Raw genomic sequence first — 56,865 nt, forward strand, 5'->3', positions numbered from 1 at the left:
AAAATTTAACAAGTCTGACCACATAAAGAGAACACATTATGTCTTATGCCCAAATTACTGGCTGGGGTAAATGTATACCACCAGCAAGCATCAGCAATGATGAAATTAGCAATATTGTTGATACCAACGATGAATGGATCACAACACGTACAGGCATCAAATCTCGCCGTGTCAGCCATGTTTCTACTGCTGATTTAGCTACTGTTGCCGCAAAGCAAGCCCTTGCTTGTGCTGGGGTTGATGGTAAAGACATTGATCTTGTACTTCTTGCGACTTGTACACCATCAACTATGGTGGCAAATACAGCCTCTTTAGTGCAAAAAAATATTGGTGCAGTTGGCGCAGCAGCAATGGATACTAACGCTGCATGTTCAGGCTTTTTATATGCATTACAAGCAGCAACGGCACAAATTCGTGCGGGCATGATCAAAAAAGCGGTCGTTATTGCTGCTGAGCGCATGACTTGGTACATCAACTGGGCGCGCCGCGACAGTGCTGTATTATTCGGTGATGGTGCGGGTGCCGTTGTATTAGAAGCTTCAGATACACCATCAGGTTTACTTGCGACTAAAACCGGGTGTGACAGTGAAGATCGCGATATCTTGCACATCGAAAACTTTGGTAGCGATTTAAATAAGTACGAGCCAATTGGCCCGTCTAACTTATTATTCGAAGGTCGCGAGATCTTCAAGCGTGCTGTTAAAGGTATGAGTGAAGCTTGTGACGACGTGCTAAACCAAGCACAGTTAGAGCTTGATGACATTGACGTATTAGTTCCTCACCAAGCCAATTTACGTATTATCCAAGCTATTCAACAACGTTTGAAAGTAGCTGATGAAAAAGTAATGGTGAACATTGCCGACTACGGTAATACGTCTGCTGCAACAATTGCGATTGCAATTTGTGAAGCTGTTGAGCAAGGCCTTATCAAACCAAACTCAAACATTATGTCAGCGGCCTTTGGCGCTGGTTTAACGTGGGCGGCAAGCTACATTAAATGGGGCGAACGCGTGACACCAATTGCGGTATCTGATGCAGCCTTACCTAAGTGTGATAAAACAGGCCTTGAACTTGTTGCACCGGCTGTTGCAGCATGTAAAGCGGCAGAGTAATCCTCGACACTCTTTAATAGAAAAGCGCGGCTTAGTCCGCGTTTTTTTATGAGCAAAAAATGGACTATATAATGGAATTATTAGGCATACATCACGCTGCAATCATTTGTAGCAACTATGAAAAATCAAAGCATTTTTATAATAAAATTTTAAAACTGCCGATTATTCACGAGCTATACCGTGCTGAACGTGACTCGTATAAGTTAGATTTAGCACTTCCTGATGGTAGCCAATTAGAATTGTTTTCGTTTCCTGGAGCGCCACAAAGACCCAGCTATCCAGAGGCACAAGGGCTACGCCATTTGGCGTTTAAAGTTGCTGATATTGCAAAATCTAAACAGTATTTAGAACAACAAGGCATTTCGGTTGAAGAAATAAGAGTGGATGAAATCACCGGGAAGCAATTTACGTTTTTTGCCGATCCCGATGATTTACCGTTAGAGCTTTACCAACTCTAGATTATTGGAAGCGATCTTGTAGGTAATTAAACACAGCGCGAATACCCAATGCCTCACCACCTGTAGGGCGACCCGGTAATGCACGTAGGTTCCAAGCCATAACATCAAAGTGAACCCAAGGAGTGCTTGGCTCAATAAACTCTTTTAAATAAAGAGCAGCAGTGATCGCACCACCAAAAGGAGTGGAAGCACAGTTAGCAATATCAGCTACGTCACTTTTTAATAATGGCTTGTATTGATCAAATAACGGCAGTTGCCATACAGGATCATGGCAGCTTTCGCCTGCATCCATCAATTTGTTAGCCACTTCACGGTTATTTGCGAAAAAGCCCGGTAATTCAGTGCCGAGGGCTACCCGACAAGCACCAGTGAGGGTTGCAAAATCAACGATAAGATCGGGGTTATCATTTTGTGCTTCAGCAAGTGCATCACACAGCACTAAACGACCTTCTGCGTCCGTGTTATCAATTTCTACTGTGATCCCTTTGCGAGTTTTGATCACATCACCCGGTCTAAATGCATTACGAGAAACCGCATTTTCAACTGCAGGTACCAGTACTCGTAAGCGAATTGGTAAGTTGGCAGCCATAATTAACTGGGCAAGACCAATAACATGCGCGGCACCGCCCATGTCTTTTTTCATATTACGCATGCCTGAGCTTGGTTTTAAATCTAAACCACCTGAATCAAAACACACGCCTTTACCGACTAAGGTAATCTGTGGAGCATCTTTTGCGCCCCAGCGTAAATCAAGTAAGCGAGGTTTATTCTCAGACGCACGACCAACCATATGGATCGTTGGGTAGTTTTGTTCTAATAATTCATCACCAACCCACTCGCTAAACTCACCATCAAAGGTGTCGGCTAAATCTGCCATCACTTGTGATAGGTGTTGCGGCATCATATCTGCAGCAGGCGTATTAACCAGATCACGCACTAAATTAATAGCACTTGCATGCTGCGATAAACGCTTAACTAAGCTTTCATCTTTAATAGCTAGTGTGGCACGTGGCGATGGTTTTTCTTTATATTCACTAAACTCGTAACCACCTAACACAAAACCCAGCGCTACTTGTTCTACAAATTTGTCATCACCTTGAATTTGATAACAACCTGCTGGCAGTTTTGTCGATAAGTCACCCGCTAACCAAAAGTCTTGTAAATCATTAACTAAACAATACACATGCTCAAGTGAACCGGTTTCACTATCAGCAATTAAGGCCATGCCTTTGTTTTTTAAATCACAATTTGTTAGCCAATTTTGTAAGGCTTGCGGCTGCTCGGTTAACCACGTTGATAGGTCAGCTTTAGCAATAAATGACAGGGGAATTCCCGTAGAAGAATGGCGAATTAATGAACTCATTAAACGACTCGATATAAAGAAAAGGTATTTAAGCATACCAATATCTTGATACAAAAGGTATAGGCAAAATCAGATAAGCAAAACCTAATCAGTCTTTGTTTTGCTTCTCTTTTTCTTCTTTTTCTACTTGTTGATCAATCTCTTTAATCGACTTATTGATATTAAATGAACTAGGTAGTACATCAACACCAACCCATTGACCCAGTTTTACAACCAAAGGAATTGTCACGGGTGCAAAGGGTAATACAGCAAATACGCCCAAACCGAGTCCTTTTAATATATCTAAAAATTGCTCATTGGCAGTATGCAATTCTTCTTTAGTAGCTTGGCCTTGGGTGTATCGCCTATAGATATGAAGCATCTCTTTTGTTTCTTGCTTTTCTTGGGCAAGTGCGATTTTAAGTGCTACCATAGCGCGCTTGAAGCGTAGAGTCTGACGCTTTTTGGTAATTTTGGCCACTCTGAATGGGGCTCGATGAATAACTTTGTATAATCGCATTTGGCTATTTTCACACAGCATGTTAAGTTCACAAAGCATAATTTACTTATATTAGTTTTTGTTTTATTCTTAATACTCTATTCGTAATTATTTTTCAGTATTAAACATGAACACACCTTTACAACAGGCTGAGCCAAAACCCCAAAAGCCAGCCCCAGATGAATGTTGTGGTGGTGGTAGCTGTTGCCCTTGCGTGTGGGATGAATACCGAGAAAAATTAAAGCAATGGCAATTAAACAACATTCCGCAACAAGCCTAATAGACCGTTCCAAATCCAATTTCGCTTAAAAACCAATCAAAAAATTCCTTTTTTAAAATATTTTTAGATATTTTATATACTTTCTTACACATAAAAGAAAAAATAAGAATAAATTATCCCCTTTTATTTCATGCACATAATTAAAAAAACAATAATAACGTGCAAATAAAAACGCCAAAAACAACATCACATTAACAATTTGCAAAATAAATTTACAGGCTGTATAAGAGATTTACACCAAGTTTATTATTTAACTTCGGTGACATAATCATAAATATTCTAACTGGGGAAGTCAGAATGAAATTCAAAAATAATGCGCTACAACAAGCAATTAAATTTGCTTTAGCGACAACAACAGCTGGCCTGTTTGTGTCGGGTTCAGTTGTTGCTGCAGAGCAAGCAGCAGAAGAAACGAAAGTTAATAAAAATGTAGAAAAAATTGCCGTGGTTGGTACTCGTTCTGCGCCACGTTCAATCGGCGATTCACCAGTACCGATTGATATCATCGGTGGTGAAGAGCTAGATAAAGGCGGCAACACCGATATGCTAGAGCTTTTAAAAGGCTCAGTTCCTTCTTTTAACGTACACCAAAACCCAATTAGTGATGCAGCATCACTTGTACGCCCTGCTAACTTACGTGGTCTTCCTTCTGACAGTACATTAGTACTTGTTAATGGTAAACGTCGTCACCGCGCATCAGTTATCGCCTTCTTAGGGGGTGGTATCAATGATGGTGCTCAAGGTGCTGATATCTCCGTTATTCCAAGTATTGCCCTAAAGCAAGTAGAAGTACTTCGTGACGGTGCTGCGGCACAATACGGTTCTGATGCAATCGCTGGTGTAATGAACTTTGTATTAAAAGATGCCTCTGAAGGTGGTTCATTCGAAATACGTCAAGGCGAATACTACGAAGGTGATGGCGATACAACACAAATTTCAGGTAACGTGGGTCTACCATTTACCGATAGCGGTTTTGCTAACTTAAGCTTCCAGTATAAAACAGCTGATGCAACTAGCCGCTCAGTACAACGTCCTGATGCAGCAGCACTTAACGCTGCAGGTGTACCTGAAGTATCTTCTTTAGCACAAATTTGGGGGGCACCTGAAGTTGATGACGATATTTCAATCTTTGGTAACATTGGTCTTGAGCTAAGCAACTCATCTGAATTCTACATGTTTGGTAACTACTCTGAGCGTGACGTACGTGGTGGTTTCTACTATCGTAACCCACACACTCGCCCAGGTGTTTACTCAAATGACGGCGGGGAAACACTGCTTGTTGGTGATTTAACTGGCGATATGAGCGGTAATTGTCCTACCGATATCATGATTGATGATAACGTTTTAGATAACCAAAGATACATCGATCTAGTGGCTAACAACCCAGACTGTTTTGCATTTAACGAAATGCTTCCAGGCGGTTTTACACCTAACTTCGGTGGTAACATCACAGATACTGCATTAACAATTGGTACTAAAGGTGAAATCACTTCTGGTTTCCTTGAGGGTGCATACTATGACTTAAGCGGTACAGTTGGTTACAACGAATCTCGTTACTTCATCTACGACACAATCAATGCATCATTAGGCCCAGAAAGCCCGCGCGATTTCAGCCCAGGTAAATACTCACAGTTAGAGAAAAACTTTAACGCAGATTTATCAAAAGGTTTTGACTTTGGCTTAGCTTACGATGTAAACGTTGCCGGTGGTCTAGAGTGGCACGAAGAAACATTCACAGTTGTATCTGGTGATGTAGCCTCTTTCACAGCTGGCCCACTAACAGAACAAGGTTTTGGTATCGGTTCAAATGGTTTCCCTGGTTTCAAACCATCTGATGCTGGCGAATACACACGCCGTAACTATGCTGCATACGTTGATGTTGAAGCACCATTCACAGAAGACTTCCTAATGGGCTTAGCACTACGTTATGAAGATTATGATTCATTTGGTTCAACAACTAACTACAAGTTAACTGGTCAATACCACTTAACTGAAGACTTAAACATTCGTGGTTCAATCAGTACAGGTTTCCGTGCACCAACTGTTGGTCAAGCAAATGTAAGTAACGTTCAAACAAACCTAAGCAGCGGTGTTCTTGTTGACTCAGCACTTTTACCACCAACAAACCCAATTGCCGTGCAATTAGGTGGTACAGAGCTTGAACCTGAAGAATCACAAAGCTATACATTTGGTGCAGTTTGGACAATTGGTGACTTATTCTTCACAGTTGACTACTACAACATCCAAGTTGATGACCGTATCAGTCAATCAGATAAAATTGAGTTAAGCCAAGCTGATAAAGACACACTTGAAGCAGCAGGCGTACCAAACGTACAAAACTTAGCGCAAGTAAGCTTCTTCACTAATGACTTTGATACAACAACGCAAGGTGTTGATGCTGTAGCTAACTACTCAACTGATTTGTTAGGCGGTAGCTCAACATTCAGCTTAGCGTATAACTGGAACGACACTGAAGTAACTAAGTCAACAGACATTACTGGTGAGTTTAAAGTAAGCCGTTTAGAAAATGACTTACCAAATCACCGTGCAACGCTTAGCTGGGCACAACAGTGGGAGAATTTCTCTGCATTTACACGTGTTAACTACTATGGCGAATACCAAGGCGTACACGTAGATTACGATGCAACAGCGAAAACAGCTGATGCTGCAGTAACGATTGATGCAGAAGTAACTTACTTCCTAACTGAAGAGCTTAGCTTCTCTGTAGGTGCTACAAACTTATTCGACCAAGAAGCAGAGAAACTTGATTTCTATGACAGTACTGGCATCCCTAACAACAACTGGGGTGGTAAATACTACGAAACGTCGCCGTACGGTATCAACGGTGGCTTCTATTACGTGAAAGCTACGTATACTTTCTAAATAGAACAGCTTTCTAGGTTGAGCAATCAACCTAGAAAGTCGATACCCCGGATTTATTCTGGATATTTATAGTTAACCAAGGCGAAAGACATTTCGCCTTTTTCGTTTTATAGTAAATAAAAATAACAAATAACCCGCCATTCCTATGCTGTTACAAAAAGCGAATCAACTACTGAATGAAAACAAGCTTAAAGAGGCCGAGTTTCATTTTAAAACCATTCTCGATTCAGATCCTGAAAACGGCGAAGCGTTATTTGGATTGGGCCGCATTGCACTGCGTTTAGAGCGTTATGATGCTGCGGTTTACCTTCTACAAAGAGCCTGTGAGCGACTACCTCATATGCTTGAACCGCTCCATGCCCTTGCCGATGCTTTTAATGGCGTGCATTCACCGCAAGATGCCTTAACCGTACTCGAATATGCTAAATCAATTGCCAGCCATAACCCTGAGCCACATTACTATCTTGCCCAACATTATTTAACTTATGGTGAATTAGACAAAGCGTACAGTATATTAAAGCACGCACTCGGTATGGGAAATTACCCAGTGACGGCGTACATATTATTTGAGCTAGTGCAGTTTGGGCGTTTTAACAACGAACAAAATTACATAAATGAGCTACACCAGTTTTTAACTTTAACCAATAATCTGCGCTTAAAAATGGTGTGTTATTATGCCCTTGGTAAAAGCTATGATCAGTTAAATGATACAGAACAAGCTTTTAACTACTTCAGCCTTGCTAATAAGCTACAAACAAAACTCACTCAGTTTAAAACCCGTGACTTAGTTCCTTTTTATCAGCGCATCATAGAGCAAAATACCGCTGAGCTAATTGATGCCAGAGACAAAACATTCACAGGCACAATTACCCCCATTTTTATAATTGGCATGCCAAGAAGTGGCTCAACGCTGGTAGAGCAAATGCTGGCAAGCCATGATGATTTTGCCAGCCTTGGTGAAGATGCCAGTATCAGTAACCATGTTGTTGCATACCTTGAACAACAAACACAACTCCCCTACCCAGATTGCTTAGCAGAGCTAAATCAAGGGCTAATTAACAATGCTCGCAATATTTATATTAAAATAATAAAACAAGCGCCAGTTGTACGCCCCTTTATGATCAATAAGCTGCCTGCTAACTATCAGTCACTCGGATTAATTTACTTACTCTTTCCTAACGCCAAGTTTATTAATATGCAGCGCGAGTATGATGCAATTGCTTGGTCGGTGTTTAGCAACTATTTTGCTGAAAACGAACCTTATTTTTGTTCACTCCCAGAGTTTAAACAGTACTTTGATTTGTATCAGCAGTTAATGGAACATTGGCAAAGCGTGATGCCAGAGGCGGTTTTTGATTTAAGCTATGAAGCACTTATCAGTGACAGCGAACAAACACTAACAGCCCTGTGTAAGTTCTTAAACATTGAGTACAGCACACAATTTTTAGATTTTTATAAGTCAAAAAAACCGGTGGCAACGCTCAGCAAAACGGCTGTGAGACAGCCGTTAAGTGATAGAGCATTAGAGAAATACAAACGCTACGAGAGCGCAATGCACATGCTTATGCGTGAGTCTCAAACCAGTTCAACAAGTCAACAAACTGATCAAAACGCGCCTGTGGGTGAGTAAGCATATTAATGTGATCATAATCGACCTTATGGCCAAACTTACGGCCATAAATGGTCATCGTTTGCTTACCGATGCCCGACTCTTCCATAAATTTTTCAATATCAATCGGCTGGCATAGCGCTTTATCTTTAACACCTGCAACATGCATAATGGGCGGCAGCGCCTTATCAGCTAATGCGTTGGCGTAATCAAAGCCATCGTCAGTATCGACCCAAGGTTTGCGCTTAGCCCATTGCATGCTTTGATAATGTGACTTACGGGTTTCATCATCACTGCCCCATTTCAGTTTTTTAGCAGGCACAAAACCATGCTTACGAGCAACTAATGGCGCCAAGCCATACCAGATCAAATTACCTTGAATATACTTGCTTGGATGATGGTTATACAAGGACCGTTTAGAACCAAAATAGCCGCAGGCTTTCACATCATCAATCAACTCAGGAAAACGGGCAAACACACTGTTCATTAACACCCCACCCCATGAGTGCGCCACCCAATAACGCGCAGGCTCGCCTTCAAGCTGCTTAATTTTATCTAAAAATGCGGGGATATCTTCTAAAATGGCCTCGGTTTGACCATACTTTGCATGCTTTGAAATCGCAGGTTTACTTTCACCACGACCGCGTAAATCAGCCACATAGCAAACATAGCCATGCTCAGCTAAAAATGGTGCTAAACCTTTATTGCTGTGGGTGTAAAAGATTTTGCCATTTTCAACGGCACCATGCATAAAAAACACCGCAGGGCCTTTCGCATCAGTCTTACTGATACGGCGTAAATGTAAGGTTTGGCTTTCGGCGAGTTTAATAAACACCGATTCTTGTTTAATCGTCACGTTTGACCTTTTTATTCTTATAGACTCATCGTACCAGTGTTAAATTACGCCAGTCTCTTCAGCAAAGCAAGTTTTGGCTTGGCGATTGCCATTCAAAATGAGAATCTCAGGCACGATGAGATTTTGATAAAATAGTAACACCAATGCAGAGCCATTATTCATTGAAGTTAGAAGTTCGACTTGCAGGAGCCTCTGTCTAAATGAGCGCTAATAAAAAGGCTATGAAATGGTGCTGAAAAAGTTTGTTTGATGATTTTAATGCTACGTAATTAACATATTCTGGAGAGACGGCCTTTTGCCATTTGCGGTCATTAGGCCATCATTGAGTGCGAGCAGACGTTGAGTATGACTTTGACTTTATCTGGACAAAAATGTTTAGAGTATTTAATCTGTAACTTTAAGCTAAGGGGCAATTACGCAATGCGATAATCGCGAAGCGGCATTGTGTAATTGTCCCTTTTAAGCGTTTTGTTATGCGGCTGCCGAAACAACCGCTTGTGTTTTTCTGAATATAATTAACGCAAAGATTAATTCCAAAGCCCCACCAATAAAAGCGCCTGATATAAAAGGCAAACTTAGTACGGTGCATGAGATGCCAGCAAATATCAATGCAGCACCCAATATCCAGTATTCTTTAAGGCCATACAATGTTTGGAAGGAAAAATAGCGAGCGCCAATTGCTAACAACATGATTGGGAAAAATAATTCCAGTTTGAATTGAGCCACATAAAAGGCCACTAGCAGCCCACCAAAAAGGGTTGGAAGAGTTTCTAAGGCTAGAGGTCCTAGTTTGTTTTTAGAGTCGTGTTTTCCTGACGCAGAAAGCAGTTTTGAAAAAAGTATAGAAAGAGGAAATATAAACATACCACCGAAGAACAGAGCGAGCATAGCTGTTAAAGAAGAAGAGTAAGTTCCAATTGCTCCAGCTAAGATCCAAACAATGCCCGATGCTAAAACACCAGTTGCACCTCCCACGTAAGCCCCTCGCATATTTTTTTGAAACTCAACAAAATTCATCAAATTATCCTACTTAGATTGCCGCATAACGCCGCCATATGGGGCGAAAAATGCTTGGCTATAATTAACGACGAAGGAGCGCAAGCCAAGCGTTTTGCGTCCCTTCCATAATGGCTTTGTTAGGCTTCGATATTATGAGCACATTTAGCTTCTTCGAATTCCCATAAATCGGCTTCTTCACCTGCCTCAAGTAATTTATAAGCATGGAAAATATCTGTATTGGCAGGAACATCAATAGCCAACAACTTTGATTCTGACCCCTCATAGGTACAACCAATACTTTCTAATTTTTTCCAAGCTTGGGCAAACTCATCTGTGTCTAGAACCCCGTCCTTTAACAATATGCGGTAAGTAGAACGCCCCGAGTTTTCATGCACACCTAACACATTAGGTATTTCATTATCATCGGCTAATACAACATCTTCAAAGCTATAGCCATATGCACCAAATGGTGAATTTTGGAGTTTAAACAATCCCTTCTCAAGTGGCTCAGCCCAAAGTGTTTCGGCAGATGCATTGAGAACATTTTCAGGTGGTAACTCAATTCTAACTTTTACTAATTTGCTCACAGTTAACACCTAGAAGCCTAGACATAATGACTCCCACACGGTGCTAGCCTCCGCTTTTCGTGGGTTAGCTTAATACAAAGCCAGAGCCATAATTAGTTTGTCAAATAACTAAACAGCAGAGGCTAGCATGAACAAACATAGCATACTTTTTATCGGACTTGATACACATAAAGAATTCAATGAAGTCGCCTATATTGAAGACCATCGAGGCGCACAACCTGTGCACTTTGGTAGAGCGCCATCATCTAAAATAGCCGTTAAAAAACTAGTTCGTCACTTTGAATCTAATACCCTGATGCAACGCTTCACTTTGTCTATGAGGCTGGCCCCTGCGGTTACTGGATTTATCGGTTAATCACTAGCCTTGGTCATTGCTGCTATGTGGTTGCCCCTTCTCTCACTCCTAAAAAACCAGGTGAACGTGTTAAAACCGATAAACGTGATGCCATTAAGTTGGTCAAACTACTGAAATCGGAAGATCTCACTCCCATTTATGTTCCCGAGCCTGAAGATGAAGCCGTTCGAGATTTATCCCGCGCCCGTGAAGTTGCCATGAAAGATTTAAAAGACGCCAAATATCAACTTAAAGCGCTATTACTGCGTAATAATATAAATTATGCTGGCACTGCTAACTGGTCGCTCAAACACCTTCGTTGGCTTACAGAGCTTGTATTATCTCACCCAGCACAGCAACTTGTTTTACAAGAATTTATACAAACAATATCTGAAAGAATGGCACGTTTAGAGCGTCTTGATAATGAATTAACACACCATGTTCATCAATGGCGTTATTACCCTGTCGTAAAAGCAATACAAGCGATGCGCGGCGTTCGTCTATTAGTTGCAGCAGGTGTTATTGCTGAGCTAGGCGATTTATCGCGCTTCGACCACCCTCGTAAACTAATGAGTTACCTTGGTCTTGTACCTAGTGAACACTCAAGCGGCGGAAAACGTCATATCGGTGCGATAACAAAATGTGGCAATGGTAGGGCTAGACGCCTCCTTATTGAAGGTGCGCACACATACAGGTATGCCGCTAATATCTCCACAGATATGCAAAAACGACAAGAAGGGTTGCCAAAGCAGATTATTGATATCGCATGGAAAGCACAACTTAGGCTCTGCAAGCGCTACAAAAAGTTAATCAGTAAGGGAAAGCATTATAACCTTGTAGTCACAGCAATTGCGCGAGAAATGATCGCGTATATCTGGGCTATAGCAAAAGAAGTGGTACTGACACCTGTTGATCCAAAACTAAGATTAGCAAGAGTACCTGCATGATGAACGAATTAGAGTTAATGCATTGGGTCAAGCATCGGGTGTGGCACAACCACCGAGGGCGTTAGGATGGCAATGCAGCTAACGCAGCATTGAACCACGAACATAGACTGAAGACAGGTGCCACGACGAACTAAGTAAGGTCTGCTCTGTTACTAGAAATAGTAATAACCAACGAATATCAGCATGAAAACCGACGACATTACTTGCTTCATCCTATGTATTAACTCGCTCTAATTCGAGCTGAAGAAATTATGGCTTAAAAAGTTAGGCAAGGATCAGTGCGTTTAACTTGACTGTGGGAGTCATACCAACGCCGTAATAAACGGCACAAAATAGCAGGCTAAAATTGGCGACGAAGGAGCACAAGCCTGCTGTTTTGCGTCCTTTTTTATGGCTTTATTAGGTAGCGAAAACCTCTGCTTTACCAATCACTTTTACAATAGGGTTTTCCCGACAAACAACCTCTAAACATTCGTCAGAAGTAACTATTAAGTGAGACCATTCACCATCATTTCCCATAAAAAAAGTGAGTGGACTTTCTTTGTGCCAGCCGTGACCTCTTATTTTAAAAGTATTGAACTTTGGTCGTTGTTCGCTCCAAACTTCAGTCAACCCATGCTCATCAAGACAACGAAAGCCATTTACAGATTCAAATAATAGCTCGTATATAGTTTGTGATTCTTCGTGAAATACACGAGCAACAAGTTCATGGTTTTCGTGTTTTGCGTCGCCTTTAATCAGGTACTTTACACCATTCGATTTCTCTAAAGTCCACTCTTTGGTACCCCATGACAAATCGACTAACCACAAACTGCCATTTTCAAAAGGTGTTGGCCAACTCTGAAATTCCATCTAGCTACCTAACAATTTTATCGTGCGCGACACGCATCTTTCTACCGATGTCACGCTCATGTGTTAATAATTCTATTATTAACAAATAACGTAAGGCATCGGCAACTCGTATTTTTAATTAGTCCTAAAGGTATTCAGAAAAAGAAAATGTGCTCGTCGCTCATTTTCTTGAATATGGGAGCGAAATAACTACGCTTTATATTTATACAGCAATCTAAATTAGTACCACACAAAACGTCTCATCTGCATTTTAATTCATCTAGTCATGTGGTGACTTACACAGTTCATGATGCCTGAGGCGGTTACCAAACAACGAAGTGAGTCTATCTGTACCACCTGTTTTTTCATAAAACTCTTGTACTGTTATTTCTTTTTGTTCGTAGCTCATTAGCTGCCAAAAACCGTAAAAGCCTCTAAACCAAAAATAATAGAACACAGCTCCTACGCCTAATAAAAGATATACCGCTTTACCTGCTTTTTGTTTGTATTTTATGGCGCAATAAAAAAACCAGATACAACTTAATACAGCGACAATAGAAAACCCTAAAAAAGGTGTCACTACAGAGTTGGCATTATCCCAAAGCGAGCTTAGACAGGTTGAATGCCAATTTAACTGCATAGAAAAAATTAACGTAATTTTAAAAAGGAAGTACAATAAAACAGTTGTAAATACAGCATATAAGATACAACTTTCCTTGCTTTGTTCTTTATTCAAACCTTTCACTTTCGAGTTATAAAAACCTTTTGAAACCATCATGAATTCAGCTAACAAAGGTGAATGAACCTACCTCGCTCAAATGTTAACTAAACGACCTTTTAAAAATTACCACGCACTCTTTGTTGCTAGGCAAGGCTGAAGTGTTAAAAAGCTCTGGTTTGCAGCAGCATCCCAAGGCCAAATACCACTAGTAGTAGGGTACACCAACTGTAATGCTTCAAATTTGTCATTATTATACCAACAAGCTGAGAGCATAAACTCTTGTTTATTTTCTTGTGATACCTCACAGAAAGTAACATCAAAACCTTCTAAAAAATCCTCATAGAATTCACCAATTGAGAATTTCTCACCATTTTTTAAACGTCCTGCATAATTATTTACTATTGAGTGAGCTAGTTTGCTGTTTAAACCGATTATAATAAGTTCGGGTGCATCATATGTTTTACTAATACCTGTTGAATATGTAAAGCTGGGGCTCTCACCTTCAGGATCAAAAACTGATGTTACATAACACCCATATTGCTCAATGACTTGTAGGATTTTTTTCTCTGCTTCATTCATAGTTTAAACTAACTCCTTATTCATAAAGCATTATTTAACGTAACGGCTGCTTCGTATTTATAACATCAATCAACTGTCGCTATTCTCTATTAGTCTGTACACTCAAAACCTTTAGAGTCGACTTTGGCGACGTTGTCTTTATTGCCACACTCTTTAATTGCCATCTCTGTGTGATTGTGCTCATTGTATTGTTTAGCAATTGCGCCAAGGCTTAGCACAACTACTACAGCTATCACTATTTTTTTAATTTTAGACATAAACATTCCTTTGAAAATAAACTATTTAAATACAATCAGTTGCTCTTGCTATTTTTGATAAAACTTAATCTATCAGTGCCATCGAATTTAAATTGAAGTTATAAATAGAAAATGACTCACCTTCTTCTTTTAACGTGACGGTTATTTTTGCGTCTCCATTAGTGTATGAAGCTGGAATTAAATAAGTAACATAAGTACCAGAACCACCTCCAGTGACAGCTTTAGAGCTAACATTTATAAATTCAAATTCACCTAGTTCTTTTAATTCGCCCAACTTTGAGAATGCACGCATGATTTTAGAAATATCTTCATCTGTGGCATTTTCAATTGATGATGGGGTCATATAGTTTTTGAGAGTCTGAGGGTCCCATAGAGAGATATCTGTAATTGCTGAATTTAGGTAAGGAATAGCAGTTTCTTTGTAAGCAGAGGATTTATTCGCAGTCCAAATTGCTAAAAGTACAAATAAGCTAATTAACACTAAAAATGTTATACCAATTCCTTTAAGTATCTTTTTAACCATGATTTTTATTATTTTTCCTTGATTGAATCACTTACGAATTTATCAGCTTTAAATGTCTTATGGTAGTACCCAATGTGACCCAATTTGAGTAGAAATTTTTAAACACTAATTTTAGTTGCTTGTATCATGGCCAATATGCCCGTTCTTTCGCTCTTAACCTCAACTAGCCCATACTTTAAGCAAATCCACTCAATCAGTTCTCAACTTATTTTTGCTCTCCATGTATTAATGCTACTAAGCAAAAATATCCACCGCAAACTAAGTCAGAGAAAAGATTTATTTGGTACAATCAGCCTTTGATATGGCTAACAGATAGGTTTTCCTTAATGCATCCGCGAAATCGCCACTTAAATGGCTACGACTTTACTTTGCTATGCAAAGTAACTCCTGCCCTAACACCTTATATAACGCAAACGCCAGCGGGCACTGATACTATTGATTTCACCAATGCATTAGCGGTTAAAACCCTCAACCAAGCGTTATTAAAAAGCCATTATAAAATCGATTTTTGGGATTTACCCGACAACTACCTTTGCCCACCGGTTCCTGGCAGAGTGGATTACATTCATCACTTGGCCGATTTATTAGCAAACGATAACCAAGGTCATATTCCGACGGGTAAGCAAGTAAAAGTGCTTGATGTAGGTACGGGTGCAAATGTGATTTACCCGCTTACTGGTAATCACGAATATGGCTGGCACTTCACAGGCTCCGATATTGATGCCTTGTCTGTTAAAATTGCTAAACAAATTGTGCAATTTAACCGCCTGAAAATTAATGTTAAGCAGCAAAACAACGCCGATAAAATGTTTACGGGCGTGATATCGAATAAAGATGTTTTTCACCTAACTTTATGCAATCCACCATTTCATGCCAGTGAGCAACAGGCCAAAGCAGGTACTGAGCGTAAATGGAAAAACCTTAACAAAGCGCCACAAAAAGCGCTTAATTTTGGTGGCCGCCAAAACGAGCTTTGGTGTGAAGGCGGTGAGCGCGAATTTATCAGTAAAATGTGTATTGAGAGCCAAGAGTTTGCAGAGCAATGTATTTGGTTTACATCGCTTGTTTCAAAGTCTGACACTTTGCCGCATATAAAAAAGTTGCTTAGCACACTTGATGTGAAAGAAGTAAGAGTTATAAAAATGGCACAAGGCCAAAAAATGAGTCGCTTTATTGCTTGGAGCTATTTTGACCAAGCCGACCGCGAAGCCATTCTTAACGAACTAGTATAAGGATAATAAGATGATCGACTTTCGTTCAGACACAGTTACAAAACCAACAGCAGCCATGCGCGCGGTTATGAATGACGCCCCAGTAGGTGACGACGTTTATGGTGACGATCCAAGCGTTAATCAGCTTGAACAATATGCTATTGAGCGCCATGGCTTCGAAAGCGCTCTTTATTGCAGCTCTGGCACGCAAGCAAACTTACTAGCATTGATGGCACATTGTGAACGTGGCGACGAATACATTTGTGGTCAACAAGCACATAACTACAAATTTGAAGGTGGCGGTGCCGCTGTATTAGGTTCTATTCAGCCGCAACCAATTGAAAATAATGCCGATGGCAGCTTAGATTTAAACAAAGTTGTGGCTGCGATTAAAGCTGATGACTTTCACTTTGCTAAAACCAAACTACTTAGCTTAGAAAACACCATTGGCGGCAAAGTTCTCCCGCTAAGCTATCTTAAAGAAGCTAGAGAATGTGTTGATAAACATAACCTTGCTCTGCACTTAGACGGTGCCCGTGTGTATAACGCGGCGGTTAAATTAGGTGTTGATATCACTGAGATCACCCAGTATTTTGATTCAGTGTCTATTTGCTTATCAAAAGGACTCGGTGCGCCTGTTGGCTCACTATTATTAGGTAGCAAAGCACTGATTGATAAAGCACGCCGCTGGCGTAAAGTACTCGGTGGTGGTATGCGCCAAGCGGGTATGCTGGCAGCCGCTGGCCAGCATGCACTTGAGCATCATGTAGCAAGGCTTGCTGAAGATCACGATAACGCGGCGTATTTAGCTGAGCAGTTGAACACGTTAACTGGTTTTGATACCTCAACTTTTCAAATCGATACCAACATTGTTTACGCAAATGTTGCCGAACATATCGATTTAAAAGCAGTGGCACATGCGTTAAAAGAGCAAAACATGCTGTTTTCACCGGGTAAACCACTGCGATTAGTGACCCATTTAGGCGTCACTAAGCAAGATATTGATAGCTTTATCGCGGCATTAGCGGCCGAGATTTAACGCTTCTTTATAATGTTTGCGGCACACCGATACATATCGGTCGTTGCCGCCAATTTCTACCTGATTACCGTCTGCAATCGCATTGCCATGCTCATCGGTACGCAGTACATGGTTAGCTTTACGACCACAGTGACACACTGTTTTTAACTCAATTAGTTTGTCTGCCCAGGCAAGTAGGTATTGTGAACCACTAAATAACTCGCCTCTAAAATCGTTGCGTAAGCCATAACACAACACCGGAATACCAAGCTCATCAACCACATCTGTTAATTGCATTACTTGGTCTTTTGATAAAAACTGACACTCATCAACTAAAATACAATGGCGCTTTTGCTCTGCATTTAATGATTTGATCAATTCAAATACATCTTTATCTGCATCAAAAATATGCGCATCAGCCTGTAAACCAATACGTGAAGACACCTTGCCAACACCTGCTCTATCATCAATAGCCGCGGTTAAAATAACCGGTTCCATACCACGTTCGCGGTAGTTAAATGCAGATTGTAAAAGTGTGGTAGATTTGCCTGCATTCATTGCAGAATAATAAAAGTACAGCTGTGCCATGATGTTGCCCAAATTTTAAAGTCGCAATATGCTACCCTAATCGCGCGACAACATCATCTATTACCTTACTCTTATTATCTCAATCGTTGTCCCAGTAAAATTGCTGTTTTATAACAAACCTTCGTGTTTCAGTAACCACTCTTTTCTTTCAAGGCCTCCTGCATAGCCTGTGAGTTTACCGTTTGCGCCAATAATTCGATGGCACGGCACAATAATGCTAATCGGGTTTTTACCATTTGCAGCGCCCACTGCACGCACCGCTTTTGGGTTATTAATCGCAAGTGCAATATCTTGGTAGCTTTTGCTTTGACCAAACTCAACATCCATCAGCGCACGCCACACTTGCCTTTGAAAGTGAGTACCTTGGGTATCAAGGGGTACTGTAAAACGTGTACGCTCACCGTTAAAGTATTCATTAAGCTCACTTATACAAATTAAAATGGGTGTAAGGGTATGCTCATCAACAACCTCTGTTTGCATTGCAACAACCGGGTAAAAGCCAACGTAACTGACGCCTTTTGACGTACTTTGAATGGTAATATCGCCAATCGGGCTTGGCATAATAACTTGTTGCATACTCATAATTGTTGCCATAGTTGAAAAGTTAAATAAGAGCGAAATGGCGCACAGTGCTCGCTATTAAATTCGCTGATTCCAGCGAGGGCTTTTTTAACCCCTAAGTCGCCCGCCAATAAAATATCAGGGTGGCTTTTACCACGTAGCTTGGCGTAATTAACTGTCCACGGGCCAATACCTTTGAGCTCTAACCAATTATCAAGCTCTTGATTATCTGGGTTTTGCTGACAATAAGCACTTAAACGCCGTAGCGCATCTTTGCGTGATTGTGGCATTTTAAAAAAATCGAGTTCAGAATTGGCAACCCAATCAGGAGTTGGAAAATAGTGGTTATTACTTTGCTGATTAAACTCACACACAAGCTGTGTTACTAGGTTATGAGCTGCTGTAACACTCACTTGCTGGCCAAGAACAGCTCGTATGCCCGCTTCATAGTCTGACCAAATTCCCGGTAAACGCAGCCCAACACACAGTGGCATTGCGCCTTTAAGCTCTGCATCTAAATGCTGTTCAATAGTGTGCGTGTCTGCGTCTAAATCAAGCACACGACGAATGTTATGGATCACTTGCTGTAAATAGCGGGTGTTATCAATATCAATTGCTACTTTAAAATGGTTTTTATGCTCAACAAAATGCGCTGTGAATTGCCCTTGGCAATATTTGTCTTTAAAAGTACGACCATAGCTCGTTGCGCTCAACCATTCTAAGCCACTAATTAAACGGCGCTGTAAAAAGTCATGGAGTGCTTGCCAGTTATAAGGCGGCCTAAATGCCAGTGTTAGAGTTAAGGTTGAGGCTGGTTTTTTATCTGTCTTACGTAACTTTGAAGGGGCAATATTTAACTGCTTTAAAAAAGCATCGTTAAAACGGCGAATACTATTAAAACCAGAAGCAAATGCGATATCTGCCACTGATAAATCTGTTTGTTGTAATAGCTGCTTGGCAAAATTGCATTGGTTAAATAATCGATATTGGGTGATCGACAGTCCAAAATGTTGGTTAAACAAACGACGTAAATAACGGCTCGACACGCCGAGTCTGTCGGCTAAAACCTCACAGTCGTAAGCCTCGCCTTTATCAATCAGTTGTTTGGCACGTAATGCGGTGGTTTTAGTACCTAGCCATGCTGGGCTATTCGGTGCACTATCTGGGCGACAGCGAATGCAGGGTCGAAAACCATCTTGCGCAGCCAAGTGCGCGTATTGGTAATATTCAACGTTCTTTTCTTGTGCCGTTGGTGCGGGGCAAATGGGTCTGCAATAAATGCCAGTACTTTTTACCGCCACAAAAAACACCCCATCAAAGCGAGGGTCGCGGCTTTGCCTTGCAGTTTGCCATTGTTGGCTAGTCATAATTATTCTCGTTACACGCTAATACCGTTAGCTTAACTGAATATTATTTTTTGACTAGCCAGTTTCGGACCTTAACTATTTAAACAGCTATTTAACTGCGGCTAAATATCGGCGCTCAACTTCCGGCCAATTGATCACTTCGTAAAATGCAGCAATATATTCAGGGCGACGATTTTGATACTTCAAGTAATACGCATGCTCCCACACATCAAGCCCTAAAATAGGCGCATGATTATGCATCAGTGGGCTATCTTGATTGAGGCTACTTTCAACGACCAATTGGTTATTTTCATCAACACATAACCACGCCCAGCCACTGCCAAAGCGGCTTACCGCGGCATTAGTAAATTGCTCTTTGAATGAGTCAAAGCTGCCAAATGTATCAACAATGGCGGTGTTTAATTCTGCACTTGGTGTGCCGCCGCCATTAGGTGACATAACCTGCCAAAATAATGAGTGATTATGATGGCCACCCACATGCTCTTGTACTGCTTTTTGTAAAGACTCAGGCATTGATGAAATAGCGCGTAGTAATGTTTCAGCATCTTGCTCAGAGTAATGGCTGCCCTCTAGTGCAGCATTCGCTTTATTAATATAGGTTTGATGATGCAAAGTGTGATGAATTTCCATGGTTTTCGCATCAATGTGCGGTTCAAGTGCATCATAGTCATACGCTAAATCGGGTAATGTAAAAGGCATACAGATTCCTTATCGTTAATGTAATAACTGCGTTTTGTGGGGATGGTCAGCTAATAGCTGATTGATTCGGTTAATGAGTGTCGGAAATGCCGATGCCATGCTCGCAAACTTAACCAGCTCATAATAGGTTTTATGATGATGGTGCAACACCAAGGTGCGAACTTGCTGCTCTGGGTGATTTAATAGCACGCTTAATCGTTGATGAGCATGGCAAAGCCAGGTGCAGGCTTTATCGGGTTTTTGCATGACTTTAAAGGTGTCGGCAAGATTCAAAGTGGCAACAACAAATGCTGCAATACAATGCTCTAACGAGCGAGTTACCGACTGGTTGATTGGAATATTAGAAAATTGCGCGAGTAGTGTTTCAGCGCAGCTGCTGGCAACCGTGTAATGATCACGCGCAGTAATAAGCTCGCCAGTTTCAAATGCTAAGTTGCCTTGATAAATTGCACTTTGCCAAGGGGCAAGCGCATCATCAATGGCGTGCGAAGTTAACGGTGTGTGGCGTGTTGTTTGAGTCATAAAAATCACCTGCACTTATACCAATCATTCTATGTGTATTTAAACTACACACAGAAAAGATCAAATGCAAATGATTTTTATTTATATTGTTATTTGTTTGTTTTAAGCTATAACAACATTACTTATTGTTGCGCAAAGTCGATAAGCTCTTGGCCTGTTAGGCGGTAAATAATCCATTCGTTTTGCGGTTTAGCACCAATGCTGTCGTAAAAATCAATGGCTGGTTTATTCCAATCAAGTACCACCCACTCAAAACGACCACAGTCTTTTTCTAGTGCTTGTTTAGCAAGATATTGCATAATTTGCTTACCAGCGCCTTTACCACGGCTGTCTGCGCTGACGTAAAGATCTTCTAAATACAAACCATTTTTACCAAGCCAGGTTGAGTAATTATAAAAATACACAGCAAAACCAATTGGTGTGTCGCCGTCTAAACAAATAACACTATGCGCCGTTGCGCCTTCACTGAACAACGTTTTTAAAATAGCTTGCTCGTCTGTTTTAACTGCGTCGGGTTCTTTTTCGTAAATAGCAAGTTCGGTAATAAAATGTAGGATTGTTGCAGCATCACTCGCGACTGCCGGACGAATTGTAATTGCGTTACTCACTCTGTATTCCTTTTTTACATCATTATTGTAACGCCCAGTTTATAAGGGCTTTAGCATGGTGTAAACGCCCTTTACAGAAATACACGGCATTAAAAAGGGGCTACTAAAAGTTAGCCCCATTATGCTTTATTTACTCATCGACTTATAAAGTACCGGAAGTACAAATAAAGTTAAGAAGGTTGCACTGACCAAGCCGCCAACAATAACCGTAGCAAGTGGCTTTTGTATTTCGGCCCCTATTCCTGTGCTAAGGAGCATTGGAATTAGCCCAAGCATTGAAGTAAGCGCGGTCATGAGTACAGGTCTTAGCCTTGAAACAGCGCCTTCAAATACTGCTTTATCTTTGCTATCTCCTGCACTAATCCTTTGATTAATACTTTCGACCATCACCACACCATTCAATACAGCAACACCAAACAGTGTGATAAACCCTACTGAACTGGGTACAGATAAGTATTGTCCTGACACATACAATGCAACCACCCCACCAATTACAGCCAAGGGAACATTGACTAGAATAAGCACCACTTGCGATAGGTTACTAAAAGCAAAATAAAGTAATAACGCAATGAGTAACAAGGCTACAGGTACTACTATCATCAGCCGCTGTTGTGCCCGTTGTTGGTTTTCGAACTGCCCGCCAATGGCCACACTGTAACCACTTGGTAGCTGCATTTTATCGGCAATGGTAGCGCGTATATCAGCAACAACAGAGCCCATATCTCGCCCCTGCACATTCGCTTGAATAACCACTCGCCTTTGAACATCATCGCGACGAACTTGCGCAGCGCCAGACTCAATTTGTACATCAGCTACATCCCCCACCCTTACAATGGCACCCGTGGGGGTTTGCAATCTAAGATCAGCAATCACATTTGGGTTTTGGCGAAAGCTTTTTGCTATACGCACATAAATATCATAGCGCTCATTGGCATTAATGATTTGCCCTGCAGATTGCCCGCCAATACCGTGCTGAACTACATCCATCAAATCAGCCACCGATAAGCCAAAGCGCGACAATGCCAAACGGTTAGGTTTAACTATCAGCTGCGCTTCGCCGCCTATTTGCTCCATAGCAACATCTTTAGCGCCCGGTATTTGCTGAACTAGCTGCTCAATTTGTTGGCCTTTTTCAGTTAAAACGCCTAGGTCACTACCAAATAATTTTATTGCCAATTGCGCTTTAACACCGGATAAAAGCTCATCTACTCGCGTTGCTATAGGCTGTGAAAAGTTAAACAAAAGTCCTGGGAATTGCTCAAGCTTTGCTTCCATTAGTTGCTGTAATTCGACACGCGTTTTCGCGTTTACCCATTGCTCATGAGATTTTAAGCCTAAATAGATTTCAATGTTGTTAACTGGTTCAGGATCTCCCCCCACTTCAGCCCTACCGATTCGGCTAAGCGCATATTCCACCTCACTAAATTCAAGCAACATGGCTTCAAGCTTAGGCGCCACTGAGATTGCCGTATCGAGACTTGCTGATGGAGCAAGTGTCACACGTAGGTTAATAGTGCCTTCTTCAAGCTCTGGCACAAATTCAGTACCCAGCCTAGGTAGTATAACGGCCGCTACAATCAACAATAACCCTGCTATAGCTAAAACGCTGCGTTTGGCCTGCAATGCTTTTTGTAAAGCCCGTTGATAAAGCATATCGATAGGTTTTAACAAAATACTTTGCTTTACTGTCACGCCTTTAGCAAATAAGTACACGCACAGAGCTGGCACCACAACCAAGGCAACGATAACAGCGCTAATAATCGCAAGAATAATACTCACTGCCATTGGCTGAAATAACTTCGCCTCAACGCCTTCAAAGCTAAACAGCGGTAAAAATACCGTTAGAATAATCAAAGAGGCAAAAAAGATAGGCCGTGCCACTTCTTTTGCAGCAATAGCCACCAGCTGCGAAGAAGGCTTATGTTGATTATGCTTAAGCCCTAGGTGCCTAAATACATTCTCAACCATCACAACTGAGCCATCTACCAGCATACCAATGGCAACAGCAATCCCACCCAACGACATTAAGTTTGCCGACAAGCCAAGCCATGCCATTACACTCAGTGCTAAACCAATCGAAATAGGTATCGACAATAACACCAAAAATGTTGCTCTAAAATCTAACAAAAATAGCGCTAATACAATGATAATAAACACAAAAGCTAAAAGCAGTGCGTCAATAACCGTTTGTACCGCTTGGCTAATAAGTTCTGCTTGGTCGTAAATGGCTTTAAATTCAACCCCTTTTGGCAGCGCTTGATTTATCATCTCGATACGCGCGTTAATGCCATCAATCGTTTGCTTGGTATTAGCGCCCATTCTTTTCAGCACGATACCAGTTACTACTTCACCACGATTGACTATTTCGCCTTGTTCATCGCGTTTAGACAAAGTGACAGCGCCTTGGCGAATTTCACTGCCAAGCTCAACATTCGCAACATCAGCCACTTTAACGACCGTACCATCAATGGTTTTGATAGGCGTTTGCGCAATCTCAGCAAGCCCTTTGTCGCCAGGGGTAAACCAACCTGTACCACGAATAACAAGCTGCTCTTGGCCACGGTTCATATACCAGCCACCCACATTACTGTTGTTAGCATCTAGAGCGTCACTAACATCTTGCTGTGTTAAGTCATAAGCAAGTAACTTATTGGGGTTTATGTTCACTTGATACTGCTTAACCTCACCGCCAAATGACAGAATATCGGTCACACCATCAATAGGTAATATAAGTAATTTAACCACCCAATCATTTAAGCTACGCAGTGCCATGCTATCTATGTTGGCATCTGGCTTTGCTTCAAGTAAATACTGATAGACTTGTCCAAGCCCTGATGTATTCGGGCCCATGGTTGGCATACCCACACCATCTGGGATCAACTCTTTAGCAGACTGCAAACGCTCAAAAACCAGTTGCCTAGCAAAGTAAATATCAACACCTTCTTTAAACACCACAGTGACACCGGATAACCCTGTTTTAGAAATAGAACGGACCTGCTCTACATCGGGAAGTGCATACATAACCGCTTCTATCGGGTATGTGATCAGCTGCTCAACTTCTTCAGCCGCAAGCCCTGGCGCTTCGGTATTCACCGCAACTTGCACATTCGTCACATCAGGAAAGGCGTCTAAATTAAGTTTTGGTATCATAAATGCACTCACTGCAATCGCTGCAAGCAAGGCCAATAACACCAGTAAACGGTTCTTTATCACCGCCTCTATTAATAAATTAAACATGCATCACCTCTAGTGGTTATGCGGATCAAATCCGCCTTTAGCTAGCTGTGATGCAATAAAAAAAGCACCTTGGGTGACAACTTCAAGCCCGGCTTTAATACCTAATACTTCACGATAATCGCCAAAACTTCTGCCAAGGGTTACTTCTTGGGCAGCAAAGCCACCATCGTCATCAACGACAAATAACTGCCAATCACCATCTGCACTACGTGTTAATGCGTTTTCAGGTACGGCAAGTACCTCTTGGTCTGTTTCAAAATGAAAATACACATCCGCAAACATGCCTGGGTGCAAACTATGCTGGGTGTTTTTTACCTCGAGCCTAACGGTTCGTGAACGAGTTTGTTCATCAATGGTATGTGCTTCTTGAATAACCCTTGCTTGATAGCGATTGCCGTTAACTTCCAACAGCGCCTTAGAGCCATTACTGATAGTACGGTCTTGATTAGCTGAAAGCTGAGCAGCAACCCAAAGCGCAGATTCATCGGCTATTAGCATCAGCTCAATCCCCGAATCAACTCGCTGACCTTGGGCAAAGTTATCGGTTAAAACAGCCCCCGATGTTTGTGCAAACAAGGTGTATTCACCGAGTTTTTCTGGGCTTATGGTGAGTGTTTGTGCAATAGCTTGTTTTGATAAACCAAAGGCAACTAATCGGCTATAAGCCACTTCATACTCGGCTTTGGCAGTTAAAATTTGTTTTTCGCTGACTGTACCCGCGGTCATTTTAGTAACACGTTGCCACTCGGCTTCTGCTAATCTAAATTCAGTTTGCTGGCTGGCTACTTCGCCACTAAATAAAGTGACTAAAGAGTCTCCTTTATTTACATGCTGTCCTAATAAGGCATGGCGTTTTACAACGATAGAATCAACACGCGGTGACACCACATAACTGGCGTAGCCATTGGCTTTAATTTCGCCCGGTGCATACAAGGTTTGATTGTGTTTTTTCAGCACAAGGTGCTCAACCTTGATATTAGCTAGTTGCTGTTGCTGCTCAGTTAAACTGACTTCATTAGCATGCTCAGCTTGCTCATTTTCTTGATGATTATGCGCTTGTTCTGTCGCATAAATATTTGTCACAGTCATATAGCATACGCACAGCAATGCGTAACGCATAAAATTTCTTAAATACATAGAGTGTCTCTTACTTAAAATGGGCTAAGCCCAAAAAATCTAAAAAAGGGTTTTTGATTAAGTAAGAGCTAAAATAGGTGGGCGATGTAGCGGTGCTAAGTCAGCCGATTTGAAGTTGAAATCAAGTGATTCAATTTTAGTGAAATAGATACCAGTAGGTTCAGACAATTGCAGCGAATCGACAAACGCAGGGCTGTGACAAACATGACAATGGCCTTTTTCGGCTGAGTCAGACAACTGTTTGCTAAGCTCGGCATGCTCTAATTGATGTAACTGGTGATCGCCATTGGCAGTGCAATGGGCTTCAAGGTCAATTTCTTCTGATAACAGTACCGAGGTGTGATTAAACGCAGCATTATGATCAGCCACATCAAAGCTATCCAGCAGTGGCTGGAGCAATAATACGCTAATCAAAATAAAAAATGCAGCTTTCACATTGAGCCTAAAAATTAGAACTAAAAATTGGTACAACGGCGCTAAATTAACAAATCTACCGGCATTTGAACAGTAAATTATAATCTGTACACGAACAATGCATTACAAACATTTCAATACCACGACACGCATGGTATAAAAATAAAGCAAATCAATAACTCGGTATTTTCTATGGGACACGGACACCACCATCATCACGATACAAATAACCAAAGCACCCGCCAACTCATGCTGGCAGTTGCAATCAATGTGTTATTAACTGTCGCTCAGGTGATTGGCGGCCTTGTTTCTGGCAGTTTATCGTTAATTGCTGATGCACTGCATAATTTAAGTGATGCCTCGTCGTTATTCATTGCCCTAATCGCCCGAAAAATTGGTGCCAAACCTGCTAATGATCGTTATCAATACGGCTATAAACGCGCTGAAATTTTAGCAACCCTATTTAACAGCTTAAGTTTAATTGTGATTGGTGGTTACTTAATTATTGAAGCTATCTCCAACTATTTAAACCCTGAGCCCATTGATGGTTGGATCATCATTTGGGTCGCTGGACTTGCGCTCATTATTGACCTTGTCACCGCCCTTTTAACTTACAAAGCAGGTGCTAAAGACAGCATGAATATTCGTGCTGCGTTTATACATAATGTGTCTGATGCATTAGCTTCAGTGGTGGTGATCATAGCTGGTACCTTAATTATTCTTTATCAATGGTATATTGTTGATTTAATTGCCACTATGCTGATTTCTGTGTATGTCATTTATCATGGTATTTTGCTGCTAATAGCGAGCAGTAAAATTTTAATGCAAGCAGCCCCTGATAATTTTGCTTTAACAGCAGCTATTACTGAGCTTAAAACCCAATTTGCCATCACTGATGTTGATTACCTCAAAACGTGGCAAATAGATGATCATCACGTTCATTGCGAGCTCAAGTTTAGTGCCAAGCAAAACATCAATAACGATGAAATACGTCACTTTTTACATGATAACTTTGCAATTGAAAGCTGCACCATTGAACAAGTTTTAGTGTAAATGTTACGCGTTATCATTTACAATTCAGTTTTGTTTTAACAGCAAACTGAAGGAACAAACCTTGTTGAAGTTGTGGTTACGTCGTACGCATTTATTGCTTGCCTTAGTAAGTGGTTTATTTTTGATTTGTTTAAGTTTGACCGGTGCTTTGCTTATTTACGCAAAAGACATTCAATACCTTACTCAAAGCGATAAATGGACTGTAACACCAGCGGCTTCAGCACTTGATTTTGATGACCTCATAAAACACGTTTCAGCTTCAACTAAACAACCGGTTACCCTGTTAATGCCTGAGCAGCGAAGTGATCTTGCTTGGCAATTACAGTTGGCAAACAACCGCTATGTCAGTGTAAATCCTTACAACGGCCAAGTGTTACATGAGTACGATTACTATAGTACGATTTATGGCTTTACCATGGCTTTGCACCGCTGGCTGCTATATGAAGATGGCGATAAAAACCGCCCATTAAGAAACTGGGTTTCGGTGTGTGCGCTCATTCTTATTATTGAAATTCTGCTCGGTTTTTATATTTGGGTTAAGCCAAAAAATCGCATCAAACGCTTGGCTATTAAGCGTAAAGCTAAATTTAGAGTGTTGATGTATCAGCTGCATACCGTTCTGGGTGTGTATTTTTTAATTCCACTCATTTTAATTGCTTACACAGGTATGGCGTTTAACTGGAAGCCACAAACCAAAGCCTTATTAGAATTTGTGATGCAAGGCACTGTTGAAGAGAGACCTAAACCGCCAGCCGTTATTCCCCCTTTAGCTGACACGCCTTTACAAGTGCAAAAAGCGTTTGATAACGCACAAACTGTATTTCCTGAGGGTAAGTTATTTAGAATTTATTTACCGAAAAAACCAACTGATAACATAGGTTTTAGAATAGAGAACCCGGGTGAAAGCCATGCCTATAGTTGGGTATGGGCAAACCCATATTCAGCAGATATTGTTGCAAGCTATGATGCCAGCCAAAGCTCATGGACCACGCAAACATGGAACTTTAAATATAAGTTTCATATTGGTGATTTTGCAGGCCCTATCGTGCAATTACTGTGGTTACTATTGGCTTTGTCACCGTTATATTTCACAATTTCAGGTATTTACTTTTGGTACAAACGGCATTACAAATAAACAACCATTACTGAAAATGACATTCGCCATGAATAGTGAGCTCAAACATGCCTTTAACAACGAAATGATATTGGCTACAACGAGTTATAAGAAAGCAGATTACACAACCGCTTTTTATCACTTAGAGCGGGCTCATATTCTGGCTCAAAGCTATATCATTGCGCATACTTACTCTCATTGGTGGATGTGTAAAATTGGTTTTAAAACCCATAATGCCAAGGAAATAATTGGTCAGTTTGCTCGCATGGCTGCTTCAATTGTGTTTTCGCGTATATGGGTACCACTCGGTAACACCGGCGGCACTAATGTTAGCCCTTTCAAACCAATGCCTATACCTGATGACTTGAAACGTTTTTTAAGCTAAAGCAGCTTTAATCTGCTGTTACTTATTGGCTATTAAACACGACAATCCCCTATTTATCATGACTCTCCATTTAAGCCCTTTGGCTTAAGCAAGCAGATACAAATGACTAAAACAACCCAACAATTTATTGCAAATAATTATCATTAGCCTTGCCTTTACACTTCTTTACATTTAGACTGCCGCACAATCACATAATAAATACCGATTTAACAAGGATAAACATGTTAAAAACTTCACTGACTCTGGTCGCTATTGCAATTAGCAGCCAAGCATTTGCTGATGATGCCATCAATAAAAAACTTACCGCAGAAGAAATGGAACACGTTGTTGTATCAGGCAGCCGTGTATTTGAAAGCATTGATGAAGTACCCGCTTCTGTAACGATTATTAGCCAAAAGCAAATTGAAGAGCATTTAAAAGTTAATCCAGAGCTACAAAGCTTACTTGCGCAAATGGTACCAGGCCTTGCTCCAGATACAGGTAGTTCGAGTAATACAGGTCAGAGTTTACGTGGCCGTGCACCACTTGTGATGATTGATGGTGTGCCACAATCTACACCGCTCAGAAACGGGTCATTAGGAGTTAAAACACTCGACCCAAGTGCCATTGCGCGTATCGAAGTGATCAAAGGTGCTACCTCTGTTTATGGTAATGGTGCATCGGGCGGTATTATTAACTACATCACAAAGCAGGCTACAAGTGATGGCCAGCCAGAAGGTGAGATCAGCCTATCGTCACGTTTTAGTGCAGTAAAACTAGAGGAAAGCGCTGGTGCGCGAGTCTCTGCAGCGGTTAATGGCCGAGCAGATAAAATTAGCTATTTATTTACCGCAAGTTACGAAGAAAATGGTGTTCAACGTGACGCCGAAGGCGATATTCTTGGCCTACAGTATGGTTTATCTGATGCAGTAACAGAAAACTACTTCACCAAGCTTGGTTATGACTTTGACGATGAAAAGCAACTGCAATTTAGCTATAACTACTTTAGCTCTCAACAAAAAACCGATTTAGGTGACGTTGTTGGTAACCTAAACGATGGCGAAAAAACCTATGCTATTCATGTACCTAAAGAGCTACAAAAGCAAGGTAAACCACAAGGCCCAGATGGTAACGAAAACATTACCTTAAAATACACAGACTACGCCCTGTTTACTAATACACAAATGACACTCGACCTTTACATGCAGAATATCGAGAATGTGTTTTTCTTTTCTACAAACTTAGCTAACCCAGACGAAGGCTACGAAGGCGGCCAATCAATTATTCGCTCTGAAAAGAAAGGTGCACGCGCTACCTTTAATACCCTTGTTGATTTTGACAATGTTGAAGCCACCTTCATTTATGGCCTTGATGCACTGAATGATGTGACGTCTCAGCCACTTGTAGATGGCCGTGTTTGGGTACCAGAAATGGATATGGAAAGCCTTGCTGGCTTTTTACAAACAAAATGGGTAATCGATAATGATTTAGTCATTAAAGCGGGTGTGCGCCAAGAGAGCATTGATTTAACCGTTGATGATTACAACACCTTAAAGCTTTGCCGCTCTGAAACACAGTGCTCTGTGCCACTTAGCGTAAAAGGCGACACCATTGATTACGATGCAACCACTTACAATGTAGGTGTTAAATATAATTTACTTGAGGCTTTCAGCCCATTTGCCAATTATTCACAAGGGTCTGATATCTCAGATATCGGCCGCCTACTACGTTCAGCAACGGTGAATGATATTGGTCTAATTCAAACAGAAGCATCAATCATTGATAACTATGAAATTGGTTTTACCTCACAGTTTGATGACTTACGTTTTGAATTTGCAGCTTACCGCAGTACATCAGAGTTTGGCACCACAAACAGCTTTAATGAAGTAACCGGTGTGTATGAGCCGGTACGTGCACCTCAAGAGATTTGGGGTTACGAAACATTAGTTGATTATAAAATTAACCCAACTCTAAAACTGGTTGCAACTTACAGCTATGTTGAAGGTAAAAACACCGAAGAAGACATTTACTTAGGTTCACGCCAAATAAGCCCACCAAAAGGCACTGCTAATTTAAACTGGCAGCCTAATGATGAGTTATCACTTACGGTGAGCTATTTATATGTGGGTTCACGCAAACGCTTTGAACCAAATGCAGACGGCGACTATGTTGGCGACCAAGGGCCAATTAGCAGTTACAACCTATTTAACCTCAGCGGTCGTTATAACTTTAGCGATAACTGGCAAGCGTTTATGGGTGTAGAAAACCTATTTAACAATGATTACTACCCTGCCCGTGCCCAGTCATACACCTATGGTGGCTATAACATTAAAGGTTTAGGTACTACAGTGACACTTGGTGCAACCTATAGTTTCTAAGTTAAATTTTGTTTAGAACAACAAGCCCTTCTTAGTAAGGGCTTTTTTCATTTAAGAATAGAAACGATAAATTGTTCATTTATCAACCATTAACGCAAACTTAAACGAGAATCACACTCAATAGTAAACAACTGATTTACAAAGGAAAAAGTTTGCAATCTTGTTTTTATATACTACAATTACCGCAACTTGGAATTTGAGGACAGCATTATGAAAGGTAATCAAAAAGTCATAGATAGTTTTAACAAACTACTCGCAAACGAATTAGCTGCTATAGATCAATACTTTATTCATTCTCGTATGTATGACGATTGGGGCCTAAATAAGCTGTATGAGCGTCTTAACCACGAAATGGAAGAAGAAAAAGATCACGCTGATTGGTTGATCAAACGTATTCTGTTTTTAGAAGGCGTACCAAACATGACTAAGCGTCGTGATCTATTAATTGGCTCAGACGTTAAAAGCATGATGCAAAACGATTTAACACTTGAACTAGAAGTGGTTGACTGTGTTAAAGAAGCAATTGCCATCTGTGAACAAGAAAAAGACTATCAATCACGCGAAGTGCTTGAAAAGCTATTATTTGATACAGAAGAAGATCATGTTTACTGGTTAGAACAACAGCTTGGTCTAATCGACAAAATTGGTAGCCAAAACTACCATCAATCTCAAATGGGCGAATAGAGGCTAATTGTATGAAAGGCGATAAAAGCGTCATTGCTGCACTTAATAAAGTATTAGCGAATGAATTAGTAGGTATTAACCAATACTTTTTACACGCTCGTATGTTTAAAGATTTTGGCTTTTCTAAATTAGACAAAGCTGATTACAAAGTATCTATTCAAAAAATGAAAAACGCCGACCGTTTAATTGAGCGTATTTTGTTTTTAGAAGGTTTACCAAACCTACAAGATTTAGGTCGCCTACGTATTGGTGAAAACTCTGAAGAAATGATCGAAGCGAATATGAGCTTTGAACTTGATTCTCTACCTGATCTTAAAGCGGCAATTAAACTTGCTGAAGAGAAAAAAGATTACATCAGCCGTGAAGCGCTAGATAACATCTTAAATGAGCAAGAAGAACAGATTGATTGGCTTGAAACACAGCAGCAGTTAATCAAAACCGCAGGGCTTGAGAATTACCTGCAATCTCAAATGTAATTTGCTAAAACTTAAAAAAGCAGCCTAGGCTGCTTTTTTTATGGCTAAGATTTGTGATTAATCGTCTTCGCGATCAATGATTGACACTTTATTACTTAAAATTAAAGAGTTAGGAATTAAATGCACCGCTCCCTCGCCTTTAATTGTGATATAACGCAAATTAAGGTCAATCACAGTGCCCTTTGAATTACTCACTTCAATGTAATTACCAAGTTTAATGGGTTTATAAAGCACAATCATGACACCTGCTACTAGGTTTGAAATAGCATCCTTCAGCGCAAAACCCAAAGCAAAGCCTGTTAGTCCTAAACCGGCAACTAACGCGGCTACGTCAAAACCCAGTTTCGATAACGCCAGCACAATACCAATGAATAATAAAATAGCGCGCTGCGAGTTAGAAATAAGCCGAAAAGTTTCAAGAGCGGTTGAATCAAAGCGACGTTGAAACTGTTTAATTGCGCGGTCAATAATAAGGCTTGCTATATAAAAAGCAGCAAGCACTAAAAATGCTTGAATAAATTGGCTAGTCATAAGATTTTCAATTAAAAATAAAGCCCATCATAGGCTTAAAATTGCGCGAGGCATACAATTATTGCTTTTCAAACACACAAGAAACGTCAGGTTTACTCAGTGTATAAGTAATATTGCCATTATCTTTAAAACGTAGATCTTCAGTTGTTGAACCGTTGTCGTCTTCATTATCACAGCGAAAGTAGCGCTTAGTTCTAACAATGCCATTTACAAAGTATTTTAACTTCGAACTGACAACACAAAAGTTAGGTATCTTCTTTACCTGCGTACCGTTATGTAAGTCACTAAAATCGATTAACGTCCCTAAGCTAAAGCCTTGCGTTGGCTCTTTTATCAATGAAAAAGATGCGTTTTGACAAACCGCATCACTGCCCTCTTTTGTTTTGTAATCACCTTTCTTGTCTTTTATAAGAGCCAAAAACTGCGTTTTATTGCTCGGCTTTACATCCAGCAGAGCGCTGGCAATTGATGAGGTTGATAGTAAAAAAGCCACTAAACAAAAGTAATATCTCATTGAAAATCCATAAACTTATAGACACTTTACTAGCATAGCATGCTGATTAAGGTTGGTGAATTTATAACGTATTAGTTAATACGATTAAAAAATGTTTTTGGTTCTATTTTATGAACTTTGCATAGGCAACCAATCTGTTTATATGCTATAAATTTTAATGATGATAATTTTTGGAGGGAATCAAATGAAAATAGTCAAACTCATCGCTTTAACCACATTTTTGGCCTTAACCAGTACTCAAAGCCTAGCTAGTGATGACGACTGGAAAACAATTGCAGAGAAAAAGGTTAGCTACAAAAGCGAAACCGATACCGTTAACCCTATCACCAGCAGCCACTACAGCCATATTAAAGTTAAGTGCACCCACGGCACTGTGAATCTTAAGAAAATTAAAGTCGTTATGAACAACGGTGAAGAAAAAGTATTTGATAACCTAGGTGTTTTAACCAAAGGAATGTCATCACGTAGCTTAAATTTGCCAGACAAAAACGACGCTAAACTCGATAAAATCAAACTTGAATATGAATCAGTAGGCAGCACAGCCCTCAGTATGGCAGGCGTAACCGAAAAAGCCGAAGTTGAAATTCTCGCGAAAAAAGCAAAGAAAGAAGATTAAAGTTGCGAGTCAATGATGTTTGAGGCCATGCAATTTAAGTAGCAGCGGCTTTATGCCGCGACTATTTAAAAACAAACGCGCGAAACAAGTTTTACACCTACGTTATAAAACATTAGGCACTAGGATTTAGGCTCTAGGACGCGATATAAAATCGCTGCTACTTGTTCGGCGTTAAAACGCCTCCTACAAACTTGAAACTCGCTAACTTTACCCTTTTAACGCGCTAAAGCACGACCTACATAATATCGCGCGAAACAAGTTTCACGCCTACGAGTGCCCATGTAGGTCGACATTTATGGCGACAAAAACCGTGGAAATTTTCACGTAGGAACGGCTTCAGCCGTGAACCTTAGATGTTCGGCGTTAAAACGCCTCCTACAAGCTTTACCCTCGAAACTGGCTAACTTTACCCTTTTAACACGCTAAAGCACGACCTACAAACGCGCTAAACAAATTTCACGCCTACGAGTGCCCATGTAGGTCGTCATTTATGGCGACAAAAACCGTGGAAATTTTCACGTAGGAACGGCTTCAGCCGTGAACCTTAGATGTTCGGCGTTAAAACGCCTCCTACAAGCTTTACCCTCGAAACTGGCTAACTTTACCCTTTTAACACGCTAAAGCACGACCTACAAACGCGCTAAACAAATTTCACGCCTACGAGTGCCCATGTAGGTCGTCATTTATGGCGACAAAAACCGTGGAAATTTTCACGTAGGAACGGCTTCAGCCGTGAACCTTAGATGTTCGGCGTTAAAACGCCTCCTACAAACTTGTAACTCGCTAACTTTACTCTCGTATCTCGCTAACTTTCACCTAGCAACTTGCTATACTCAACGCTTATAAAGCGCTTCAATTGTTGCTGAATCTAGTGAATAGGCATTAATCATATAGCCTGCTAACGCGCCTGATGCATTCTCTGGTAATTCAAGTTTTTGTGATAACGCATGTAGTGTAAATTGATATCGGTGAGCGCCATGTCCCTCCGGTGGGCAAGCGCCGCCAAAGCCTTTGAAACCATAATCATTTGTGATCTGCACACTGCCTTTTGGCATTGCATTCTTCTTTGTACTGCCCGCACCGCTTGCTAAACTTGATACCGACTTAGGGATATTCACAACTTGCCAATGCCACCAGCCACTCCCTGTAGGCGCATCTGGATCATAAACGGTCAATGCGAATGCTTCAGTTCCTTTAGGTGCATTTTGCCAAGCAAGTTGTGGAGAAAGGTTATCACCATTACAACCAAACCCTTTAAACTCTTGCGCACTCCCCATAAAGTCACCATGGGCAATGTCTTTGCTTGTTAGAGTAAATGTCTCAGCGAATGTGGTGCCAGATAAACATAGCAGAAATAACGGTGTAGCAATTTTCAATGTTGATGATTTCATAATATTCTCCGATTAATAAGAATAATCATAATACCTAGCAAAGACAGATCAAATTAGTACCAAAACTGTCAATTATTAGCCTGCTTCGCTCATTATTGTTTTACGAAGGGCTGTTGGAGTCGTATTAAACAAAAGTTTAAACTTATCGGTGAATCTAGATTGCGACGAAAAACCACATTGCTGGGCAATAGTGCCAATAGATTGTGAGCTACTTTGAATCAAATGTAGTCCGTGGCTTAAACGTGCGTTATCTTTAATTAACTGAAAACTACTGTCTTCTGCGGTTAACTTTCTTCTGAGTGTCGATTCGCTCATCGCTAATGTCGCTGCAATACTGTTTGCATCCCAATCACGCGTTAAATCACTCGCGATGATAGTATGTACTTTGTGGGTCAGTGTTGGTGGCTCAATAATTGAACCTAAGTCTTTGAACCCCTGGGAAAATAGCACTTGCAGCAGCTCTTGTCTTCTAATTTGCCATAATTGTGGTGGTGTTACTGCAGCCCATTCAATAAATTGTTTTAAGGTCATTTGAAACAGCGGATCGACTTGCCCAGTGATGAAATTTTTCTTTGTGCTGGCTTGATATTTCAAACACTCAAAGTCGGTGTAATCAAATTCAATCAATAACGCAATATAGCCAAAGTTTTGTGGAATATTGCGCATTGCAACCTGTGGTGTATTTGCCATAAAGACAAAATCACCTGCATTGCAGTTAACTTCTTCTATATCTATTAGCGTTTTGCTGCCAGATAATACAACGACAAGTAATGGGTTTGCGATAGGCACATTTACAATATGTTGTTCATCATTAGCGCAGTAAATCGAAAACGGTAAAAACGGATGTCGCTTTACAGTACTTAAACCTATCTCTATCAATTCATTCATAATTTACAGTGTTTTTTTATTGGACTCGAAGGAACGGATTGGACCATGATTCTGAGTTATTCGACGTTAAAACGCTACCGGCTAAATTTACCCTTGTAACTCGCTAAAGCACGACCTACAAACGCGTTAAAAAACATTAGGCACTAGGATTTAGGCTCTAGGACGCGATATAAAATCGCTGCTACTTGTTCGGCGTTAAAACGCCTCCTACCAACTTGTAACTCGCAAACTTTACCCTTGTATGTCGCTAACTTTACTCTCGTATCTCGCTAACTTTACCCTCGAAACTCGCTAACTTTACTCTTGTAACTCGTATCTCGCTAACTTTAACCCAATCAAACAAGCATATTGTTTAACATCATTCCTGGCATTAAAAATACCATTGCAAAAGAAAATGATCCGGTGAGTGCAACTGCAATACAGCAGAATACCGTTTGCATTAAAAAGACGTTGGGTTTACCAGAGGCACTTTTTTGAAATGACACATAGGCAAGTAACAGTTTTTCTCTAATTTTTTGAAGGTAAGAACGCACTACTCTGATGATAGGCAAGCTGTACATTGCTAAAAAAGCAAATACAACTTCTATTCCACCAAAATGAAATAACAGTGCAATCTCAGGTGAGAACCAACCAACAATAGCTATCAAGCACCAAAATGCAGCTTTTTGATATTTATTTAGTTCGTGCCATTTGATCATCGTCTTCCTTGTATTTCCAATTATATTTAAATTAAGTGAGCAGCTGATTTATCTAATTTAGTTATATACGCTTTGAGCTCTGCAAGCTGAAGTTTTTCGCCTTGGTGAGCATTCATCGCTTTGGCAAAATAGCTGTTGGCTTGCTGCTGATCACCAGCATGCTCATAAATGAGTCCAATGCGAAGATAAGTAAAAGCAAGATTGTTAGGGCCTACCTCTGTTTGCAGCGTTTTAGCGCTATCAAGCTCAAGAATTCTTGAAAGTGCATTTAACGCATAGAGCGCACTATCGCTCGAACCTTTGATGTACTGAGAATGAGCAAGTTTTAGCTCTTTTTTAAGAAACTCAGCTGTAATTTCATTTGCGTTGGTAGGTACTGCTAACGAGACTAAAGCTGCTAAGGTTAAAACTTTAAACATATTAAACCTCCTTTTAAAATGTGTTTTACAGATTAATCAAACTCGATTAATTGGTCAAACTTTACTCTAGTATCTCTCTAAATTCTCTTTTAACGCGCTAAAGCACGACCTACATGAAAACGCGCGAAACAAGTTTCATGCCTACGATTGAAAGCATTAGGTACTGGGGTTTAGGCTCTAGGACGCGATGTAAAATCGCTGCTACTTGTTCGGCGTGGAAACGCCTCCTACAAACTTGTATCTCGCTAACTTTACCCTCGTATCTCGCTAACTTTACTCTCGTACCTCACTAACTTTACTCTCGTACCTCGCTAACTTTCCCCTTTAATCGGACTTAATCGCGACCAAAACCAATCAACTTTTTGCCATTTAAACCTTTTTTATGCCATTCGGTTTGCTCTTCGCAAAATATTTGCGCGTCTATTTCTTTACTTGGCTCTTCATTTAAACTGCCTGCAGGTACAAGTAGGTATTTACTGTCTTGTGATTCAAATGGCAACGCAGAGCCACAGGTTTTACAAAACGCCCTAGATAATGCACGGCCAGGGTAATTAAACCGCGTGATATGCTGTTGGCCTTTAACCCATTCGATAGCATCAGGTGAGGTAAACAAGTTTGCAGCGTGAGCAGTGCCGGTTAGTTTGCGGCATTGTTCGCAATGGCAGAAGAAAAAACGCCTAAAGTTATCAGCGACTTTAAAGCTGACTTCGCCGCAGCAGCATCCACCAGTAAGTGTTTTAGTCATATCTATCTCCTTATTCGCTAAGCTAAAAATTGATACCCTAAACGATGCGCTATTTAATAATTTTTGGCAATAAAAAAGGCCATGTTGCGTTTACAACATGGCCTTTTTGCATTGACACAACTTAGAAATCTAAGTTTGATAAAACTTCATCATCAACGTTATTAGACAAGGTCACTTTAAGTTTAGGGGTACGAGCCATTTCACGTTTAATCGCAAAATTAGCTTCTTCGTTACGCGCCCAACTACGACGAGCAATACCGTTGTTTACATCAAATAATAGCATAGATTTCAAACGACGCTCGGCAGCTTCACTACCATCTAGTAGCATACCAAAACCACCGTTGATCACTTCGCCCCAGCCTACACCGCCACCATTGTGAATAGATACCCAAGTAGCACCACGGAAACCATCACCAATTACATTGTGAATCGCCATGTCTGCTGTGAAGCGGCTACCATCATAGATGTTTGATGTTTCACGGAAAGGTGAATCAGTGCCACTTACATCATGGTGGTCACGCCCAAGTACAACCGGACCAATTTCGCCACGATTAATGGCATCATTAAAGGCTTTAGCGATTTCAGCGCGGCCTTGTGCATCTGCATAAAGAATACGAGCTTGCGAACCAACAACCAGTTTGTTTTGCTTCGCATCTTTGATCCACGTGATGTTGTCTTGCATTTGCTGTTGGATCTCTTCAGGCGAGTCCGCCATGATTTTATTTAAAACGTCTGCAGCAATCGCATCTGTTTTATCAAGATCTTCTGGTTTACCTGACGTACATACCCAGCGGAACGGGCCAAAACCGTAGTCAAAACACATTGGGCCAAGAATATCTTGTACGTACGATGGGTATTTAAAATCAATTCCGTTTTCAGCCATTACATCGCCACCAGCGCGTGATGCTTCTAGCAAGAACGCATTACCATAATCAAAGAAGTAAGTACCTTTTGCCGTGTGATTGTTAACAGCATCGGCGTGGCGCTTAAGCGTCGCTTGTACTTTTTCTTTAAATACTTCTGGCTCTTCACGAATTAAACGATTTGACTCTTCATAGCTGATATCAACCGGGTAGTAACCGCCTGACCAAGGGTTATGAAGTGAAGTTTGGTCTGAACCTAAGTGAATGAAAATATCTTCTGCTAAGAAGCTTTCCCATACATCAACCACGTTACCGATAAAAGCAATTGAAACCACTTCTTCATTTTGCTGGGCCGTACGTACACGCTCAACAAGCTCTGGCATGTTATCAATTAGCTCATCAACCCAACCTTGTTGATGACGCTTAATAGCCGCCTTAGGGTTAACCTCAGCACACACAGTAATACAATTAGCAATGTTACCCGCTTTAGGCTGCGCACCACTCATACCGCCTAAACCAGCAGTTAAGAAGATCTTACCTTTTGGTGATTCGCCTTTTTCGAGCACTTTACGGAATGCATTCATGACCGTAATGGTTGTACCGTGAACAATACCTTGCGGGCCAATGTACATAAATGAACCCGCAGTCATTTGACCGTATTGAGTTACACCTAGTGCATTGAATTTTTCCCAGTCATCCGGCTTTGAATAGTTCGGGATCATCATACCGTTTGTTACAACCACGCGCGGTGCTTCAACTGATGATGGGAATAATCCCATAGGGTGACCCGAGTACATGTGTAGCGTTTGGTCTTCTTCCATTTCGCTTAAGTACTTCATGGTTAATAAGTACTGCGCCCAGTTTTGGAATACCGCACCGTTACCACCGTAAGTGATTAGCTCTTCAGGGTGCTGTGCTACTGCTGGATCAAGGTTATTGTCGATCATTAACATGATAGCGGCAGCTTGTTCGCATTTAGCCGGGTAATCGCTAATTGAGCGCGCTTTAAGTTCATAGTTAGGCTTAAAGCGATACATGTAAATACGGCCAAATTGCTTAAGCTCAGCGGCAAATTCAGCGGCTAATTCTTTGTGCCATTCTTTAGGGAAATAACGCAATGCGTTACGAATAGCTAATTGCTTTTCGTCAGCCGATAAAATGTCTTTACGTTTTGGAGCACGGTTTGCATCACTTGGATACGGTTTTGGCTCTGGTAATACGCTTGGGATACCTTGCTTAATTTGTTCTTGAAAAGTCATTATTTGCTCCCTTAGTTAACTTTAAACGCTTGCGATTTAACAAGTTCTACCATGGCATCAATGTCTGGCTTAAGTAAGCGGTCTTCTTCTAGTTTGGTAACTTTGCTGCGAATTAGCGCAAAGTTTTCTTCAATGATGTCTGAACACTTGTTAGGACGTCTAAATTCGATTGCTTGCGCTGCATACATCAGCTCAATAGCAAAGATTTTATCAAGGTTACCTAAAATCTGGTTTAACTTACGACCAGAGATACTACCCATAGATACGTGATCTTCTTGGCCCATTGATGTTGGTACGCTGTCTGCTGATGGCGGGAAACACAATGATTTATTTTCTGTTACCAGTGCAGCAGTCACATATTGCGGGATCATCATGCCAGAGTTTAAGCCACCCGATGTCGTTAACAAGCGTGGTAAGCCGTGTAAGCCCTCAAGCAATAAGTAACAACGACGATCAGCAATGTTACCAAGCTCTGCCGCTGCGATTGATGCGTAATCTAAAACCATAGCAAGTGGCTGGCCGTGGAAACCACCTCCTGAAATAGCTTCTTCTTCGCTGATCACAATTGGGTTATCTGTTACAGAATTCATTTCTGTTTCAGCAAGCTCTTTTAAATGGTAGTACGCGTTACGTGATGCACCATGAACTTGTGGAATACAACGTAGTGAATAAGGGTCTTGTACACGGTCACAATCAGTATGTGAAGCCATGTTTTCAGAACCAGCAAAAAAGCTACGCATACGCGCTGCAACTTCAACGTTACCTTTAAAAGCACGAATTGCGTGTAACTCTTCACGGAACGGCGATTCGCTACCTTGCATACCTTCAATACTCATAGCACCTGCGATATCTGCAAGGTCTAATAAGTAACGCATTTTAGTAAGTGCAGTAATGGCATGCGATAAAATAAACTGAGTACCGTTAATTAACGCTAGGCCTTCTTTAGCATGTAATTCTAAAGGCGCTAAACCGTGCTCTTTTAATACCTCTGCTGCTGGTTTGATTGTGTCGTTTACCCAAAACTCACCTTCACCTAAAAGAGGTAAGAATAAGTGCGATAACGGTGCTAAGTCGCCCGATGCGCCAACTGAGCCTTGCTCTGGTACAACAGGGATAATATCAAGTTCAATAAACTTAAGCATACGCTCAACTACGGTTAAACGAATACCCGAAAAACCTTGGCTTAATGCATGTACTTTGGTGATCAGCATTAGCTTTGAAATAGGTTTAGCGATTGGCTCACCCACACCAACAGCGTGTGTGATCAATAAGTTCTTTTGTAATAAGTTAGTTTCTTCTGGAGAAATTTGTGTATCACACAATGGACCAAAGCCCGTATTGATACCATAAATGGCTTTATCTGAGGCAGCCATTTTGTCTACGTTTTGGCGGCTTTTATTAATTTTATCAATTGCTTCTTGGCAAAGCTCTGCCTGTAACGTACCGGCTGCAATAGCATTAACGCTGTCTAACGTTAATTGGTCAACACCATACTTAAATGTCATTTATAACTCCTAAAGAACAGGATTAAGTTTTATTTAGATGGAGTCTAGCTTGCTCTAGTTGTTTTACAAATGCATAATTATCGTTATTCATTCCAGATTTATCGAACTAAAAGAAAAGCTATGCAAGTTCATGACGTAGACCTGCGCTTATTGCGCGTTTTTGTAGCAATTGTTGAGTGTGGCGGGCTTTCAGCAGCTGAGTCACGTTTGAATATTGGCCGCTCCACCATCAGTGCGCATTTATCAGATTTAGAAGTAAGGCTTGGTATTAAATTATGTAAACGTGGCCGCAGTGGTTTTGAAATTACAGACGCTGGCGCCATCACTTATCAGGCATCGATTGAACTGCTTCAGCAATGCGAAGCCTTTGCTAATACCGTAGCCAGCTCTAAAAACGAGTTATCGGGACGTTTAAGTATTGCCATGATAGATACCATGGTCAGCGACCCACGCTGTGCCATTCCCCGCGCGATAGCAAGATTAAAAGGCAAAGGTAAAAACATTCAGTTTGATATTAATGTGTGCGAGGCACGAGAGGTAGAAACCGCAGTAGCCAATGGCCGCTCGTTAGTTGGGATTGGTGTTAGCCGCCATCATATTCGCGGATTAAATTACACCGCCTTACACAACGAAACTAACTTTTTGTATTGCGCAGTCGGTCACCCATTATTTGAGTGTGATGACAAACAAATAAATGAGCTCATTAAAGAAGCCGAAGTCATTACCAGTAACTACATGCGCGATAAAGAAAGCCGAAACGACGGTTTAAACTATCAAAATAGTGCTGTTGCTTATCACGATGAAGGTATTGCACATTTAATTTTATCGGGTGAGTTTATTGGTTATTTACCCGACCACTACGCACAGTTCTGGGTTGATAAAGGTATTTTTAAAGCTATTCAACCGAGTAAATATCACTACGATATTCCTGTGGTATTGATCACCTCAAAAACAAATGCCAGTTCGCCTTTAGCAAATGCCATGATTGATGAAATTAAGCGTTGTTATGCGGTTTAGTTTTATTGTTTAAAGCTTTTTGCTCTTTAATTAGCACGAGGCTAAAGGCGATCAAAGCAATGTTTGTAGTCACAGGATTAAACGCTTCTATTAAAAGTGCTGGTTGTAAAACAGCAACAAACAGCATTAGTCCAACTAAAGCGACTATATTGAGAATATTGATTAACATTGAACGATAGAAAATAAAAAACAGCACGGCAAATATAATTTCACCTATGCCAGCTGCTCGAGTAATGAGCGTTGAGATTTCAGCATTAAAACCAAAACTTGCCGTCATTTGTTGTTCTAAGGGGGCAACATGAATAAGTTTTGGCATCAGCCCATGATAAAACCAACTAAAGCTGATAATAAATCGAGCGATTTGAATCGTAGTAAAATGCTTCATTGGTAAGTTTACTTTGTGTGCTCTGTTATTCAGAGCACACAGTATAGCTTATAAGCTAGTAGGTTGACCGAAACGGTTCTCAGCTTCATCACCTGCTAAAAAGCCATTTTCGATTAACGCCCAGATAGGACCAATTAATGGCACAAAACCAATTAATACCCACCAACCTGATTTATTACGGTCGTGCCAGCGTTTCACTTGAATCGCAAGCGAAATCCATATTAGCGGAATATAAAGAATAAGCATGATTACAGAAATAGCTGACTCATTACCACCTGTTAATAATGCTACTAAAAACATAAGAACAAATGAGGCTAAGATCATACCTAATACTGAATACCAATAAGTCTTACGAGGAATGCGTCCCTTAAAAGAAAACAAAATTTCTTTGATGCTTAAAGTGGTTGTTTCAGTTGATGCTGAAGCAAGGTTTGATTCTGGGGCTTGATATACGTTTTCTGACACTGTCATTTCCTTTGATATGTGTTGTAGCAAACCAAATTAATCTAGTCTGCTGATTCATGTTGTTAATAGTGCTGAATTAAGCATGAATAAGATAACACAAAATGATTGGATTTGGGTACTAAGAAATTAAGCAAGCAACTAACCACCGCTCCATTTTTGTTTTAACGAAGCAACTTCATTTACCGCTTTTATATTTGAATTGTTTAACTGTTGATAATTTGTATGTTTTACAAACTTTGGGCCGAGCCAACCATCTTCATGTGTAAAAGCCATTGACCAAGCAAAGTTTTTTGGGAAAACATGAAAGTCTTGGCGATGCAAGTTTCCTCGTGGTTTTTTATTTGTGACAAAGATACTATCTTCGCCTGGTTTAAAATAGTCAGGCATGATGTAGTAGTTTAGTGCCTGATGAGAGCTAAAGTCAGTCAATGCTTCATCATTGCTTGTAAACTCTTTGAGCTCATCCCACAGATAGCTTTTCCCTTTAACAAATTCGGAAAATGATGTTAGATGCGGACAAAATAATTTTAACCATTGAAATGCGACTTTAGCGGCATCATCTCCGTGAAGCTCTGATTTGATATCTAAATTTTCCATTCGCATAGCGTGTCCTTAACTTTTTGCAAAGGGGTCTGAAAGTAACTCTGCTTTAAAATAACTTATCGCATCTTCAACATCAGAGAATTTTTTTTGCTGAAACTTCACCCCTCGTTCGAAATAAAAGACCTCAATATGACTCTTTGCGTCGTAAATACAATGCCCTTCAATTCTTGGTAAAGTATCAATTGCATAGGCCTCTCTATGAATGCCTTTTTTTATTAAATACTGTTTTAGCTCAATAAGCTCCTGACGCATATTAGCATTCACTTTATTAATATTATTTAATAATTTAATGAGTTGTCATGGTAAAAGCAAGTAACCTAAAGACATAAAAAAAGCACCCTTGGGTGCTTTTAATTAACTCGGTTTTTGCCAATACTTAGCATATAAATTTGGGTAGGTTTGTTTTAAAAACTTAGCTTTATCTTTAAAACGTTTACCTTTTGGTTGCTCAAGGCCTGATGGCACAAAGGGTAATTCGTCATCATTACGTTCTTCGTAAAGCATACCGGCAATTAAATCGTACTCATCTAAATACGGGTAAGGCTGTTCGTTTAAATGATAAACTGGCGTACACTCGGCAATTGAGTCCGGGTTTTCAAGCGCCTTTAAAAAAGCCTGTTCACCACGTGAAATAAGCCAACATAAAAACTCAGAAAAACCATAATCATCGTTACAACCGGCCATTACATAAGCGGCACCAAATAAGTCCCAGGTATAGGCTTTGCGCATACGTAGGTTAAACTGCTTATCAAATTCCATCAGCTGCTGGTCAGATAAATCAGTCAGCTTTGCTTTTAATGCATTACAAACAGACTCAGGCTCGGCAGTTTTATCTTCGGCGGTCACGAGTTGCCAAAATTCACTTTCGCTTAAAACACTCATGATAAAATCTCTTTCACGCGCCCTACTTGACCATCATCAAGCTGAACTTTAATACCATGCGGGTGATTTGGGGATTTAGTTAAAATACGTGACACCACACCTTGAGTTAACTGACCTGTTCGTTGATCTTGTTTTAAAACAATGTTGACTTCGCAGCCAATTGAAATTTGTGAACGCGTAGGCACTGCCATTGCTATATCTCTTTCAATAATTTTTGCCGATTATAGCCATTTGCAGCTGGCTTACCAAATTAAACCTGTTTGATTGGGCTGTTTTTAAGCAGCTCCTTTGGCAATATCTCATTTAAACGGTTAGTGATTGCTTCAGCTTTGCCTTTTATTTGAAAGTCATAACCTTGGCCGTTGCCATCTAATATGACGGCTAAATAGTTATCAGCAACTTTCAGTTGCGTAATACGGCTTAATTCAAGAGTTGCTTCTTTATCGCCATAATAAACCTGCTTAACCGTTAAGCTCGAGCCTGTTGCCGTGAGTGTTTTACTAAGGGCTGTTTTGGCTGCAAACTTTTCTGTTGAACGATAAGCCTGCACCATAAAACCGATAGCAAATATAAAACCGGTAAAACTTGAAATAGGTAATGAGTCTGATTGCAAGCTGTACACACCTATACAAATAAATAACATTGCAAGGGCTAGATTTAATCTAACCATCTGTTTAGGGGTTAAATTTACGTACATTATTATTCCTTTAAAAACGCAATTGCTTTTGCATTGATAGCGAAATCTATAGCGCTCAATTCTTTGATAATTAAACTGGAAATTAACTGGGTTTGCTCAGCGGTTATCGGCTGCTCTTTACAATAACAACTTACTTTTAGTGATTGCGGTAGCTTTTTTAGGTCAGCAGTATGCGTTAACCATGAAAATTCGTGTACGTGCTCTTTTGCTTGTTCGCACGCTTGCGTTAATGCAACTCGAATAGCCTTATCTAGACGTTTTTCAGTTTTAGTCATGTTCTGCTTGTTGTTTTTTAAATTCTTCGTAGCTATCTTGCTGGCGCTTTACACACTCATTGTACTCTTTATCTGCCATATGATTGCATTCACTTAAGCGCGCCGATTGAATTTCATGATAACGGGCATCTGAGCTACAAGCTGATAAAAGTATTGCAAGGGTCGCAATCACGGCCAATTTTAAGGCATTTAAAAACATTAAATTTCCTTTATGTAGTTATACATTGGTGCTGCGTTTTCCTGTATATTGCGTGGGTTTAAATATTATTACCAAAGGGTTCTATATGATGTTGTCGCAGTTACAACAGCTGTTTCAGCGTATCGATAAAAGTAAAATTTTTCAATCATTTGTTATTGCTGTCATTGTTATTTCAGCGCTAACAGTGGGTGCACATACCTACTCTTTACATCCAACTGCTGAGCTTGCCTTACATTGGATGGACTTAGGTATCACGGTTTTCTTTTTAGTTGAACTGGTGATCCGCTTTATCGCCAGTCGTGGTTTTAAAGACTTTTTCACCAAAGGCTGGAATATCTTCGATTTTATAATCGTGGTGGGAAGCCTTTACCCTGCAGCTGGCTCTACGATTTTTATCGCTCGATTACTGCGTATTTTCCGCGTGTTGCGACTTGTATCTATGATCCCAGAGCTCAGACTGCTGGTTAACTCACTTTTAAAAGCCATTCCACAAATGGGCTATATTGCCCTGCTCATGTTCGTGATCTTCTATATTTATGCCGCCATGGGTAGCATGCTGTTTGCTGATATAAATCCAGTGCTGTGGGGTGATGTGTCTATTTCTATGCTCACCCTGTTCAGAATCGCCACGTTCGAAGATTGGACCGATGTTATGTATGAAACTATGGCTGTGTATGAACTCAGCTGGATTTTCTACCTAACGTTTATCTTCTTAACGGCCTTTGTATTTTTAAACATGATGGTTGGTGCAATTTTAGAAGTCATGTCTGAGGAGCATCGTAACGCCCGTGAAGAGCAAACATCTGATGCCGACATGCCTGCAACCAAAGGGCAAATTGCTCAGCTGCAAGCTGAAATGGCCGAACTAAAACAACTACTGAAAGAAAAGCAGTAAGGTTTTTAGTAAATAGCTTTTAGATAATAGGCGCTAAGATCTAGACCCTAGCGCCTTTTTTACCCTCGCTTTTCTACCTTCCATGGTGGGTTTAAGCGGTTTTCTCCGGCCCAATACAATTTAATTTTATTCCCTGATGGGTCTTTTAGAATTGCTTCCGTCCATAAATAACGTTGGGGGGTAGGCGGCTGTTCAAAGCTAATGCCTTTTTCAACAAGGCTTGCATAAAGCTCATCGAGCTGCTGATGTTCAAAATAAATGACCGCACTATTACTAAACTCTTCAGTTTCTAATGACAGCGAAAATGTGGCATCACCATCTGGGCATTGAAAGCGTGCGTAATGCGGGGTATCCACAATCTGAATCATTCCCAGAGTTAAGTAAAAAGCCACCGCTTCATTCATATCCTTTACAGGTAACGTCACCTGATTGAGATCCATTTGCTACTCCCCTGTAATGCTTTATTCGTGCTTCAGCATATCGCGTTCATTAAATTAAGCAAAAGATATGTTATGAGTTAGCGAGTCACAAGTTGCGAGAGTAAAGTTAGCAAGCTACAAGTTGAAAGTGTGTAGGAGGCGTTTCAACGCCGAACATTTATGGTTCACGGCAAAAGCCGTTCCTACATGAAAATGTTCAAGCTTTTGTCGCCATAAATGACGACTTACAAAGACTAGCCATTGGTAAAAACTAATTGAGATGGGTTGTCTGTTTGAATAAACAAGACTCTTGTCACTGTTGAACCTGATTCATCTTTTGATGTGTTTGTGAAAAGGTAGTTTTCATCAAAAGTACTCAACTTATCAAGATCAAAATCAGAGTTAGCCTCATGGTGAAATGACATAGCACAGACTTTACCTCTACAAGCAAAGTCTTCAGCATAAACGTCGTTTGTGCGAATTTGACTCAACATCTCGAGCAGCTTAACTTCTCTTACTATTGAATTATCGTTTTCTTCTGCACCTCGTACATTATTCAAAAAGTCATGAAATTCAGGAATTGTGATTGCGCCAAATACGCTTTGCTGTTTAATTTGCCCATTATCAGTAATGAATGAATTGGTAACAGATTCTGATGATGAAAAATGTCTATCAGCTAAATTCGTTTGTTGACCTTGCTCTTCACTCACCTTATTACCTTCAGGCTCTGAACTGGCTAATTGTTTAACTTGAATAGTGCTTTGATGTATATCTTTGTTATTCGTCGAGATCACTTCTTTATTAGAATCACTATTAACTTGGCTCTCTATTACGGTAGCCGTCACCTCACTATTGTTGCTCGATGAAGTAACCAAATAAGTTATTAGCGAACTGATAGCAATCAAAATTAAAACTGTGAATCCATTTAGTTTAACCATTAAAAATCCTTTTATTTTTGAAGCTTAATCCATTGAAGATAAAATAGATTAATTTGTATGACAAGTAATAAATTTTTAGTTTTTAAGATACGAGAGTAAAGTTAGCGAGTTACAAGGGGAAAGTTTCTAGGAGGCGTTTCAACTCCGAACAAGTAGCAGCAATTTTATATCGCGTCCTAGAGCCTGAATCCTAGCGCCTAATGTTTTCTTTCGTAGGCGTGAAACTTGTTTCGCGCGTTTGTAGGTCGTGCTTTAGCGCGATTGAGGGGAAAGTTAGCAAGCTACAAGGTGAAAGTTTCTTGGATACGTTTCAACGCCGAACAAGTAGCAGCAATTTTATATCGCGTCCTAGAGCCTGAATCCTAGCGCCTAATGTTTTCTTTCGTAAGCGTGAAACTTGTTTCGCACGTTTGTAGGTCGTGTTTTAGCGCGATTGAGGGGAAAGTTACAAGTTACAAGTTACAAGTTACAAGTTACAAGAGTAAAGTTTCTAGGAGACGTTTCAACGGCGAACATCTAAATTCACGGCTGCAGCCATTCCTACACGAGTTCCATGTGTAATATTGGAAATGGTTTACCCATATCATCTAAGGGTGAGCGAGAGGCAACTTTAAACCCCATATGCTGATAAAACCCCACTGCAAGTGGGTTTTGCTCATTAACATCCACTTTGTTGGCAGCTAATTGCTCAACCGCAAAGTTAAGTAGGGCTTTACCTATGCCCTTACCTCTTGCGGCATCTAAAATGAACAACATTTCTATTTTGCACTCATGTACGCCAATAAAGCCTAAAATTGCCTGATGCTCATCCTTAATGCACTTTAAAGTCACATTAGGAAACGCCTGCTCAATGATAATTGGCTTAAAAAAGGCTATATCGTCTTCTGTTATAAAATCATGAGTTGCTCGAACTGAGTTTTCCCATACAGCGAGTAGCTCTGGATAATCTTCAGCGGTCACATTGTCTACTTTCATTGTTTTCCATTTTGTTCTATAGCGATTGCCGGTTACATACTAATGTGTAACAGCAAAATAAGTCTAGAGCGTTTGCGCATTGTCATTACCAACTAAAGCATTTTGTAAATCCTGCAAAGACAATGACTTATAAAAATACCAACCTTGTATTTGGTAATCCTCGTTATGACTCTCGATAAAATTGTACTCGTCCTCAGTTTCAACCCCTTCAAAGATAACAGTTCGGTTCAGCTCTGAGACTAATGACATTATCGCCAAAATCATTTTTTGCTTAACACCATCTGTAATTGATTGGGTAAATACCTTATCTATCTTGATTACATCAAAGTTGATTTCTGTAAGCCACACAAGGTTAGATACCCCTGTTCCAAAATCATCGAGCGCTATTTTAAAGCCATATTTTTTAGCCTTTAAAGCGAAGCAAGCTAATAACGTTAAAGGCAGGCCTATGCGCTCTGTTATTTCTATCTTTACTTGCTCATTCCTTAGCTCATACTTACTACAAAGCTGATGTAAATAATCTAAAAACTCAGGGTTTTCAATTTCATATGCATTAACATTAATTGCGACAGAAAAACCATGATCGGTTTTCATAATTGGTGCTAATTCTTTAAGGGCCTTCATCGCGCATTCATAGGCCAACATAGGATACAAAGATAACTGCTCAGCAACACCTAAAAATAGTTCCGGTGAAACCTGGCCATGTATTTCGTCTTTCCACCGGACTAAACTCTCAACACCAATTATTTTGTTAGTTTTAACATCTATGATTGGTTGATACTCAAGATACAACTGCGCATTCTTGATTGCACTTCGAAGTCTGAATTCCATGGAGTTTTGCTTATCAAAATATGAGCTCAAAGAATACGCTATTAAAAAGCTAATTAAACCAAGCATACATATGATCAATACAGATATGTACAAAGGGAAATACAAAATGCCTGGGCGATTATTCTCAGTGACAACACAATAAGAAAATTGTGTACTACACGTTTCTACCTGTTGCGTTGGCAAAAATGTTTTGCTGTTAAATTGATATTGGCTTTCATAGTGATGGAAAACATACTCTTTATTTTTAGAAATAATTTTAAATGAAAAGTGCTTGTTTAATTCATCAATATGTTTAAAAGGCTTGTTTACAGTGAATGCGATGATATCGTCACGTTTAGTGACGTCATACTTTGTTTCTACCGGAAAAACACCTGCAACCTCTGCTGCAAAATCATACCCTGAAGATGAATTATATAATTGCTGAGTAAGTAAAGTTGTATTATCTAACTTACCCCAATTTGCAGTGCACTTAACCTTACCTTTTCTAATTAAACCTAGATCATGGACGTATTCATAATTGGCCAAGATCACCCGTAATTTATTAATGGTTTGAGTGTTACATTGACGAAATGAGATCTGTGAAGCGGCATTTATTGCTGATGAGATATCTGCAGAGATATGCTCAGCCTTATTTAATAAAACGTTCGAAAATTGCTTTTGGTGTCTTACCTGAAAATAACTTACAGACACATGAAAAACGCAGGTTAGAAAGAACATTAATAAACAAACAATAAGTGGCAATTTGTTAAAGTTTGGTGTTCTTCCCTGCATAGCTCATTACTGTGTTGTTGGTTGCTGTTAAAACTTAATCATATTGTATTATCAAATCAAGTCCTAGAACCTAAAACGGGTAATTATTTTTTTGATAAATTGATCCAGCTCGTAAGTCTACATAAAAAAATAACAACAAAGTTTCAATAATGCCTCACTTACACTTTAAATTTACCCACTAAATCAGTCAGTGTATTCGATAACAGGTTTAGTTTCTCTCCATTGCCTCTTGCACTATCGGCAATTTCGCTTACATCATCAGCCGCATTTTTTATTTCAACAACATTGCGGTTAATGTCTTCGGCTACATGCTGTTGCTCTTCGGCTGCGGTGGCAATTTGTGTATTTAAATCGCTAATATTGACGATCGACGCGGTTATTTCGCTAAATTGTTGCTGTGCTGAATGAGCTAGATCAACCGTTTTGTTTGTACGGTTTAAGCTGGTTGTCATCTCTTTTGACACTTGATCAGACATTTTACGCAACGTATCTAACTGACTAGCTATTTCTTCTGTTGATTCTGAGGTTCTTTGTGATAGCGCACGCACCTCATCTGCAACAACCGCAAAACCTCGACCATGGTCGCCTGCCCTCGCCGCTTCAATTGCTGCATTTAAGGCTAACAAATTGGTTTGCTCTGCAATGCCTCTTATCACGCTTAAAATCGACATGATATTTTCGCTTTCAGCGTCGAGTTGGTTTATATCTTGAGTTGCTTTAGCTATCACCTCAGACAAAGACACAACACTATCAACCGTTTCAGATATAACACTTTGCCCAAGCTCAGAGGCCTGCTGTGTTTGCGATGCAAGTTCGGCTGCATTGGCACAACTAGCAGATACTTCATTAGCAGTCGCTGCCATTTCATTAATCGCTGTGGCCGCCATTTCAAGGGCTTGTTGTTGCTGTGATGTTGAGCCAGATAATTGCGCCGCCTGTGATGATGTTTGCGCTGAGGTATCACTTACATTTTGCGCACAATCATTAATTTGCGTGACTAAATCCGATATTAGATTCAAAAATAAGTTAAAGCTGTTAGCCAGTTTGGCCGTTTCATCACGTGTTTTAATCACTAAACGTTTAGTTAAATCACCACCACCTTGCGATATCTCGGTAAGACCATCACTTACTTCAACAATAGGTGCAGAAATTAATTTAGAAATATAGCTAGCAACTAAAATGAACACAGCAATCAAGATTGCACTGATGACTAAAATAGTAATCGTCATTGCGTTTGCAGCACTCATCACTTCAGATTTTTCAACTAAACCTATAAATTTCCAGCCTAGTTTTTGCGAGGTGTAAATATTCGCTAAGTAATCTTTGCCATTAATGTCAATTTCAAATTGCCCCTGATTATTATCAGCAAGTTGCTTGTATTTTCCGTTATTGACTTGTGCTAGCTGCTTAAACCTGTAATCAGCATTTTTAACGTCAACGAGTACGTTGCCACTATCTTCAATCAACATTAAATAACCAGTTTCACCAAGTTTAATGTTCGCAATAATATCGGTAAGGCCCTGCAAGGATACATCCATGCCCTGCACACCAATAAACTCTCCTGCTTGTTTAATCGCTTTAACAGTAGAAACAATTACCATGTCATCGGCTGCCCAATAATAGGCATTGGTTCTTACCGTTTTACCACCTGCTGCTTTGCCTGTTTCGTACCAAGGCCTTACTCTTGGATCATAATTCGCTGTAACTTCACCCTCTGGCCATTGAATATAACCGCCTTGCTCATTACCCATATAAATATATGCAAGTCCCGGGTGGGTGGCGCCAAAGTGATCAAACAAACTAAAGGCGTTTTGTTCGGTGTTACTACCACTTAAATGATCAAGCTTTTCTGCATTAGGTGACTGCATATGGGTTTTAACACCTTGCTTGGCATCTAAGATAGCGGCATGGGAAGCAAGGTAATCGACATTTTTTTCGATTTCGGCAAAAAACATACTAATACCATTATCGACTTGTCTCGCTTCTCTTTCACTAAGCTCGGCAAAACTATCGAGGGCTTGCTGTCTTGTTTGTGTAATTACAAGCACAGCAATGATGATGAGTGGCAGCGCAATGGCTGACGCAAAGGCGAGTTTTAATTTTTTTGAAATGTTCATAGCCAACTTCCAACTAAGCACTTAAGAAAATATAGTGAGGGCTTGGAAGTTCGGCAAATAATTAAGTGCTTATTTTTTCGGTGCAAAGTAGGTTAGGGTAAATAAAATCAATGAGTTTTACATACCTTCTTAAATTGCCTTATTTCTAAACTTACCTTCTCTAAATATGACATTTAGTTGACAGATACACGGAATGTACTAACTTTAGTTTTAGTAGTTAACATGCTTTTAACAAAGCAGTGCTTCATACTTTCCAACCAATTGGCAGCATTTGCGGGATGCAAATTAGCTGCCTATTCCTACTTCATGTTTAAGCATATAGCTAAGTAAGGCTTGGGCATCCGGGTGTTTATCTGATTTTAACCCTGTTACAACACCTTGTTGATCCGCTGCCGATTTATGCTGGCCTAACTTTTCTTTTCCCTGAATTGAATCAAGTTCGATTTTAATACCCTCTATGCCACGAAGTAACTTGGCTTGATAATCAGCTGGCAACAAACTGGTATCGTTTAAAATACTTGGCTCGTATTGGCGAATCAGCTCATCTAGGCAAGCTAAGGTGTGGTCATCATCGAGGTATTCTACTTTGCCCTTGGCATGCACCGCAGCGTAGTTCCAAGTTGATACAGCTGGCTTCTCGCTATACCAAGTAGGAGATATATAACTATGAGGGCCATTAAAAACCACTAATACACGAGTATCTTGCAAGCTTTTGCCATGACGGTTAGCCCGTGACACATGACCATATAAGGTACCAAACTCGCCCTCATGGGGCTTATAAACTAAAGGTAAATGAGTTGCCTCAAACTCACTATCAACCATCAGTGCAAAGCTGTAGGTTTTAATGAACTGCGACACTCGCTCTGGTGTCATTTTCCATTTATTAGGGGTGTGCATTACTTTCCTTTAGTGCTAAAAAAGGCCAGCAAAATGCTAGCCTTAATATTGAGTTGTGTGATTATTGTTGGCCATCAACAATAATGCGTAACATGCGACGAAGTGGCTCAGCTGCACCCCATAACAGTTGATCACCAACCGTAAACGCACTGATATACTCTGGGCCCATCGCTAATTTACGAATACGACCTACCGGAATAGACAGCGTGCCAGTTACTTTTACAGGTGTTAAGTCTGTAGCAGTAATATCACGATCATTTGGGATCACTTTTACCCACTCATTGTGAGAAGCTAGAATTTCTTCAATTTTCTCAACGCTAATGTCTTTGCGCAGCTTAATTGTCATTGCTTGTGAGTGACAACGCATTGCGCCAATGCGAACACATAAGCCATCAACGGGTACTGGTTGCTCGCTGCTACCTAAAATTTTGTTTGCTTCAACTTGCGCTTTCCACTCTTCTTTACTTTGACCGCTTGGCATTGGTACATCAATCCAAGGGATAAGGCTACCAGCTAGAGGCACACCAAACTGGTCTTGTGGTAAATCGCTTGAGGCAATTTTTTCGGTGACTAACTTATCAATCTCAAGAATCGCAGCATTTGGATCTGCAAGCTTGTCTGCCACTGTTTCGTGAATTGCACCCATTTGCGCAATTAACTCTTTCATGTTTCGTGCGCCTGCACCAGAAGCCGCTTGATATGTCATTGGGCTTACCCACTCAATCAAGTCTTGTTCAAATAAGCCGCCTAGGGCTAATAGCATAAGTGATACGGTACAGTTACCGCCCACATAGGTTTTAACACCTTGCTCTAGACCCGCACTGATAACGTCTTTGTTTACTGGGTCTAGCACAATAATACTGTCGTCACTCATACGCAGTGCCGATGCCGCATCAATCCAGTAACCTTGCCAACCTGATTCACGTAATTGCGGGTAAACGGCTTTGGTGTAGTCACCGCCTTGGCAAGTAACAATAATATCCATCTTAGCAAGCTCAGCGATATCATTGGCATCTAAAAGCGGTTTAGCAGGACCAGCAAGATCAGGGCCTAATTGACCGGTTTGTGAGGTGGTGAAAAAAGTCGTGTCGATATTAGAAAAATCATTTTCTTGCTGCATACGTTCTAATAACACAGAGCCAACCATGCCCCGCCAACCGACTAATCCTACTTTTTTCATTGTTTGTTCCACTGTTTGATTCATTCAAATTACCTAAACTGTTAAAAATTAAAGTCCATTGCGTGAGAATTTAATTTTTACAGAGATAATCTAGCATTGCGGCCTTAGCAAAACCAGCGCTAACCGAGTAACATCAAAATTTTTCATCATCGTTTATTTAAGTAATGTACAAGCGTCTGGTAGCACCATGTTTAGCGCGCCAGCATGCACTTCAAAACGCTGTTGTTTTGAGGTGATTGGCTCGCCATCTAAATTTATTGGCATTTCTGTTTGTGTTTGCCATTCAAGCCAAGGCACTTGAAAGCGTTTTACCCACTGTTGTGATGAATTAGGATAGTTACTTAGCTCTTCGATAACCGCTGGTACATCTGAAATTGCAAATGATGTAAACGCCACTAAATCAACCAAGCCATCATTTATGTACGCATGGGGCGCAAGGGGCTGACCACCACCCGCTTGGCGTCCATTACACACGGCAGCGGCAATAATATCGCCCGAAGTTCGTTCACCATCAGGCAGCGTTAACTCGCCACTGTAAGGTACAAAACTTAGTGCTTGTACAAGCCCAGCCAAGGTATACGCGCCACCACCGAGTAAGTTTTTCAGTGCAGGCGGTGTGGTTGCGGTAATTTTTGCCCCAAAGCCAGCACTGGCTACATTCACAAAATAGCGCTTATCAACCTCTACCGTATCAATTGCATGCGGCTGCCCCTGTGCGGCAAGTTTCAGTGCTGGCAAGTACCCATGAGGAATATTAGCGGCTGTAGCAAAATCATTTGCTGTGCCCATAGGTAAAATAGCAAGCTCTAAACGTTGTGACTTTTCCAGTTTCATTAATGCATTAACGGCTTCATTAACAGTGCCATCACCACCAGCTACGACAACACGTTTTACACCCTCTGCCACGGCTTCATTAATAAAGCGCTCAATGTCACCGCCTTCATAAGTAACACGCACCGCAAGTGGCTGACGAGTTCGAAATTGACCGATGGCATCACGAAGCTGCTCATCAGCCGCTTTTTTACCATTTATAATTAACCGTAAGTCCATTTTTAATCCCTGTTTAAACACGTTGAACTACCATAACACGCAATGGTTTAATATACCCAAACTACCTCAAGATGCGAGTTTCAGTTGGAATTAAAAGCGATTTAGGCAAGGCATTGATTGCAAGTAATAGTGGTTCTATTGTTAAAATCAATAACGCAGTATAAATCGCTTTTAAACCAACCCTTTGGGCGCTTCACAGGCACTTACTCTCATCGTTGTTACTTCTTAAAAGGGACTGCCATTCTTGCAAAGTAACGCCTTGATATTAAGCACCTGTGAAACGCTGAATTCTGCATCTTGAGGTGGTTTGGGTATAGAAACAAAAAAGCCCTGCTAGTGCAGGGCTAAATCAACGTTAGGATTTATTATTGTATCCTTCCTTGGGGAGTTTAATTAAAACTCGTAGCTGAAGCCTAAGCTAAACTTAGTGCCTTCTTCTTTCTTCCAAAGCGATAAACCTTCTTGTTCAATTTCTTTATCTTGACCAAGGATGTTTTCAATTTTGAACTTAACTTTTGTGTTGAAGTTCGGGAAGTAAGAATAAACTAAATCAAGCGAATGGAATGGCTTCTCTTCAGCATCTTCATTACCG

General features: G+C 40.5%; 62 protein-coding genes and 1 pseudogene (1 of these 63 only partly in view). 17 read left to right on the top strand and 46 right to left on the bottom strand.

What is annotated here, in order from left to right:
• Nucleotides 1-38: 38 nt before the first annotated feature.
• Complete coding sequence (locus HUS61_RS05810) at nt 39-1,112, top strand: ketoacyl-ACP synthase III (protein WP_175080106.1); 1,074 nt, start codon at nt 39-41, stop codon at nt 1,110-1,112.
• A gap of 71 nt (nt 1,113-1,183) precedes the next feature.
• Nucleotides 1,184-1,570: a VOC family protein gene (locus HUS61_RS05815; protein WP_175081484.1), complete on the top strand. Its 387-nt coding sequence runs from the start codon at nt 1,184-1,186 to the stop codon at nt 1,568-1,570.
• Nucleotide 1,571: 1 nt separating this feature from the next.
• Here HUS61_RS05815 and HUS61_RS05820 read toward each other — a convergent pair whose 3' ends face one another.
• Both HUS61_RS05820 and HUS61_RS05825 read right to left on the bottom strand, forming a co-directional pair.
• On the bottom strand, nt 1,572-2,933 hold the full coding sequence (locus tag HUS61_RS05820) for a M17 family metallopeptidase (protein WP_175081485.1): 1,362 nt from the start codon (nt 2,931-2,933) through the stop codon (nt 1,572-1,574).
• Nucleotides 2,934-3,021: 88 nt separating this feature from the next.
• Nucleotides 3,022-3,432 carry a hypothetical protein gene (locus HUS61_RS05825; protein ID WP_054563995.1) on the bottom strand — a complete coding sequence of 137 codons (411 nt, stop codon included), beginning with the start codon at nt 3,430-3,432 and terminating at the stop codon, nt 3,022-3,024.
• A 106-nt stretch (nt 3,433-3,538) separates the two neighbouring features.
• Between HUS61_RS05825 and HUS61_RS05830 the strand changes: the two genes are divergently transcribed.
• The 3 genes from HUS61_RS05830 (at nt 3,539) to HUS61_RS05840 (ending at nt 8,204) form a co-directional block, all read left to right on the top strand.
• The gene (locus HUS61_RS05830; RefSeq protein WP_175081486.1) at nt 3,539-3,691 is read left to right on the top strand and encodes an oxidoreductase-like domain-containing protein; all 153 of its coding nucleotides are present in this window, start codon (nt 3,539-3,541) and stop codon (nt 3,689-3,691) included.
• 297 nt (nt 3,692-3,988) lie between these two features.
• Nucleotides 3,989-6,574 carry a TonB-dependent siderophore receptor gene (locus HUS61_RS05835; protein WP_175081487.1) on the top strand — a complete coding sequence of 862 codons (2,586 nt, stop codon included), beginning with the start codon at nt 3,989-3,991 and terminating at the stop codon, nt 6,572-6,574.
• 145 nt (nt 6,575-6,719) lie between these two features.
• Nucleotides 6,720-8,204, top strand: a complete 1,485-nt coding sequence (locus HUS61_RS05840; RefSeq protein WP_175081488.1) for a sulfotransferase — start codon at nt 6,720-6,722, stop codon at nt 8,202-8,204.
• Here the strand turns inward: HUS61_RS05840 and HUS61_RS05845 are convergent.
• From HUS61_RS05845 to HUS61_RS05855, 3 genes are all read right to left on the bottom strand, one after another.
• On the bottom strand, nt 8,137-9,039 hold the full coding sequence (locus tag HUS61_RS05845; protein ID WP_058584258.1) for an alpha/beta fold hydrolase: 903 nt from the start codon (nt 9,037-9,039) through the stop codon (nt 8,137-8,139). The two genes, HUS61_RS05840 and HUS61_RS05845, sit on opposite strands and share 68 nt — an antisense overlap.
• 471 nt (nt 9,040-9,510) lie before the next feature.
• Nucleotides 9,511-10,056, bottom strand: coding sequence for a DUF7010 family protein (locus HUS61_RS05850; RefSeq protein WP_175081489.1), 546 nt, complete (start codon nt 10,054-10,056; stop codon nt 9,511-9,513).
• A gap of 119 nt (nt 10,057-10,175) precedes the next feature.
• Nucleotides 10,176-10,625: a DUF4265 domain-containing protein gene (locus HUS61_RS05855; protein ID WP_175081490.1), complete on the bottom strand. Its 450-nt coding sequence runs from the start codon at nt 10,623-10,625 to the stop codon at nt 10,176-10,178.
• A gap of 127 nt (nt 10,626-10,752) precedes the next feature.
• Here HUS61_RS05855 and HUS61_RS05860 point away from each other — a divergent pair.
• Nucleotides 10,753-11,906, top strand: a pseudogene (locus HUS61_RS05860) (IS110 family transposase).
• Between the two features lie 399 nt (nt 11,907-12,305).
• Here HUS61_RS05860 and HUS61_RS05865 read toward each other — a convergent pair.
• The 5 genes from HUS61_RS05865 to HUS61_RS05885 all read right to left on the bottom strand — a co-directional run bounded on the left by HUS61_RS05865 (nt 12,306) and on the right by HUS61_RS05885 (nt 14,817).
• Complete coding sequence (locus HUS61_RS05865; protein ID WP_175081491.1) at nt 12,306-12,758, bottom strand: hypothetical protein; 453 nt, start codon at nt 12,756-12,758, stop codon at nt 12,306-12,308.
• Nucleotides 12,759-13,017: 259 nt separating this feature from the next.
• Nucleotides 13,018-13,515, bottom strand: coding sequence for a hypothetical protein (locus HUS61_RS05870; protein WP_175081492.1), 498 nt, complete (start codon nt 13,513-13,515; stop codon nt 13,018-13,020).
• A 66-nt stretch (nt 13,516-13,581) separates the two neighbouring features.
• Nucleotides 13,582-14,037 carry a DUF4262 domain-containing protein gene (locus HUS61_RS05875; RefSeq protein ID WP_175081493.1) on the bottom strand — a complete coding sequence of 152 codons (456 nt, stop codon included), beginning with the start codon at nt 14,035-14,037 and terminating at the stop codon, nt 13,582-13,584.
• Nucleotides 14,038-14,126: 89 nt separating this feature from the next.
• Nucleotides 14,127-14,294, bottom strand: coding sequence for a hypothetical protein (locus HUS61_RS05880; protein ID WP_175081494.1), 168 nt, complete (start codon nt 14,292-14,294; stop codon nt 14,127-14,129).
• A 64-nt stretch (nt 14,295-14,358) separates the two neighbouring features.
• A complete protein-coding gene (locus HUS61_RS05885; protein ID WP_175081495.1) occupies nt 14,359-14,817 on the bottom strand; it encodes a hypothetical protein in 459 nt (152 codons plus the stop codon).
• 326 nt (nt 14,818-15,143) lie between these two features.
• On the opposite strand from HUS61_RS05885, the gene rlmF reads away from it, so the two are divergent.
• A complete protein-coding gene (rlmF, locus tag HUS61_RS05890) occupies nt 15,144-16,049 on the top strand; it encodes a 23S rRNA (adenine(1618)-N(6))-methyltransferase RlmF (protein WP_175081496.1) in 906 nt (301 codons plus the stop codon).
• 10 nt (nt 16,050-16,059) lie between these two features.
• A complete protein-coding gene (gene ltaE / locus HUS61_RS05895) occupies nt 16,060-17,067 on the top strand; it encodes a low-specificity L-threonine aldolase (protein ID WP_175081497.1) in 1,008 nt (335 codons plus the stop codon).
• Here ltaE and HUS61_RS05900 read toward each other — a convergent pair.
• The 9 genes from HUS61_RS05900 to HUS61_RS05940 form a co-directional block, all read right to left on the bottom strand.
• Nucleotides 17,050-17,634 carry a thymidine kinase gene (locus tag HUS61_RS05900; RefSeq protein ID WP_062565567.1) on the bottom strand — a complete coding sequence of 195 codons (585 nt, stop codon included), beginning with the start codon at nt 17,632-17,634 and terminating at the stop codon, nt 17,050-17,052. The genes ltaE and HUS61_RS05900 overlap by 18 nt on opposite strands.
• A gap of 108 nt (nt 17,635-17,742) precedes the next feature.
• On the bottom strand, nt 17,743-18,210 hold the full coding sequence (locus HUS61_RS05905) for a methylated-DNA--[protein]-cysteine S-methyltransferase (protein WP_063527935.1): 468 nt from the start codon (nt 18,208-18,210) through the stop codon (nt 17,743-17,745).
• 2 nt (nt 18,211-18,212) lie between these two features.
• A complete protein-coding gene (locus tag HUS61_RS05910; RefSeq protein WP_175081498.1) occupies nt 18,213-19,562 on the bottom strand; it encodes a DNA-3-methyladenine glycosylase 2 family protein in 1,350 nt (449 codons plus the stop codon).
• Nucleotides 19,563-19,649: 87 nt separating this feature from the next.
• A complete protein-coding gene (locus HUS61_RS05915; protein ID WP_175081499.1) occupies nt 19,650-20,261 on the bottom strand; it encodes a superoxide dismutase in 612 nt (203 codons plus the stop codon).
• Nucleotides 20,262-20,276: 15 nt separating this feature from the next.
• Nucleotides 20,277-20,783 carry a hypothetical protein gene (locus HUS61_RS05920; RefSeq protein WP_175081500.1) on the bottom strand — a complete coding sequence of 169 codons (507 nt, stop codon included), beginning with the start codon at nt 20,781-20,783 and terminating at the stop codon, nt 20,277-20,279.
• 122 nt (nt 20,784-20,905) lie between these two features.
• A complete protein-coding gene (locus tag HUS61_RS05925) occupies nt 20,906-21,391 on the bottom strand; it encodes a GNAT family N-acetyltransferase (RefSeq protein WP_175081501.1) in 486 nt (161 codons plus the stop codon).
• A gap of 126 nt (nt 21,392-21,517) precedes the next feature.
• The gene (locus HUS61_RS05930; protein WP_175081502.1) at nt 21,518-24,628 is read right to left on the bottom strand and encodes an efflux RND transporter permease subunit; all 3,111 of its coding nucleotides are present in this window, start codon (nt 24,626-24,628) and stop codon (nt 21,518-21,520) included.
• A gap of 9 nt (nt 24,629-24,637) precedes the next feature.
• Nucleotides 24,638-25,765 carry an efflux RND transporter periplasmic adaptor subunit gene (locus HUS61_RS05935; protein WP_175081503.1) on the bottom strand — a complete coding sequence of 376 codons (1,128 nt, stop codon included), beginning with the start codon at nt 25,763-25,765 and terminating at the stop codon, nt 24,638-24,640.
• A 57-nt stretch (nt 25,766-25,822) separates the two neighbouring features.
• The gene (locus HUS61_RS05940; RefSeq protein ID WP_175081504.1) at nt 25,823-26,200 is read right to left on the bottom strand and encodes a hypothetical protein; all 378 of its coding nucleotides are present in this window, start codon (nt 26,198-26,200) and stop codon (nt 25,823-25,825) included.
• A 171-nt stretch (nt 26,201-26,371) separates the two neighbouring features.
• On the opposite strand from HUS61_RS05940, the gene HUS61_RS05945 reads away from it, so the two are divergent.
• The 6 genes from HUS61_RS05945 (at nt 26,372) to bfr (HUS61_RS05970) (ending at nt 32,248) form a co-directional block, all read left to right on the top strand.
• The gene (locus tag HUS61_RS05945; RefSeq protein WP_175081505.1) at nt 26,372-27,232 is read left to right on the top strand and encodes a cation diffusion facilitator family transporter; all 861 of its coding nucleotides are present in this window, start codon (nt 26,372-26,374) and stop codon (nt 27,230-27,232) included.
• Nucleotides 27,233-27,296: 64 nt separating this feature from the next.
• Nucleotides 27,297-28,367 carry a PepSY domain-containing protein gene (locus tag HUS61_RS05950; protein ID WP_175081717.1) on the top strand — a complete coding sequence of 357 codons (1,071 nt, stop codon included), beginning with the start codon at nt 27,297-27,299 and terminating at the stop codon, nt 28,365-28,367.
• Nucleotides 28,368-28,395: 28 nt separating this feature from the next.
• A complete protein-coding gene (locus HUS61_RS05955) occupies nt 28,396-28,731 on the top strand; it encodes a DUF3703 domain-containing protein (protein ID WP_175081506.1) in 336 nt (111 codons plus the stop codon).
• A gap of 221 nt (nt 28,732-28,952) precedes the next feature.
• Nucleotides 28,953-31,088, top strand: a complete 2,136-nt coding sequence (locus tag HUS61_RS05960; RefSeq protein ID WP_175081507.1) for a TonB-dependent receptor — start codon at nt 28,953-28,955, stop codon at nt 31,086-31,088.
• Between the two features lie 210 nt (nt 31,089-31,298).
• Nucleotides 31,299-31,772 carry a bacterioferritin gene (gene bfr / locus HUS61_RS05965; protein WP_054552096.1) on the top strand — a complete coding sequence of 158 codons (474 nt, stop codon included), beginning with the start codon at nt 31,299-31,301 and terminating at the stop codon, nt 31,770-31,772.
• 11 nt (nt 31,773-31,783) lie between these two features.
• Complete coding sequence (gene bfr / locus HUS61_RS05970) at nt 31,784-32,248, top strand: bacterioferritin (RefSeq protein WP_054552095.1); 465 nt, start codon at nt 31,784-31,786, stop codon at nt 32,246-32,248.
• Between the two features lie 57 nt (nt 32,249-32,305).
• Here bfr (HUS61_RS05970) and HUS61_RS05975 read toward each other — a convergent pair whose 3' ends face one another.
• Both HUS61_RS05975 and HUS61_RS05980 read right to left on the bottom strand, forming a co-directional pair.
• Complete coding sequence (locus HUS61_RS05975; RefSeq protein ID WP_054552094.1) at nt 32,306-32,779, bottom strand: mechanosensitive ion channel family protein; 474 nt, start codon at nt 32,777-32,779, stop codon at nt 32,306-32,308.
• Between the two features lie 58 nt (nt 32,780-32,837).
• Nucleotides 32,838-33,293, bottom strand: coding sequence for a hypothetical protein (locus tag HUS61_RS05980; RefSeq protein ID WP_175081508.1), 456 nt, complete (start codon nt 33,291-33,293; stop codon nt 32,838-32,840).
• Between the two features lie 184 nt (nt 33,294-33,477).
• On the opposite strand from HUS61_RS05980, the gene HUS61_RS05985 reads away from it, so the two are divergent.
• Entirely contained in the window at nt 33,478-33,909 is a 432-nt protein-coding gene (locus HUS61_RS05985; protein WP_055199127.1) for a hypothetical protein, read from the top strand.
• Nucleotides 33,910-34,742: 833 nt separating this feature from the next.
• Here the strand turns inward: HUS61_RS05985 and HUS61_RS05990 are convergent.
• The 7 genes from HUS61_RS05990 to hutH form a co-directional block, all read right to left on the bottom strand.
• Nucleotides 34,743-35,300, bottom strand: coding sequence for a YbhB/YbcL family Raf kinase inhibitor-like protein (locus HUS61_RS05990; RefSeq protein WP_063530382.1), 558 nt, complete (start codon nt 35,298-35,300; stop codon nt 34,743-34,745).
• 75 nt (nt 35,301-35,375) lie between these two features.
• Nucleotides 35,376-36,188 (bottom strand): helix-turn-helix transcriptional regulator, encoded by an 813-nt coding sequence (locus HUS61_RS05995; RefSeq protein ID WP_175081181.1) that lies wholly within the window; start codon nt 36,186-36,188, stop codon nt 35,376-35,378.
• Nucleotides 36,189-36,523: 335 nt separating this feature from the next.
• On the bottom strand, nt 36,524-36,886 hold the full coding sequence (locus tag HUS61_RS06000) for a hypothetical protein (RefSeq protein WP_062568001.1): 363 nt from the start codon (nt 36,884-36,886) through the stop codon (nt 36,524-36,526).
• Between the two features lie 26 nt (nt 36,887-36,912).
• Entirely contained in the window at nt 36,913-37,305 is a 393-nt protein-coding gene (locus HUS61_RS06005) for a hypothetical protein (RefSeq protein ID WP_175081509.1), read from the bottom strand.
• A 334-nt stretch (nt 37,306-37,639) separates the two neighbouring features.
• Nucleotides 37,640-38,050, bottom strand: coding sequence for a GFA family protein (locus tag HUS61_RS06010; RefSeq protein ID WP_175081510.1), 411 nt, complete (start codon nt 38,048-38,050; stop codon nt 37,640-37,642).
• A 121-nt stretch (nt 38,051-38,171) separates the two neighbouring features.
• Nucleotides 38,172-40,172, bottom strand: a complete 2,001-nt coding sequence (locus tag HUS61_RS06015; protein ID WP_175081511.1) for a urocanate hydratase — start codon at nt 40,170-40,172, stop codon at nt 38,172-38,174.
• Between the two features lie 11 nt (nt 40,173-40,183).
• Complete coding sequence (hutH, locus tag HUS61_RS06020) at nt 40,184-41,677, bottom strand: histidine ammonia-lyase (protein ID WP_175081512.1); 1,494 nt, start codon at nt 41,675-41,677, stop codon at nt 40,184-40,186.
• A gap of 120 nt (nt 41,678-41,797) precedes the next feature.
• On the opposite strand from hutH, the gene HUS61_RS06025 reads away from it, so the two are divergent.
• Nucleotides 41,798-42,694 (top strand): LysR family transcriptional regulator, encoded by an 897-nt coding sequence (locus tag HUS61_RS06025; protein ID WP_175081513.1) that lies wholly within the window; start codon nt 41,798-41,800, stop codon nt 42,692-42,694.
• Here the strand turns inward: HUS61_RS06025 and HUS61_RS06030 are convergent.
• The 9 genes from HUS61_RS06030 to HUS61_RS06070 all read right to left on the bottom strand — a co-directional run bounded on the left by HUS61_RS06030 (nt 42,672) and on the right by HUS61_RS06070 (nt 46,200).
• Nucleotides 42,672-43,079 (bottom strand): DoxX-like family protein, encoded by a 408-nt coding sequence (locus tag HUS61_RS06030; protein WP_175081514.1) that lies wholly within the window; start codon nt 43,077-43,079, stop codon nt 42,672-42,674. The two genes, HUS61_RS06025 and HUS61_RS06030, sit on opposite strands and share 23 nt — an antisense overlap.
• Nucleotides 43,080-43,127: 48 nt before the next feature.
• Complete coding sequence (locus HUS61_RS06035; RefSeq protein WP_220094644.1) at nt 43,128-43,544, bottom strand: DUF805 domain-containing protein; 417 nt, start codon at nt 43,542-43,544, stop codon at nt 43,128-43,130.
• 138 nt (nt 43,545-43,682) lie between these two features.
• Nucleotides 43,683-44,141, bottom strand: a complete 459-nt coding sequence (locus tag HUS61_RS06040) for a hypothetical protein (RefSeq protein WP_175081516.1) — start codon at nt 44,139-44,141, stop codon at nt 43,683-43,685.
• A gap of 15 nt (nt 44,142-44,156) precedes the next feature.
• Nucleotides 44,157-44,399 (bottom strand): hypothetical protein, encoded by a 243-nt coding sequence (locus tag HUS61_RS06045; protein WP_175081517.1) that lies wholly within the window; start codon nt 44,397-44,399, stop codon nt 44,157-44,159.
• Between the two features lie 102 nt (nt 44,400-44,501).
• Nucleotides 44,502-45,029: a DUF4240 domain-containing protein gene (locus HUS61_RS06050; protein WP_175081518.1), complete on the bottom strand. Its 528-nt coding sequence runs from the start codon at nt 45,027-45,029 to the stop codon at nt 44,502-44,504.
• The gene (locus tag HUS61_RS06055; RefSeq protein WP_036971837.1) at nt 45,026-45,220 is read right to left on the bottom strand and encodes a YwbE family protein; all 195 of its coding nucleotides are present in this window, start codon (nt 45,218-45,220) and stop codon (nt 45,026-45,028) included. Before HUS61_RS06055 ends, HUS61_RS06050 begins: the two co-directional genes overlap by 4 nt.
• Before the next feature lie 59 nt (nt 45,221-45,279).
• A complete protein-coding gene (locus HUS61_RS06060; RefSeq protein WP_175080692.1) occupies nt 45,280-45,726 on the bottom strand; it encodes a hypothetical protein in 447 nt (148 codons plus the stop codon).
• 2 nt (nt 45,727-45,728) lie between these two features.
• Complete coding sequence (locus tag HUS61_RS06065; protein ID WP_175081519.1) at nt 45,729-46,001, bottom strand: hypothetical protein; 273 nt, start codon at nt 45,999-46,001, stop codon at nt 45,729-45,731.
• On the bottom strand, nt 45,994-46,200 hold the full coding sequence (locus HUS61_RS06070; RefSeq protein WP_175081520.1) for a hypothetical protein: 207 nt from the start codon (nt 46,198-46,200) through the stop codon (nt 45,994-45,996). Before HUS61_RS06070 ends, HUS61_RS06065 begins: the two co-directional genes overlap by 8 nt.
• 88 nt (nt 46,201-46,288) lie before the next feature.
• On the opposite strand from HUS61_RS06070, the gene HUS61_RS06075 reads away from it, so the two are divergent.
• Nucleotides 46,289-47,095, top strand: a complete 807-nt coding sequence (locus HUS61_RS06075; protein ID WP_171037160.1) for an ion transporter — start codon at nt 46,289-46,291, stop codon at nt 47,093-47,095.
• 59 nt (nt 47,096-47,154) lie between these two features.
• Here the strand turns inward: HUS61_RS06075 and HUS61_RS06080 are convergent, their stop codons facing one another.
• The 9 genes from HUS61_RS06080 to HUS61_RS06120 form a co-directional block, all read right to left on the bottom strand.
• Nucleotides 47,155-47,535 carry a VOC family protein gene (locus tag HUS61_RS06080; protein WP_175081521.1) on the bottom strand — a complete coding sequence of 127 codons (381 nt, stop codon included), beginning with the start codon at nt 47,533-47,535 and terminating at the stop codon, nt 47,155-47,157.
• A gap of 233 nt (nt 47,536-47,768) precedes the next feature.
• On the bottom strand, nt 47,769-48,452 hold the full coding sequence (locus HUS61_RS06085; RefSeq protein ID WP_175080695.1) for a hypothetical protein: 684 nt from the start codon (nt 48,450-48,452) through the stop codon (nt 47,769-47,771).
• Between the two features lie 540 nt (nt 48,453-48,992).
• A complete protein-coding gene (locus HUS61_RS06090; RefSeq protein ID WP_175081522.1) occupies nt 48,993-49,427 on the bottom strand; it encodes a GNAT family N-acetyltransferase in 435 nt (144 codons plus the stop codon).
• A 63-nt stretch (nt 49,428-49,490) separates the two neighbouring features.
• Entirely contained in the window at nt 49,491-51,029 is a 1,539-nt protein-coding gene (locus tag HUS61_RS06095; RefSeq protein WP_175081523.1) for an EAL domain-containing protein, read from the bottom strand.
• A 158-nt stretch (nt 51,030-51,187) separates the two neighbouring features.
• Complete coding sequence (locus HUS61_RS06100) at nt 51,188-53,146, bottom strand: methyl-accepting chemotaxis protein (RefSeq protein WP_175081524.1); 1,959 nt, start codon at nt 53,144-53,146, stop codon at nt 51,188-51,190.
• A 285-nt stretch (nt 53,147-53,431) separates the two neighbouring features.
• Nucleotides 53,432-54,043 carry an FMN-binding negative transcriptional regulator gene (locus HUS61_RS06105; RefSeq protein WP_175081525.1) on the bottom strand — a complete coding sequence of 204 codons (612 nt, stop codon included), beginning with the start codon at nt 54,041-54,043 and terminating at the stop codon, nt 53,432-53,434.
• 61 nt (nt 54,044-54,104) lie between these two features.
• Nucleotides 54,105-55,247, bottom strand: coding sequence for an aspartate-semialdehyde dehydrogenase (gene asd, locus HUS61_RS06110; RefSeq protein ID WP_175081526.1), 1,143 nt, complete (start codon nt 55,245-55,247; stop codon nt 54,105-54,107).
• A gap of 129 nt (nt 55,248-55,376) precedes the next feature.
• Complete coding sequence (gene yegS, locus HUS61_RS06115) at nt 55,377-56,273, bottom strand: lipid kinase YegS (protein ID WP_175081527.1); 897 nt, start codon at nt 56,271-56,273, stop codon at nt 55,377-55,379.
• 393 nt (nt 56,274-56,666) lie between these two features.
• A protein-coding gene (locus HUS61_RS06120; protein ID WP_175081528.1) for a TonB-dependent receptor domain-containing protein crosses the window boundary here: on the bottom strand, nt 56,667-56,865 show its end. It continues 2,492 nt past the right edge of the window; 199 of the gene's 2,691 nt are visible here — the last part of the coding sequence; the start codon falls outside the window, past its right edge — the gene reads right to left on this strand; the stop codon is at nt 56,667-56,669.

The organism is Pseudoalteromonas sp. 0802 (assembly GCF_013350085.1).
Lineage (GTDB): Bacteria > Pseudomonadota > Gammaproteobacteria > Enterobacterales > Alteromonadaceae > Pseudoalteromonas.

What these genes read in the sequence shown, in the direction of transcription:
- HUS61_RS06065 (WP_175081519.1), bottom strand. Translation starts at nt 46,001, where the DNA reads ATGACTAAAACTGAAAAACGTCTAGATAAGGCTATTCGAGTTGCATTA.
- HUS61_RS05825 (WP_054563995.1), bottom strand. Translation starts at nt 3,432, where the DNA reads ATGCGATTATACAAAGTTATTCATCGAGCCCCATTCAGAGTGGCCAAA.
- HUS61_RS06095 (WP_175081523.1), bottom strand. Translation starts at nt 51,029, where the DNA reads ATGCAGGGAAGAACACCAAACTTTAACAAATTGCCACTTATTGTTTGT.
- ltaE (WP_175081497.1), top strand. Translation starts at nt 16,060, where the DNA reads ATGATCGACTTTCGTTCAGACACAGTTACAAAACCAACAGCAGCCATG.
- HUS61_RS06090 (WP_175081522.1), bottom strand. Translation starts at nt 49,427, where the DNA reads ATGAAAGTAGACAATGTGACCGCTGAAGATTATCCAGAGCTACTCGCT.
- HUS61_RS05995 (WP_175081181.1), bottom strand. Translation starts at nt 36,188, where the DNA reads ATGAATGAATTGATAGAGATAGGTTTAAGTACTGTAAAGCGACATCCG.
- HUS61_RS06015 (WP_175081511.1), bottom strand. Translation starts at nt 40,172, where the DNA reads ATGACTTTTCAAGAACAAATTAAGCAAGGTATCCCAAGCGTATTACCA.
- HUS61_RS05815 (WP_175081484.1), top strand. Translation starts at nt 1,184, where the DNA reads ATGGAATTATTAGGCATACATCACGCTGCAATCATTTGTAGCAACTAT.
- bfr (WP_054552096.1), top strand. Translation starts at nt 31,299, where the DNA reads ATGAAAGGTAATCAAAAAGTCATAGATAGTTTTAACAAACTACTCGCA.
- HUS61_RS05870 (WP_175081492.1), bottom strand. Translation starts at nt 13,515, where the DNA reads ATGATGGTTTCAAAAGGTTTTTATAACTCGAAAGTGAAAGGTTTGAAT.
- HUS61_RS06075 (WP_171037160.1), top strand. Translation starts at nt 46,289, where the DNA reads ATGTTGTCGCAGTTACAACAGCTGTTTCAGCGTATCGATAAAAGTAAA.
- HUS61_RS05930 (WP_175081502.1), bottom strand. Translation starts at nt 24,628, where the DNA reads ATGTTTAATTTATTAATAGAGGCGGTGATAAAGAACCGTTTACTGGTG.
- HUS61_RS06050 (WP_175081518.1), bottom strand. Translation starts at nt 45,029, where the DNA reads ATGAGTGTTTTAAGCGAAAGTGAATTTTGGCAACTCGTGACCGCCGAA.
- bfr (WP_054552095.1), top strand. Translation starts at nt 31,784, where the DNA reads ATGAAAGGCGATAAAAGCGTCATTGCTGCACTTAATAAAGTATTAGCG.
- HUS61_RS06045 (WP_175081517.1), bottom strand. Translation starts at nt 44,399, where the DNA reads ATGCGTCAGGAGCTTATTGAGCTAAAACAGTATTTAATAAAAAAAGGC.
- yegS (WP_175081527.1), bottom strand. Translation starts at nt 56,273, where the DNA reads ATGGACTTACGGTTAATTATAAATGGTAAAAAAGCGGCTGATGAGCAG.
- HUS61_RS05975 (WP_054552094.1), bottom strand. Translation starts at nt 32,779, where the DNA reads ATGACTAGCCAATTTATTCAAGCATTTTTAGTGCTTGCTGCTTTTTAT.
- HUS61_RS05980 (WP_175081508.1), bottom strand. Translation starts at nt 33,293, where the DNA reads ATGAGATATTACTTTTGTTTAGTGGCTTTTTTACTATCAACCTCATCA.
- HUS61_RS06105 (WP_175081525.1), bottom strand. Translation starts at nt 54,043, where the DNA reads ATGCACACCCCTAATAAATGGAAAATGACACCAGAGCGAGTGTCGCAG.
- hutH (WP_175081512.1), bottom strand. Translation starts at nt 41,677, where the DNA reads ATGACATTTAAGTATGGTGTTGACCAATTAACGTTAGACAGCGTTAAT.
- HUS61_RS06005 (WP_175081509.1), bottom strand. Translation starts at nt 37,305, where the DNA reads ATGTTTAAAGTTTTAACCTTAGCAGCTTTAGTCTCGTTAGCAGTACCT.
- rlmF (WP_175081496.1), top strand. Translation starts at nt 15,144, where the DNA reads ATGCATCCGCGAAATCGCCACTTAAATGGCTACGACTTTACTTTGCTA.
- HUS61_RS06030 (WP_175081514.1), bottom strand. Translation starts at nt 43,079, where the DNA reads ATGAAGCATTTTACTACGATTCAAATCGCTCGATTTATTATCAGCTTT.
- asd (WP_175081526.1), bottom strand. Translation starts at nt 55,247, where the DNA reads ATGAATCAAACAGTGGAACAAACAATGAAAAAAGTAGGATTAGTCGGT.
- HUS61_RS05820 (WP_175081485.1), bottom strand. Translation starts at nt 2,933, where the DNA reads ATGAGTTCATTAATTCGCCATTCTTCTACGGGAATTCCCCTGTCATTT.
- HUS61_RS05880 (WP_175081494.1), bottom strand. Translation starts at nt 14,294, where the DNA reads ATGTCTAAAATTAAAAAAATAGTGATAGCTGTAGTAGTTGTGCTAAGC.
- HUS61_RS06100 (WP_175081524.1), bottom strand. Translation starts at nt 53,146, where the DNA reads ATGAACATTTCAAAAAAATTAAAACTCGCCTTTGCGTCAGCCATTGCG.
- HUS61_RS06055 (WP_036971837.1), bottom strand. Translation starts at nt 45,220, where the DNA reads ATGGCAGTGCCTACGCGTTCACAAATTTCAATTGGCTGCGAAGTCAAC.
- HUS61_RS06070 (WP_175081520.1), bottom strand. Translation starts at nt 46,200, where the DNA reads ATGTTTTTAAATGCCTTAAAATTGGCCGTGATTGCGACCCTTGCAATA.
- HUS61_RS05810 (WP_175080106.1), top strand. Translation starts at nt 39, where the DNA reads ATGTCTTATGCCCAAATTACTGGCTGGGGTAAATGTATACCACCAGCA.
- HUS61_RS06040 (WP_175081516.1), bottom strand. Translation starts at nt 44,141, where the DNA reads ATGGAAAATTTAGATATCAAATCAGAGCTTCACGGAGATGATGCCGCT.
- HUS61_RS05875 (WP_175081493.1), bottom strand. Translation starts at nt 14,037, where the DNA reads ATGAATGAAGCAGAGAAAAAAATCCTACAAGTCATTGAGCAATATGGG.
- HUS61_RS05840 (WP_175081488.1), top strand. Translation starts at nt 6,720, where the DNA reads ATGCTGTTACAAAAAGCGAATCAACTACTGAATGAAAACAAGCTTAAA.
- HUS61_RS05835 (WP_175081487.1), top strand. Translation starts at nt 3,989, where the DNA reads ATGAAATTCAAAAATAATGCGCTACAACAAGCAATTAAATTTGCTTTA.
- HUS61_RS05865 (WP_175081491.1), bottom strand. Translation starts at nt 12,758, where the DNA reads ATGGAATTTCAGAGTTGGCCAACACCTTTTGAAAATGGCAGTTTGTGG.
- HUS61_RS05830 (WP_175081486.1), top strand. Translation starts at nt 3,539, where the DNA reads ATGAACACACCTTTACAACAGGCTGAGCCAAAACCCCAAAAGCCAGCC.
- HUS61_RS06000 (WP_062568001.1), bottom strand. Translation starts at nt 36,886, where the DNA reads ATGATCAAATGGCACGAACTAAATAAATATCAAAAAGCTGCATTTTGG.
- HUS61_RS06080 (WP_175081521.1), bottom strand. Translation starts at nt 47,535, where the DNA reads ATGGATCTCAATCAGGTGACGTTACCTGTAAAGGATATGAATGAAGCG.
- HUS61_RS05850 (WP_175081489.1), bottom strand. Translation starts at nt 10,056, where the DNA reads ATGAATTTTGTTGAGTTTCAAAAAAATATGCGAGGGGCTTACGTGGGA.
- HUS61_RS06025 (WP_175081513.1), top strand. Translation starts at nt 41,798, where the DNA reads ATGCAAGTTCATGACGTAGACCTGCGCTTATTGCGCGTTTTTGTAGCA.
- HUS61_RS05910 (WP_175081498.1), bottom strand. Translation starts at nt 19,562, where the DNA reads ATGACTAGCCAACAATGGCAAACTGCAAGGCAAAGCCGCGACCCTCGC.
- HUS61_RS05915 (WP_175081499.1), bottom strand. Translation starts at nt 20,261, where the DNA reads ATGCCTTTTACATTACCCGATTTAGCGTATGACTATGATGCACTTGAA.
- HUS61_RS05920 (WP_175081500.1), bottom strand. Translation starts at nt 20,783, where the DNA reads ATGACTCAAACAACACGCCACACACCGTTAACTTCGCACGCCATTGAT.
- HUS61_RS05945 (WP_175081505.1), top strand. Translation starts at nt 26,372, where the DNA reads ATGGGACACGGACACCACCATCATCACGATACAAATAACCAAAGCACC.
- HUS61_RS05900 (WP_062565567.1), bottom strand. Translation starts at nt 17,634, where the DNA reads ATGGCACAGCTGTACTTTTATTATTCTGCAATGAATGCAGGCAAATCT.
- HUS61_RS06060 (WP_175080692.1), bottom strand. Translation starts at nt 45,726, where the DNA reads ATGTACGTAAATTTAACCCCTAAACAGATGGTTAGATTAAATCTAGCC.
- HUS61_RS05955 (WP_175081506.1), top strand. Translation starts at nt 28,396, where the DNA reads ATGAATAGTGAGCTCAAACATGCCTTTAACAACGAAATGATATTGGCT.
- HUS61_RS05990 (WP_063530382.1), bottom strand. Translation starts at nt 35,300, where the DNA reads ATGAAATCATCAACATTGAAAATTGCTACACCGTTATTTCTGCTATGT.
- HUS61_RS06085 (WP_175080695.1), bottom strand. Translation starts at nt 48,452, where the DNA reads ATGGTTAAACTAAATGGATTCACAGTTTTAATTTTGATTGCTATCAGT.
- HUS61_RS05935 (WP_175081503.1), bottom strand. Translation starts at nt 25,765, where the DNA reads ATGTATTTAAGAAATTTTATGCGTTACGCATTGCTGTGCGTATGCTAT.
- HUS61_RS05885 (WP_175081495.1), bottom strand. Translation starts at nt 14,817, where the DNA reads ATGGTTAAAAAGATACTTAAAGGAATTGGTATAACATTTTTAGTGTTA.
- HUS61_RS05985 (WP_055199127.1), top strand. Translation starts at nt 33,478, where the DNA reads ATGAAAATAGTCAAACTCATCGCTTTAACCACATTTTTGGCCTTAACC.
- HUS61_RS06010 (WP_175081510.1), bottom strand. Translation starts at nt 38,050, where the DNA reads ATGACTAAAACACTTACTGGTGGATGCTGCTGCGGCGAAGTCAGCTTT.
- HUS61_RS05960 (WP_175081507.1), top strand. Translation starts at nt 28,953, where the DNA reads ATGTTAAAAACTTCACTGACTCTGGTCGCTATTGCAATTAGCAGCCAA.
- HUS61_RS05905 (WP_063527935.1), bottom strand. Translation starts at nt 18,210, where the DNA reads ATGCAACAAGTTATTATGCCAAGCCCGATTGGCGATATTACCATTCAA.